The organism is Streptomyces sp. NPDC029139 (genome assembly GCF_055564335.1).
Map to the genome: position 1 here is coordinate 1 of NZ_JBVHWN010000007.1, position 55145 is coordinate 55145.

At 71.1% G+C, this 55145-nt stretch carries 57 protein-coding genes, 2 rRNA genes and 1 pseudogene (1 of these 60 running past the window's edge); 37 read left to right on the plus strand and 23 right to left on the minus strand.

Features of this window, described 5'->3' with window-relative positions; all coding sequences use genetic code 11:
• The 10 genes and pseudogenes from ACZ4VW_RS17545 to ACZ4VW_RS17590 all read left to right on the plus strand — a co-directional run.
• Positions 1-94, plus strand: a 23S ribosomal RNA gene (locus ACZ4VW_RS17545); the annotation flags it as partial.
• 73 nt (positions 95-167) lie between these two features.
• Positions 168-284, plus strand: a 5S ribosomal RNA gene (rrf, locus tag ACZ4VW_RS17550).
• 63 nt (positions 285-347) lie between these two features.
• Positions 348-992, plus strand: a complete 645-nt coding sequence (locus tag ACZ4VW_RS17555; protein ID WP_467963210.1) for an HAD family hydrolase — start codon at positions 348-350, stop codon at positions 990-992.
• Between the two features lie 57 nt (positions 993-1049).
• Positions 1050-2270: an MFS transporter gene (locus ACZ4VW_RS17560; protein WP_467963212.1), complete on the plus strand. Its 1221-nt coding sequence runs from the start codon at positions 1050-1052 to the stop codon at positions 2268-2270.
• Positions 2239-3418, plus strand: a pseudogene (locus ACZ4VW_RS17565) (acetoin utilization protein AcuC). The gene ACZ4VW_RS17560 and the pseudogene ACZ4VW_RS17565 overlap by 32 nt, the downstream one beginning before the upstream one ends.
• A 135-nt stretch (positions 3419-3553) precedes the next feature.
• Positions 3554-4369 (plus strand): phosphatase, encoded by an 816-nt coding sequence (locus ACZ4VW_RS17570; protein ID WP_467963787.1) that lies wholly within the window; start codon positions 3554-3556, stop codon positions 4367-4369.
• 128 nt (positions 4370-4497) lie between these two features.
• Complete coding sequence (locus tag ACZ4VW_RS17575) at positions 4498-4707, plus strand: helix-turn-helix domain-containing protein (protein WP_158988220.1); 210 nt, start codon at positions 4498-4500, stop codon at positions 4705-4707.
• A 132-nt stretch (positions 4708-4839) separates the two neighbouring features.
• Entirely contained in the window at positions 4840-4938 is a 99-nt protein-coding gene (locus tag ACZ4VW_RS17580) for a 30S ribosomal protein bS22 (protein WP_003948845.1), read from the plus strand.
• A 207-nt stretch (positions 4939-5145) separates the two neighbouring features.
• A complete protein-coding gene (locus tag ACZ4VW_RS17585) occupies positions 5146-6186 on the plus strand; it encodes an NAD-dependent epimerase/dehydratase family protein (protein ID WP_467963215.1) in 1041 nt (346 codons plus the stop codon).
• A gap of 2 nt (positions 6187-6188) precedes the next feature.
• The gene (locus tag ACZ4VW_RS17590) at positions 6189-7268 is read left to right on the plus strand and encodes a lysophospholipid acyltransferase family protein (RefSeq protein WP_467963217.1); all 1080 of its coding nucleotides are present in this window, start codon (positions 6189-6191) and stop codon (positions 7266-7268) included.
• Positions 7269-7352: 84 nt separating this feature from the next.
• Here the strand turns inward: ACZ4VW_RS17590 and ACZ4VW_RS17595 are convergent, their stop codons facing one another.
• From ACZ4VW_RS17595 to ACZ4VW_RS17605, 3 genes are all read right to left on the minus strand, one after another.
• The gene (locus tag ACZ4VW_RS17595) at positions 7353-8552 is read right to left on the minus strand and encodes a DUF5667 domain-containing protein (protein ID WP_467963219.1); all 1200 of its coding nucleotides are present in this window, start codon (positions 8550-8552) and stop codon (positions 7353-7355) included.
• Positions 8553-8849: 297 nt separating this feature from the next.
• The gene (locus ACZ4VW_RS17600) at positions 8850-9641 is read right to left on the minus strand and encodes an ECF subfamily RNA polymerase sigma factor, BldN family (RefSeq protein WP_137988687.1); all 792 of its coding nucleotides are present in this window, start codon (positions 9639-9641) and stop codon (positions 8850-8852) included.
• A gap of 448 nt (positions 9642-10089) precedes the next feature.
• Positions 10090-11031: an HAD family hydrolase gene (locus ACZ4VW_RS17605; RefSeq protein WP_467963221.1), complete on the minus strand. Its 942-nt coding sequence runs from the start codon at positions 11029-11031 to the stop codon at positions 10090-10092.
• Positions 11032-11168: 137 nt separating this feature from the next.
• Here ACZ4VW_RS17605 and ACZ4VW_RS17610 point away from each other — a divergent pair, with 137 nt between their 5' ends.
• The 6 genes from ACZ4VW_RS17610 (at position 11169) to hemB (ending at position 17793) form a co-directional block, all read left to right on the plus strand.
• The gene (locus ACZ4VW_RS17610) at positions 11169-11465 is read left to right on the plus strand and encodes a glutaredoxin family protein (protein WP_467963223.1); all 297 of its coding nucleotides are present in this window, start codon (positions 11169-11171) and stop codon (positions 11463-11465) included.
• Positions 11466-11737: 272 nt separating this feature from the next.
• Positions 11738-12547: a redox-sensing transcriptional repressor Rex gene (locus ACZ4VW_RS17615; protein ID WP_467963225.1), complete on the plus strand. Its 810-nt coding sequence runs from the start codon at positions 11738-11740 to the stop codon at positions 12545-12547.
• The gene (locus ACZ4VW_RS17620) at positions 12544-13908 is read left to right on the plus strand and encodes a glutamyl-tRNA reductase (protein ID WP_467963227.1); all 1365 of its coding nucleotides are present in this window, start codon (positions 12544-12546) and stop codon (positions 13906-13908) included. The genes ACZ4VW_RS17615 and ACZ4VW_RS17620 overlap by 4 nt, the downstream gene beginning before the upstream one ends.
• Complete coding sequence (gene hemC / locus ACZ4VW_RS17625) at positions 13905-14891, plus strand: hydroxymethylbilane synthase (RefSeq protein ID WP_467963229.1); 987 nt, start codon at positions 13905-13907, stop codon at positions 14889-14891. Before ACZ4VW_RS17620 ends, hemC begins: the two co-directional genes overlap by 4 nt.
• A complete protein-coding gene (locus tag ACZ4VW_RS17630; RefSeq protein ID WP_467963231.1) occupies positions 14888-16558 on the plus strand; it encodes a bifunctional uroporphyrinogen-III C-methyltransferase/uroporphyrinogen-III synthase in 1671 nt (556 codons plus the stop codon). The genes hemC and ACZ4VW_RS17630 overlap by 4 nt, the downstream gene beginning before the upstream one ends.
• A 233-nt stretch (positions 16559-16791) precedes the next feature.
• Entirely contained in the window at positions 16792-17793 is a 1002-nt protein-coding gene (gene hemB / locus ACZ4VW_RS17635; protein ID WP_467963233.1) for a porphobilinogen synthase, read from the plus strand.
• Here the strand turns inward: hemB and ACZ4VW_RS17640 are convergent.
• On the minus strand, positions 17777-18334 hold the full coding sequence (locus ACZ4VW_RS17640; RefSeq protein WP_467963235.1) for a hypothetical protein: 558 nt from the start codon (positions 18332-18334) through the stop codon (positions 17777-17779). The genes hemB and ACZ4VW_RS17640 overlap by 17 nt on opposite strands.
• Positions 18335-18375: 41 nt before the next feature.
• Complete coding sequence (locus ACZ4VW_RS17645) at positions 18376-19308, minus strand: NAD(P)-dependent oxidoreductase (protein ID WP_467963237.1); 933 nt, start codon at positions 19306-19308, stop codon at positions 18376-18378.
• 170 nt (positions 19309-19478) lie between these two features.
• Here ACZ4VW_RS17645 and ACZ4VW_RS17650 point away from each other — a divergent pair, with 170 nt between their 5' ends.
• Together ACZ4VW_RS17650 and ACZ4VW_RS17655 are read left to right on the plus strand one after the other, a co-directional pair.
• Positions 19479-19751 carry a DUF1876 domain-containing protein gene (locus ACZ4VW_RS17650; RefSeq protein ID WP_467963239.1) on the plus strand — a complete coding sequence of 91 codons (273 nt, stop codon included), beginning with the start codon at positions 19479-19481 and terminating at the stop codon, positions 19749-19751.
• 99 nt (positions 19752-19850) lie between these two features.
• A complete protein-coding gene (locus tag ACZ4VW_RS17655; protein ID WP_467963241.1) occupies positions 19851-21251 on the plus strand; it encodes a helix-turn-helix domain-containing protein in 1401 nt (466 codons plus the stop codon).
• An 88-nt stretch (positions 21252-21339) separates the two neighbouring features.
• Here ACZ4VW_RS17655 and argS read toward each other — a convergent pair whose 3' ends face one another.
• Entirely contained in the window at positions 21340-23103 is a 1764-nt protein-coding gene (gene argS, locus ACZ4VW_RS17660) for an arginine--tRNA ligase (RefSeq protein WP_467963243.1), read from the minus strand.
• Between the two features lie 180 nt (positions 23104-23283).
• On the opposite strand from argS, the gene lysS reads away from it, so the two are divergent.
• Together lysS and ACZ4VW_RS17670 are read left to right on the plus strand one after the other, a co-directional pair.
• Complete coding sequence (lysS, locus tag ACZ4VW_RS17665; RefSeq protein ID WP_467963245.1) at positions 23284-25008, plus strand: lysine--tRNA ligase; 1725 nt, start codon at positions 23284-23286, stop codon at positions 25006-25008.
• Positions 25009-25153: 145 nt separating this feature from the next.
• On the plus strand, positions 25154-25360 hold the full coding sequence (locus tag ACZ4VW_RS17670; protein ID WP_467963247.1) for a hypothetical protein: 207 nt from the start codon (positions 25154-25156) through the stop codon (positions 25358-25360).
• Between the two features lie 18 nt (positions 25361-25378).
• Here the strand turns inward: ACZ4VW_RS17670 and ACZ4VW_RS17675 are convergent, their stop codons facing one another.
• From ACZ4VW_RS17675 to ACZ4VW_RS17685, 3 genes are all read right to left on the minus strand, one after another.
• On the minus strand, positions 25379-26692 hold the full coding sequence (locus ACZ4VW_RS17675; RefSeq protein ID WP_467963249.1) for a DUF2637 domain-containing protein: 1314 nt from the start codon (positions 26690-26692) through the stop codon (positions 25379-25381).
• A 140-nt stretch (positions 26693-26832) separates the two neighbouring features.
• Positions 26833-27558 carry a DUF3558 domain-containing protein gene (locus ACZ4VW_RS17680; RefSeq protein WP_467963251.1) on the minus strand — a complete coding sequence of 242 codons (726 nt, stop codon included), beginning with the start codon at positions 27556-27558 and terminating at the stop codon, positions 26833-26835.
• Between the two features lie 96 nt (positions 27559-27654).
• On the minus strand, positions 27655-28551 hold the full coding sequence (locus ACZ4VW_RS17685; protein WP_467963253.1) for a DUF3558 domain-containing protein: 897 nt from the start codon (positions 28549-28551) through the stop codon (positions 27655-27657).
• Positions 28552-28725: 174 nt separating this feature from the next.
• Here ACZ4VW_RS17685 and ACZ4VW_RS17690 point away from each other — a divergent pair, with 174 nt between their 5' ends.
• Positions 28726-29919 carry an RtcB family protein gene (locus ACZ4VW_RS17690; RefSeq protein WP_467963255.1) on the plus strand — a complete coding sequence of 398 codons (1194 nt, stop codon included), beginning with the start codon at positions 28726-28728 and terminating at the stop codon, positions 29917-29919.
• Positions 29920-29986: 67 nt separating this feature from the next.
• Here ACZ4VW_RS17690 and ACZ4VW_RS17695 read toward each other — a convergent pair whose 3' ends face one another.
• Both ACZ4VW_RS17695 and ACZ4VW_RS17700 read right to left on the minus strand, forming a co-directional pair.
• Positions 29987-30751 (minus strand): SDR family NAD(P)-dependent oxidoreductase, encoded by a 765-nt coding sequence (locus tag ACZ4VW_RS17695; protein ID WP_467963789.1) that lies wholly within the window; start codon positions 30749-30751, stop codon positions 29987-29989.
• Positions 30752-30801: 50 nt separating this feature from the next.
• Positions 30802-31137 (minus strand): YnfA family protein, encoded by a 336-nt coding sequence (locus ACZ4VW_RS17700; RefSeq protein ID WP_467963257.1) that lies wholly within the window; start codon positions 31135-31137, stop codon positions 30802-30804.
• A 75-nt stretch (positions 31138-31212) separates the two neighbouring features.
• On the opposite strand from ACZ4VW_RS17700, the gene ACZ4VW_RS17705 reads away from it, so the two are divergent.
• Entirely contained in the window at positions 31213-31683 is a 471-nt protein-coding gene (locus tag ACZ4VW_RS17705) for a hypothetical protein (protein WP_467963259.1), read from the plus strand.
• Between the two features lie 8 nt (positions 31684-31691).
• Here ACZ4VW_RS17705 and ACZ4VW_RS17710 read toward each other — a convergent pair whose 3' ends face one another.
• Positions 31692-33113, minus strand: coding sequence for an FAD-dependent monooxygenase (locus ACZ4VW_RS17710; RefSeq protein WP_467963261.1), 1422 nt, complete (start codon positions 33111-33113; stop codon positions 31692-31694).
• Between the two features lie 80 nt (positions 33114-33193).
• On the opposite strand from ACZ4VW_RS17710, the gene ACZ4VW_RS17715 reads away from it, so the two are divergent.
• Positions 33194-33754: a TetR/AcrR family transcriptional regulator gene (locus ACZ4VW_RS17715; protein WP_467963263.1), complete on the plus strand. Its 561-nt coding sequence runs from the start codon at positions 33194-33196 to the stop codon at positions 33752-33754.
• Positions 33755-33980: 226 nt separating this feature from the next.
• On the opposite strand, the gene ACZ4VW_RS17720 is transcribed toward ACZ4VW_RS17715, so the two are convergent.
• Positions 33981-34718 (minus strand): Mut7-C RNAse domain-containing protein, encoded by a 738-nt coding sequence (locus tag ACZ4VW_RS17720; RefSeq protein ID WP_467963265.1) that lies wholly within the window; start codon positions 34716-34718, stop codon positions 33981-33983.
• A 171-nt stretch (positions 34719-34889) separates the two neighbouring features.
• Between ACZ4VW_RS17720 and ACZ4VW_RS17725 the strand changes: the two genes are divergently transcribed.
• Entirely contained in the window at positions 34890-35402 is a 513-nt protein-coding gene (locus tag ACZ4VW_RS17725) for a GNAT family N-acetyltransferase (RefSeq protein WP_467963267.1), read from the plus strand.
• Here the strand turns inward: ACZ4VW_RS17725 and ACZ4VW_RS17730 are convergent.
• Genes ACZ4VW_RS17730 through ACZ4VW_RS17740 form a run of 3 tightly spaced genes read right to left on the minus strand, consistent with a single transcriptional unit; the run spans position 35399 to position 37146 of the window.
• Positions 35399-35923, minus strand: a complete 525-nt coding sequence (locus tag ACZ4VW_RS17730) for a GNAT family N-acetyltransferase (protein WP_467963269.1) — start codon at positions 35921-35923, stop codon at positions 35399-35401. The two genes, ACZ4VW_RS17725 and ACZ4VW_RS17730, sit on opposite strands and share 4 nt — an antisense overlap.
• Before the next feature lie 14 nt (positions 35924-35937).
• Positions 35938-36873, minus strand: a complete 936-nt coding sequence (locus tag ACZ4VW_RS17735) for a DUF6597 domain-containing transcriptional factor (RefSeq protein ID WP_467963271.1) — start codon at positions 36871-36873, stop codon at positions 35938-35940.
• Between the two features lie 27 nt (positions 36874-36900).
• On the minus strand, positions 36901-37146 hold the full coding sequence (locus ACZ4VW_RS17740; protein ID WP_467963273.1) for a hypothetical protein: 246 nt from the start codon (positions 37144-37146) through the stop codon (positions 36901-36903).
• Positions 37147-37393: 247 nt separating this feature from the next.
• On the opposite strand from ACZ4VW_RS17740, the gene ACZ4VW_RS17745 reads away from it, so the two are divergent.
• The gene (locus ACZ4VW_RS17745; protein ID WP_467963275.1) at positions 37394-38248 is read left to right on the plus strand and encodes a substrate-binding domain-containing protein; all 855 of its coding nucleotides are present in this window, start codon (positions 37394-37396) and stop codon (positions 38246-38248) included.
• 74 nt (positions 38249-38322) lie between these two features.
• On the opposite strand, the gene ACZ4VW_RS17750 is transcribed toward ACZ4VW_RS17745, so the two are convergent.
• Both ACZ4VW_RS17750 and ACZ4VW_RS17755 read right to left on the minus strand, forming a co-directional pair.
• Positions 38323-38754 carry a MerR family transcriptional regulator gene (locus ACZ4VW_RS17750; protein WP_467963791.1) on the minus strand — a complete coding sequence of 144 codons (432 nt, stop codon included), beginning with the start codon at positions 38752-38754 and terminating at the stop codon, positions 38323-38325.
• 275 nt (positions 38755-39029) lie between these two features.
• Complete coding sequence (locus ACZ4VW_RS17755; protein ID WP_467963277.1) at positions 39030-39659, minus strand: hypothetical protein; 630 nt, start codon at positions 39657-39659, stop codon at positions 39030-39032.
• 257 nt (positions 39660-39916) lie between these two features.
• On the opposite strand from ACZ4VW_RS17755, the gene hemL reads away from it, so the two are divergent.
• The 8 genes from hemL (at position 39917) to ACZ4VW_RS17795 (ending at position 48261) form a co-directional block, all read left to right on the plus strand.
• Positions 39917-41224, plus strand: a complete 1308-nt coding sequence (hemL, locus tag ACZ4VW_RS17760) for a glutamate-1-semialdehyde 2,1-aminomutase (RefSeq protein ID WP_467963279.1) — start codon at positions 39917-39919, stop codon at positions 41222-41224.
• Positions 41221-41934, plus strand: a complete 714-nt coding sequence (locus ACZ4VW_RS17765) for a histidine phosphatase family protein (RefSeq protein WP_467963281.1) — start codon at positions 41221-41223, stop codon at positions 41932-41934. Before hemL ends, ACZ4VW_RS17765 begins: the two co-directional genes overlap by 4 nt.
• Before the next feature lie 227 nt (positions 41935-42161).
• The gene (locus ACZ4VW_RS17770; RefSeq protein ID WP_467963283.1) at positions 42162-43412 is read left to right on the plus strand and encodes a polysaccharide deacetylase family protein; all 1251 of its coding nucleotides are present in this window, start codon (positions 42162-42164) and stop codon (positions 43410-43412) included.
• A 148-nt stretch (positions 43413-43560) separates the two neighbouring features.
• On the plus strand, positions 43561-44166 hold the full coding sequence (locus tag ACZ4VW_RS17775; protein WP_467963285.1) for a TlpA family protein disulfide reductase: 606 nt from the start codon (positions 43561-43563) through the stop codon (positions 44164-44166).
• 1 nt (position 44167) lies between these two features.
• Positions 44168-44905: a cytochrome c biogenesis CcdA family protein gene (locus tag ACZ4VW_RS17780; RefSeq protein WP_467963287.1), complete on the plus strand. Its 738-nt coding sequence runs from the start codon at positions 44168-44170 to the stop codon at positions 44903-44905.
• Positions 44906-44913: 8 nt separating this feature from the next.
• Positions 44914-46596 carry a cytochrome c biogenesis protein ResB gene (resB, locus tag ACZ4VW_RS17785; RefSeq protein WP_467963289.1) on the plus strand — a complete coding sequence of 561 codons (1683 nt, stop codon included), beginning with the start codon at positions 44914-44916 and terminating at the stop codon, positions 46594-46596.
• 11 nt (positions 46597-46607) lie between these two features.
• Entirely contained in the window at positions 46608-47684 is a 1077-nt protein-coding gene (ccsB, locus tag ACZ4VW_RS17790; RefSeq protein WP_467963793.1) for a c-type cytochrome biogenesis protein CcsB, read from the plus strand.
• A 49-nt stretch (positions 47685-47733) separates the two neighbouring features.
• Positions 47734-48261, plus strand: coding sequence for an SRPBCC domain-containing protein (locus ACZ4VW_RS17795; RefSeq protein ID WP_467963291.1), 528 nt, complete (start codon positions 47734-47736; stop codon positions 48259-48261).
• Between the two features lie 177 nt (positions 48262-48438).
• Here the strand turns inward: ACZ4VW_RS17795 and ACZ4VW_RS17800 are convergent, their stop codons facing one another.
• Both ACZ4VW_RS17800 and ACZ4VW_RS17805 read right to left on the minus strand, forming a co-directional pair.
• Entirely contained in the window at positions 48439-49977 is a 1539-nt protein-coding gene (locus tag ACZ4VW_RS17800) for a type 1 periplasmic-binding domain-containing protein (RefSeq protein ID WP_467963293.1), read from the minus strand.
• A gap of 5 nt (positions 49978-49982) precedes the next feature.
• Positions 49983-52052, minus strand: coding sequence for a hypothetical protein (locus ACZ4VW_RS17805; protein WP_467963295.1), 2070 nt, complete (start codon positions 52050-52052; stop codon positions 49983-49985).
• Positions 52053-52266: 214 nt separating this feature from the next.
• Between ACZ4VW_RS17805 and ACZ4VW_RS17810 the strand changes: the two genes are divergently transcribed.
• Positions 52267-52674: a hypothetical protein gene (locus tag ACZ4VW_RS17810; RefSeq protein ID WP_467963297.1), complete on the plus strand. Its 408-nt coding sequence runs from the start codon at positions 52267-52269 to the stop codon at positions 52672-52674.
• A gap of 58 nt (positions 52675-52732) precedes the next feature.
• Here ACZ4VW_RS17810 and ACZ4VW_RS17815 read toward each other — a convergent pair whose 3' ends face one another.
• Together ACZ4VW_RS17815 and ACZ4VW_RS17820 are read right to left on the minus strand one after the other, a co-directional pair.
• Positions 52733-53185 carry a nucleoside deaminase gene (locus tag ACZ4VW_RS17815; protein ID WP_467963299.1) on the minus strand — a complete coding sequence of 151 codons (453 nt, stop codon included), beginning with the start codon at positions 53183-53185 and terminating at the stop codon, positions 52733-52735.
• Positions 53186-53215: 30 nt separating this feature from the next.
• On the minus strand, positions 53216-53494 hold the full coding sequence (locus tag ACZ4VW_RS17820; RefSeq protein ID WP_467963301.1) for a GntR family transcriptional regulator: 279 nt from the start codon (positions 53492-53494) through the stop codon (positions 53216-53218).
• Positions 53495-53643: 149 nt separating this feature from the next.
• Between ACZ4VW_RS17820 and ACZ4VW_RS17825 the strand changes: the two genes are divergently transcribed.
• On the plus strand, positions 53644-53985 hold the full coding sequence (locus ACZ4VW_RS17825; protein ID WP_467963303.1) for a hypothetical protein: 342 nt from the start codon (positions 53644-53646) through the stop codon (positions 53983-53985).
• Complete coding sequence (locus tag ACZ4VW_RS17830) at positions 53982-54335, plus strand: hypothetical protein (RefSeq protein ID WP_467963305.1); 354 nt, start codon at positions 53982-53984, stop codon at positions 54333-54335. The genes ACZ4VW_RS17825 and ACZ4VW_RS17830 overlap by 4 nt, the downstream gene beginning before the upstream one ends.
• Positions 54336-54358: 23 nt before the next feature.
• On the opposite strand, the gene ACZ4VW_RS17835 is transcribed toward ACZ4VW_RS17830, so the two are convergent.
• On the minus strand, positions 54359-54988 hold the full coding sequence (locus tag ACZ4VW_RS17835) for a flavodoxin family protein (protein WP_467963307.1): 630 nt from the start codon (positions 54986-54988) through the stop codon (positions 54359-54361).
• A gap of 148 nt (positions 54989-55136) precedes the next feature.
• Between ACZ4VW_RS17835 and ACZ4VW_RS17840 the strand changes: the two genes are divergently transcribed.
• Positions 55137-55145, plus strand: the start of a protein-coding gene (locus ACZ4VW_RS17840; RefSeq protein WP_467963309.1) for a DMT family transporter. 939 nt of this gene lie beyond the right edge of the window; the window shows 9 of its 948 coding nt (coding positions 1-9); its start codon is at positions 55137-55139; the stop codon falls past the right edge of the window.

Genomic DNA, 55145 nt, shown 5'->3' on the forward strand with positions numbered 1-55145 from the left:
AGGCTCCCAGTAGACGACTGGGTTGATAGGCCGGATGTGGAAGCCCAGTAATGGGTGGAGCTGACCGGTACTAATAGGCCGAGGGCTTGTCCTCAGTTGCTCGCGTCCACTGTGTTAGTTCTGAAGTAACGAACTGTGCCAATACCGGTTCGATATCTTCATAGTGTTTCGGTGGTCATAGCGTTAGGGAAACGCCCGGTTACATTCCGAACCCGGAAGCTAAGCCTTTCAGCGCCGATGGTACTGCAGGGGGGACCCTGTGGGAGAGTAGGACGCCGCCGAACAATCATTGTGGGAAAGCCCCGCACCTTATGGTGCGGGGCTTTTCTGCGTTTAGGGTGAGGTTCATGCGCTATGAACTGGTCGTCTTCGACAACGACGGGGTGCTCGTCGACAGTGAGCCTCTCTCCAACACCATCCTGGCCGGCTATCTGACCGAGCTCGGGCACCCCACCTCGTACGAGGACTCCCTGCGGGACTACATGGGCGCCGCCGTCCACCGCGTGCACGATCTGATCCAGGAGCGGACCGGACAGCGGCTGCCGGAGGACTTCGACGAGATACTCCACGCGCGCGTGTTCGCCGCTTTCGAGCGGGAGTTGGAGGCCGTCGCCGGCGCGCGGGACGTGCTCAAGCAGCTCGTCGAGGACGGGGTTCCGTACTGTGTGGCCTCCTCCGGGTCCCACGAGCGGATTCGCGTCGGGCATCGGAAGACCGGCCTCGACGAGTGGTTCCGGGACGAGAACATCTTCAGCGCCGAGGACGTCGGGCGAGGAAAGCCGGCCCCGGACCTGTTCCTCCATGCCGCCGATCGCATGGGGGTCGCGCCCGAGCGGTGCGTGGTCGTCGAGGACAGCCGGCTCGGCGTCGAGGCCGCCCTCGCCGCGGGGATGGACGTGTACGGCTTCACGGCCATGACGCCCCGAGAGCGGCTTGTGGGCGCCCAGGGCCACTTCGAGGACATGGGCGAGCTGCTTCGGCTGCTGCGCTGAGATTGGGCGTGTGATCCACCTACCCATGGGTAGGGCCGGGACCTACGCTGTGCCGCCATGACGGATGCGCGGTTGCGGCGTGGGCGGGGCTCCCTGGCGATCAGTTTCTTCGTACAGGGGGTGACGTTCGCGCTCCTTGTGACCCGAATACCGGCGATCCAGGACCGGTACGGAATCTCGGACGGGCTCCTGCCCCTCTTCCTGGCCGCCGTCCCCATCCTGGCCGGCGTCGGCAGCGTGGGCACCGAGAAGCTCGTGGCCCGGGTCGGGCCGGGGGTGGTGCTGCGGTGGTCGCAGCCGCTCGTTCTCCTGGCGCTGCTCGCGGTCGGGGCGGGGAGCCGGCTGTGGCAGGTCGCCGTCGCCCTCGGGGTCTTCGGGCTCGCGGTCGGCGCGCTGGACGCCTCCATGAACATGCTCGGGGTCAGGCTGCAGCGCGCGTACGGGCGGAGCATCATGCTCGGCTTCCACGCCGCGTACAGCCTGGGCGGGATCGCGGGTGCGTCGCTCGCGTGGGTGGGTGCGCACTGGCATCTGCCGTTGTTCGTCTCGTACCTGCCGGTGGTGGCCGTGCTGCTGCCGATCGCGTTCGTCTGCGGCCGGTGGTACACGTCCGGGGAGGAGCTGCCGGCCCTCGACGGGGCGAAGGAGACGCGGGGGAGCGCGGGGGTTTCCCTCCGGCTGCTGCTGCCGCTGTGTCTCGTGATGACGTTCGCGTACATCGGTGACTCGACCGTCTCCAACTGGAGCGCCAAGTACCTCCAGGACGTGCTGGGCAGCTCGGAGGAGCTGGCGACCGTGCCGTACAACGCGTACATGGTGACGACGCTCCTGGGCCGGGCCGTGGGTGACTTCGGGGTGAGGCGGCTCGGGGCCGCCATGGTCGTGCGGTGTGGGGCGGTGCTCGGTGCGGGCGGGTTCGCGATCGTCGCGGTGGCGCCGGGTCCCTGGGTGGGGATGGCGGGGTTCACCGTCCTCGGGCTCGGGTTGAGTGTGATCGTGCCGCAGACCTTCGCCGCGGCGGGGCGGCAGGCCTTCGACCGGCACGGCCCCGGGGCGAGCGACGCGGCCGTCGCGCGGCTCAACGTCTTCAACTACGTCGGGTTCCTGATCGGGTCCCCGTTGGTGGGAGCGCTGGGCGACGCCTGGAGCTATCGGGGGGCCATGCTCGTACCCATGGTGCTGGTTCTGGTGACGGTGGCGTACGCCACGTCGTTCGGTTCTCAACGAGCCCGATACGGTGGCGGGCATGAGCGGCCGCGCACTGTTGATGTGGGATGAAGCTGTCACGGGGTACGACTTCGGGCCCGAACATCCGATGGACCCGGTGCGTCTCGCGCTGACCATGGGGTTGGTACGGGCGTACGGGCTCGACCGGGCCGTGGACGTGGTGGCGGCGAAGCCGGCCGGGGACTCGACGCTCCGGCTGGTGCACCGTGAGGACTACGTGGCGGCGGTACGGGCCGCCTCGGCGAATCCGAGGGCCGCGGATCAGTCGTACGGGCTCGGGACGGTCGACGATCCTGCCTTCGCCGGGATGCACGAGGCGTCCGCGCTGATCGTCGGCCAGTCGGTGGGCGCGGCGGAGGCGGTGTGGCGCGGGGAGGCCGCGCACGCGGTGAACTTCGCGGGCGGGCTGCATCACGCGATGCCCGGGAGCGCGTCCGGGTTCTGTATCTACAACGACGCGTCGCTGGCCATCGCCCGCCTGCTCGAGCTGGGGGCGGAGCGGGTCGCGTACGTGGATGTGGACGTGCATCACGGGGACGGGGTGCAGGCGGCGTTCTGGGACGACCCGCGGGTCCTCACCGTCTCGCTGCACGAGCATCCCCGGACCCTGTTCCCACAGACGGGCTGGCCGGAGGAGACCGGTGCGACGGGGGCGGGCGAGGGGTCCGCGGTGAACGTGGCGCTTCCGGCGGGGACCGGGGACGCGGGGTGGCTGCGGGCCTTCCACGCCGTCGTGCCGGAGCTGCTCGCGGAGTTCCGGCCGCAGGTGCTGGTGACGCAGCACGGCGCGGACACGCACTTCGAGGACCCGCTGGCGCATCTGGCGGTGTCGCTGGACGCGCAGCGGGCCGTGCAGGTGGCTTGTCACGAGCTGGCGCACGCGCACGTGGACGGCGGGAAGTGGGTCGCGCTGGGCGGCGGCGGGTACGCGGTGGTGGATGTCGTGCCGCGGTCGTGGACGCATCTGGTAGGGATCGCCGCGCACGCGGAGATCGCCCCCGAGTCGGTGATCCCGTCGTCCTGGCGGGACCTGGTGTACGCGCGGACGCGGCAGCCGGGGCCCGTACGGATGACGGACGGGCGGTCTGCCCGTGGGCTGGCGTGACTGGGAGGAGGGCTACGACCCGGCGGACCGGCTGGACCAGGCGGTGCTGGCCACCCGGCGGGCGGCCTTTCCGCTCAGGGGTCTGCTCGCGTAGGGAGCCGGCCGGGCCGGGCGGCCTGGCTCGGCCCAACCCGGTCGGACCCGTGTCCCGGCCACCTTGTTACGCCAACTGTGGGGTCCCGCAGGTGTTTTGACCCGGCGTCCGGTCGACTGGGGCAGCATCGATCGGGTGCTGAGTACCGGGGCGTTGCGGGCGCATTTGTTGGCGGCGGGGTTGGCGGGGACGGTGGCGACCTCGCGGGAGCAGAGTCTGCGGAGTTACCGGCTCTTCGCCGCGCGGGATCCGCGGGTGATGCTGGGGCTCGACCCCGACTGGGGGTGGGGCGAGGGCGAGTTGTTGCGGCTGATGGCCGACAAGTGCGGGGTGTCCGGGGATCCGACGCACCGTTCGGGGCCCGATGTCATCGACCCGGAGCGGACGTTGGGCGGGCTCGACGCGTTCGCCGCGCGGCTGGGGGAAGCGGCGGGCCGACGGGCTCCGGTGCTGTTCGGGACCGGTCATCCGCATCGTCTGCTCGGGTTCTACGCAGCGCTCGCAGACGCTTTGTCGGCGGCGGGATGTCTTGTTCTCACACCCGCGCAGGGGCGATGTGTCGACATAACGACCCGGTTCGGTCTACGCACGTACAACCTCGACTACGTACGGGGTGTCGCGCTGGTGCGAGAACCCGGTCTGCCGGGAACGGGGCGTGAGACGGGGGCGCACACCCACTCGCCGCTGCCGGTTAGGGCCGCTCTCGAAGGGGCCGTGGAGGGCGGCTGGCCGCTCCCCGAGCTCGTCGTCGGGGACCACGGCTGGGTCTGCGGCGCAGGTCAGCTGGGTTTCGAGGCCATCGGGCTGGCGGACACCGACGATCCCGCGCTGTTCGTGGGGGAGGCGGAGGGGCAGGTCTCCGTGGCCGTTCCGCTTGATGACGCCGTACGGTCCGATTACTACCGTCCGCTCACTCGCTATGTACTCAATCGAGCGAGTCTGTCACGGTAAACGGCCGATGGCTGCTCCTCTTCCCCACTCGTACCACACGCCCCTAGTCTGGAGCGTGAGCGCACAGCGACGCAGGGTCACCGGAGGGGAAGCCGGTGGGCGTCGTGTGCGGAAGGTACAGGTGGGTCATGGCTGCTGGCGATCGACCTCTCAACGAGGTCAAGTTTCTGACCGTGGCGGAAGTCGCCTCGGTGATGCGAGTGTCGAAGATGACCGTGTACCGCTTGGTGCACAGCGGTCATCTGCCGGCGATCCGGGTGGGCAGGTCCTTCCGGGTTCCGGAACAGGCGGTTCACGAGTACCTCAGGGAGTCCTTCGTGGGGGTGGAGACCGCGTAGGGGACGCGCGGCCGGGAGCCCGACCGCCCCTCGGATTACAAGGTCCGTGCTCTGGGCGGTAGGCTAAGCCCTCGTAGGTCGTGTGGGCCCAGACGCCCCGCACCGAGTGAAGAGAAGTGAGCGAGGGTAGTCGTGGGCTCTGTTATCAAGAAGCGGCGCAAGCGGATGGCCAAGAAGAAGCACCGCAAGCTGCTCAAGCGCACCCGCGTTCAGCGTCGCAACAAGAAGTAAGCGACGGCTGGAACGACGGCTGTTTGTGCGTCGAGCGTGGCCCCCCACCGGTTCCGGATGGGGGGCCACGCTTTTTTCGGCCTCGTTCCCTCTGGTTGCCCACGGCGGTCGTCGCGGCGCGACAGTGAGGCGCTACGGTGGCGCACAGGCCCCTGGGGAGAATCGCGGGGCCCGAACCCGACGGAGAACCGACGGAAGGCGCTGATCTTGGGCAAGGTCGTGCTCGTCACCGGTGCGGCGCGGCATCTCGGCGGCCGTTTCGTACGGCGGGTCCAGCGGGATCCCGAGGTGGACCGGGTGATCGCCGTGGACGCGGTCGCCCCGGCGCACGATCTCGGCGGGGCCGATTTCGTCCGGGCGGACATCCGCCAGCCGGCCATCGCCAAGGTGCTCGCGGAGCACGACGTGGACACGGTCGTCCATATGGACGTCACCGGTACGGCGCTGGGCGCCGGCGGCCGGACGTCCATCAAGGAGACCAACGTCATCGGCACCATGCAGTTGCTGGGTGCCTGCCAGAAGTCGCCGCGGATCAAGCGGCTCGTGATCAAGTCCAGTACGAGCGTCTACGGCTCGGCCCCCCGCGACCCGGCCGTCTTCATGGAGACGACACCGCCCAAGTCGCTGCCGAGCGGTGGGTTCGCCAAGGACGCCGTCGAGGTCGAGGGGTACGTGCGGGGCTTCGCGCGGCGCCGCCCGGACGTGGCCGTGTGCGTGCTGCGGTTCGCGAACATCCTGGGGCCGCGGGTGGACTCGCCGCTCGCCGAGTATCTGGCGCTGCCCGTGATGCCGACCGTCTTCGGCTACGACCCGAGGCTGCAGTTCGTGCACGAGGACGATGTGATCGACGTCCTCGACCTGGCCTCGCGCGAGCCGCGCCGGGCGACGCTGAACAGCGGCACCTTCAATGTGGCCGGCGACGGTGTGCTGCTGCTGTCGCAGTGCGCGCGGCGGCTCGGGCGGCCGACGGTGCCGGTGCTGCTGCCCGCGGTCACCTGGGTCGGTTCCGCGCTGCGGACGGTCGGCGTCACGGACTTCTCGCCGGAGCAGATCCGGCTGCTCACCCACGGCCGGGTGGTCTCCACGGTCCAGATGCGCGAGACGCTGGGGTTCGAGCCGCGGTTCACGACGGCCGAGACGTTCGCGGACTTCGCCCGCAGCCGGGGCCCGGGGCTGCTTCCGCCGGAGACGCTCGCGGGGGCCGTGGACCGGGTCGCGGCCCGGCTGGATCAGAAGGAGCCCAGGTAACGATGGCGGACGCCAAGGTCATTCCGTTCGACGACGACCGTTCACGGGCACGTCGGCGCCCGCCCGGGCGGGCGGGACACGATGCCGCCGTACGCGCCCTGCCGGGCCAGCAGGGGCCGGAGGGGCCCGCGTTCGCCTCGCAGGCCGCGGAGTCGGCTCCGGAGCCGCAGGACGCCCCGGCGGAGACCGCCGAGGGGCCTGGGGCGAGCACGGGGGCGCCTGGGGCGGCGGGGGAGCGTGGGCGTGGCTGGGAGCGGCGGCTCGCGGGCGGGCTGGCCTTCCTGCGGCGGCGCGTGACGGGCGAGTACGAGGTCGACGAGTTCGGTTACGACAAGGAGCTCACCGACCAGGTCCTCATGTCGCTGGTGCGGCCGCTCGCGGAGAAGTACTTCCGCGTGGAGGTGAAGGGGGTCGAGAACATCCCTTCCGACGGGGGCGCCCTGATCGTCGCGAACCACTCCGGGACGCTGCCGCTGGACGGCCTGATGATGCAGGTCGCCGTGCACGACCACCATCCGGCCGGGCGGCATCTGCGGCTGCTCGCCGCCGATCTGGTGTTCATGCTGCCGGTCGTCAACGAGCTGGCCCGTAAGGCCGGGCACACGCTGGCGTGCGCGGAGGACGCGGAGCGGCTGCTGAAGGCCGGCGAGATCGTGGGTGTGATGCCGGAGGGGTTCAAGGGGATCGGGAAGCCGTTCAGCGAGCGCTACAAGCTGCAGCGCTTCGGCCGGGGCGGCTTCGTCTCGACGGCGCTGCAGGCGGGGGTGCCGATCGTGCCGTGTTCGATCGTGGGCGCGGAGGAGATCTACCCGATGCTCGGCAACGCGAAGACGCTGGCGCGGGTGCTGGGCATCCCGTACTTCCCGATCACGCCGACGTTCCCGTGGCTGGGGCCGCTGGGCGCGGTGCCGCTGCCGACGAAGTGGACGATCCAGTTCGGTGAGCCGATCCCGACGGACGGCTATCCGCCGGAGGCGGCGGAGGACCCGATGCTGATGTTCAACCTGACGGACCAGGTGCGGGAGCAGATCCAGCACACGCTGTACAAGCTGCTGGTGCAGCGGCGCTCCGTCTTTTTCTGACGAGGGGCCCGGACCGGTGCCGCTGGGTTCGCGCGGTGGTACGACGATGGGGTGCCCCTCCGGGAGAGGCACCCCATCGCCGTCTCAGCGAGCGTCCTCGCTGTCGATGCCCAGGCCGGGTAGCAGGTCCGGCAGCAGGGGCGGGATCGTGACGTCCGGCGTCGGGGGCGTCGACTGGCCGCCCGTCGGGGCCGACGGCATGCCCGGCGGCGGGGTGTCCAGCAGGCCGCCCGTGTTGCCGCCCAGCAGCCCGTCGCTCTCCGGGGAGCCCGAGCCGGAGCCCGAGGGCTGGGGCCGGGTGGAGCCTTCGCCACCCGCGGAGGGTGCGGCGGGGGAGGACGGCGGCCGCTGGGTCTGTGTACGCGGGGAGTCCTGCGGCGAGCCGGGGGTGCTGGTGCCGACGGCGCCCTTCTCCGGGGTGCGCGGCAGCATCCCCTGGAGCGGCTCGACCTCTTCGTCTATGGCGACGAAGACGTCGTTCACCTCATTGCCGACGTCCGTGAGCTGGACGGGCAGCCGGTCGCGCAGGCCGATCCACGTGGTGCGGTGGGACTGGGCGAACGCGTTGAGCCGTGCCATGGGGCCGATCTCGCCGTCCCGTTCGTACGCCTGGCGCAGCAGTCGGTGGCCCTCGGAGGCGTCGTGCTTCATCCCGCCGAGGACCCGGCGGATCTCGCCGAGCGACTCGTGGTCGAGGTCGCCGGCGCGGCCCCGCTCCATGAGTCTGCGGGCCTCGCTGAGCCGGGTCGACGCCTGGTCCAGGAAGATCCCGCCCCGTTCGGCGTCGTCGTCGGCCATGCCGCGCTTGATGTCTTCCATGCCGCGCTTCAGCCCGTAGAGCGAGTCACCGGGGAGGGCGTCGGAGCTGGCAGCGGCGACACCGCTGAAAGCGCCCGCGGCCACACCGACCGTGAGGCCGCCCGCCGCGATGCCCTTGGACCAGCGGGAGCGGGGACGCAATTTCCGGAGCGGGGAGGCCCGGTGGGTCCCCCGTCCGCTCGATGTCCGCTGCTCGGGCACCGTAGGGCCCGCGGCCGCGCTCCCCTCCGCGAGCATCGCTTCCATGGCGGCGACGAGCTGGGCTCGTTGCACCACCTTGACCTCAGGGTCCAGCTTCGGCTTCGGCAGCTCGCCGAGGCCGTTCGCCAGGGCCAACAGCCGCCCTTGTTCGGCCGGTTCGGCCGACGCCACGGGCTGTTCGGCCGTCGCGTCCTCGGGCGTCCGATCGTCCAGGGCCTGGGCGAAGGCGTTCGCCCGCCGGTGCGCCGATACGTTCGCGATCACTGGCGGCACCTCCTCTCGTCATGACGGTCGACTCCCCGGGTTGTCCGGGAGGTTGCACGCCTTGAACACATCCACACGAACGAGTGAGTGGCTGCGGGCATGGCGTGACCACAGGGAGCCTGCATTCCGCACAACGAGCGGCGCGGCACTTGGGTTACGCGCGAAAGATGATCGGACCAGTGCGTCATCGGGGCGTCACCGACTGTGAGTTGGACGGGGGTCGGGGGACGTGGGGGGTTGTGGGGTGAATGGGGCGCGTCGCGGTGGGTGGGGGCGCGTGTGGGGGGCGCGGAGCGGTCAGCGGGCGTCGTCCGGGAGCAGGCGCGCCAGGGTACGCACGGCCCGGTACTGGAGGGTCTTGATCGCGCCCTCGTTCTTGCCCATGACCCGGGCCGTCTCGGCGACCGAGAGGCCCTGCAGGAAGCGCAGGGTCACGCACTCCTGCTGCTGGGGGTTGAGCCGGCGGACGGCGTCGAGGAGGGCCGCGTTGGAGAGGGACTCCAGGACGGAGTCCTCGGGGCTGCGCTCGACCTCGTTGGCGTCGAGCATCTCGCCCGTGGTCACCTCCAGCCGGAACCTGCTCGACTTGAAGTGGTCGGCGACCAGGTTGCGGGCGATGGTGACCAGCCAGGCGCCGAAGTCGCGGCCCTGCCAGGTGAAGGTGGAGATCCGGCGCAGGGCGCGCAGGAACGTCTCGCTTGTGAGGTCTTCCGCCGTCGCCTTCCCGCCGACGCGGTAGTAGATGTAGCGGTAGACCGTGTCGCTGTACTGGTCGTACAGGCGGCCGAAGGCCTCGGCCTCACCGGCCTGGGCGCGCTCGACGAGGTCCATCATGCGGGCGCTGTCGCTGTCGGCGGTGGGGCGGCGGGCGGCGGTCGAGGTTCCGGTGCCGCCGCGGCTGCCCCGTCTGCCGACAGCGGCTCCGCTCTCGGCGAGGGCATAGCAAGGACCGGCGGGTGCCGGTGCGGCGAAGGCAAAGGCGGGGACAGGGCCGGCGTACGCGGTGGGGACGAAGCCGCGCAAGTGGTCGAGGACCGTTGCGCGCAGCGTAGCCAGGCCCGAGGCGTCAACCCCGACGTGTGGGTACACGGGACTCCCAGAGGCAGAGCTTCCATCACGTGCAGTGCGGGACCGTTCACTCGTCGTGGCGACGTGTGGGTCCGTTATGCGTCTGAGGAGAATAACGCTTCGTACAGGCAGCGCTACACCCAGTTGCGTAAATCACCGATTCCGTCGTACCTGTTACCGCTTGTGGGCGGGATCACTCACAGTTTGTGAACGGTTGTTGATCGGATTGCTTCCGAGTGTGACTACGTGCACGCTCTGTTGTGCTCGAACGCAGAGCTGGGGAGTTATCCGGCCCGCTGCTGGGTAGGGGGCCGCGAATGCCCGCGGGTCGACCTGTACGGACGTGTTCGACCACGTACGGGTGAGGGCGGTTGGTCCCTGGTTGTCGCAGATGATCGCGGCCGAAACGTATCGGCAGAGCGCGACGCGGGCCGGCGGAGGAAAGGGTCTTGGTCGAGGCGTCGAGGCTTCAGCGGCGGCGGCGGTGCAGGGCGACCGCGGCGGCCGTGCCGCCGGCCAGTGCGCCGACGCCCGCGGCGGCGGGGATGCCGACCTTGGCCGCCTTGCGGCCCGTGCGGTAGTCGCGCAGCCGCCATTCCCGTGCCTTGGCGTACTTCCGCAGCTTGGTGTCCGGGTTGATGGCGTACGGGTGGCCGACCAGCGAGAGCATCGGGATGTCGTTGTGCGAGTCGCTGTAGGCGGCGCAGCGGTTCAGGTCCAGGCCCTCGGCGGCGGCCAGGGCGCGTACGGCCTCCGCCTTGGCGGGGCCGTGCAGCGGCTCGCCGACCAGCTTGCCGGTGTAGACGCCGTCGACGGACTCGGCGACCGTGCCGAGGGCGCCGGTCAGACCGAGGCGCCGGGCGATGATCGTGGCCGTCTCGACCGGGGCGGCCGTGACGAGCCAGACCTTCTGGCCGGCGTCGAGGTGGGCCTGGGCGAGGGCGCGGGTGCCCGGCCAGATCCGGTCGGCCATGTATTCGTCGTAGATCTCCTCGCCGATCGACATCAGCTCGGAGACGCGGTGGCCCTTGACGATGGACAGGGCGCTGTCGCGGGCGTCCTGCATGTGCTCGGGGTCCTCGACACCGGCCAGCCGGAACCACGCCTGCTGCCAGGCGAACCGGGCCAGTTCGCGCCGCTGGAAGAACTTCCGCTTGTACAGGCCCCGGCCGAAGTGGAAGATCGCGGCGCCCTGCATGACGGTGTTGTCGAGGTCGAAGAAGGCGGCGGCCTCGGAGTCGCCCACGACCGGGAACTCGGGCTCGGACGGCTTGGTCCGCGCCGCGGCCTCGCGTTCCAGTTCGAGCTGCTGCGAGGTCTTGCGCGCCGCCTCGGCGGCGGCCTCGCCTGCCAGAACGCTGCGCGCGGTGGCGGAGCGCCTACGGGGGGTGAGCCATCCCAGTGCGGCCATGCCGTGAGCATAGCCAGTCTGTTCGGTACTTCCCGACCTCCCGGGGTGCCGCGGCGTGAACACTCCGGGACCCTCCTGTTAAACGGACAAGGGGGGAGCAAGCTGGAGAGAGGGGGCACGGCTCCCGGCAGCGCAGAATGGACGGCATGTTTGGACGGACGAAGAAGAAGGACGCTTCCGCCGCTCCGGTCGCCGCCTCGCGGACCGTGACGCTGATCGGGAAGCCCGGCTGTCACCTCTGCGACGACGCGCGGGCCGTGATCGAGGCGGTCTGCGCGGAGACGGGGGCGCGCTGGGAGGAGAAGGACATCACCCAGGACGAGGAGCTTCACCAGGCGTACTGGGAGCAGATCCCGGTCGTCCTGGTCGACGGCGAGCAGCACACCTTCTGGCGTGTGGACGCCGGGCGGCTACGGCGGGAACTGGGTGCCTGACCGGAAGACGGTTACCATCATGGACGTTTTGTTGACGTTCGGGGGCGCGATCGTGAGGAGAGTGTGCGGTTTTGCCCCCTTCGGGTTCTCAACGGACTGACGCGCCCCACGGTTCCGTCCTGGCGCGAACCGGACGCGTGACCCCGGTCACTTTGGCCGGACAAAACGGACACCATCTTTGTGCACGCGTTCACAAAGACATAGCCTGCATTCGACGGGGCGGTCACGGGACATATGGCCGCCTGCAGCCCCGCTCATCCCGCAGGAGCACCGTGGCAACTGGCCGAACTCACCGACCGGCGACCCGCAGCCGAGGCATCCCCGAGGCCACCGTCGCCCGGCTTCCGCTGTATCTGCGTGCGCTCACCGCACTGTCGGAGCGCTCCGTACCCACGGTCTCCTCCGAGGAGCTCGCAGCCGCGGCGGGGGTCAACTCCGCGAAGCTGCGCAAGGACTTCAGCTACCTCGGCTCGTACGGCACGAGGGGCGTCGGCTACGACGTCGAGTACCTCGTCTACCAGATCTCCCGCGAGCTCGGCCTGACCCAGGACTGGCCGGTCGTCATCGTCGGTATCGGTAACCTCGGCGCCGCGCTCGCCGGTTACGGCGGGTTCGCCTCCCGTGGCTTCCGTGTCGCCGCGCTGATCGACGCCGACCCCGCGATGACCGGCAAGCCGGTCGCCGGGATCCCCGTCCAGCACAGCGACGACCTCGAGAAGATCATCGAGGAGGACGGCGTCTCCATCGGGGTCATCGCGACCCCGGCCGGCGTGGCCCAGCAGGTCTGCGACCGGCTCGTGGCCGCCGGAGTCACCTCCATCCTGAACTTCGCCCCGACCGTGCTCTCCGTGCCCGACGGCGTGGACGTGCGCAAGGTGGACCTCTCCATCGAGCTGCAGATCCTCGCCTTCCACGAGCAGCGCAAGGCCGGTGAGGAGGCGGAGGCCGAGACCGCGGCCGCGGCGGCGGCCGCCGCCGTTCCCGCGCCGCCCACGGCCCTCGGCACGACGGGCGAGCCTCAGCGCAAGGGCACTGGCCGCAAGGGACCCGACGGGGACGTCCCCGCCGTGATGCCGGCATGAGTCTCCTCGTCGTCGGCCTCAGCCACCGCAGCGCTCCGGTCAGCATCCTCGAGCGGGCCTCCCTGGCCGCGGACACTCAGGTCAAGCTGCTCCAGGACACCCTCGCCGCCGAACCGGCCGCCGAGGCCGCGGTCCTGGCCACCTGCAACCGCATCGAGCTCTACGCCGACGTGGACAAGTTCCACGCCGGTGTCGCCGAGCTGTCCACACTGCTCGCGCAGCACAGCGGCGTCGGCCTCGACGAGCTGACCCCTTATCTGTACGTGCACTACGAGGACCGGGCGGTCCACCACCTCTTCTCGGTGGCGTGCGGGCTCGACTCCATGGTCGTCGGCGAGGGCCAGATCCTCGGCCAGATCAAGGACGCCCTCGCCCTCGGCCAGGAGCTGCACACCGCGGGCCGCCTCCTCAACGACCTGTTCCAGCAGGCGCTGCGGGTCGGCAAGCGCGCCCACAGCGAGACCGGGATCGACCGGGCCGGGCAGTCGCTCGTCACCTTCGGCCTCGAGCAGCTCGCCGGCAGCACGGACGGCGCCGACGTCGACGCCTGGGCCGCCGGCAAGCGCGCCCTGGTCATCGGCGCCGGTTCGATGTCCTCGCTGGCCGCGGCCACACTCGCGCGCGTCGGCGTCTCGGAGATCGTGATCGCCAACCGTACGAGCGCCCGTGCCGAACGCCTCGTGCAGATCCTGACCGAGCCCGGTGGCACGGGGGTGGCCGCGCGCGCGGTCGAGATGGTTGCCGTCGGCGACGAACTGACACGTGCCGACGTGGTCGTCTCCTGCACCGGAGCCACCGGACTCGTCCTGACCGGCGAGGCCGTCGAGGACGCGATGAAGGGCCGCACGGCCCCGCTCGCCCTGCTCGACCTGGCCATGCCCCGCGACATCGACGCCGCCGCCCACCGCATGGCGGGCGTCCGGCTCGTCGACATCGAGTCGCTGGCGGACGCCTCCGCCGACGCCCCGATGGCCGCCGACGTCGACCAGGTGCGCGCGATCGTCTCCGACGAGGTGGCCGCCTTCGGCGCCGCCCAGCGGGCCGCGCACATCACCCCGACCGTGGTCGCCCTGCGCACCATGGCCGCCGATGTCGTCGCGGGCGAGGTGGCCCGGCTCGAGGGCCGGCTGCCCGACCTCGACGACAAACAGCGCGCCGAGATCACCCAGACCGTGCGCCGGGTGGTCGACAAGCTCCTGCACGCGCCGACCGTGCGGGTCAAGCAGCTGGCCAGCGAGCCCGGCGGTGCCGGGTACGCCGACGCGCTGCGGACACTCTTCGACCTCGACCCGGAGACGGTCGCCTCCGTCTCCCGGGCCGACCTGAATGACGCCGACGTCAAGAACCGAGGGCGAGTATGACCGAGAGGGCACTGAGGCTCGGGACCAGGCGCAGCAAACTCGCCATGGCCCAGTCCGGGCATGTGGCCGACGCCGTCCGGCGGCTGACCGGCCGGCCCGTCGAGCTCGTGGAGATCACGACGTACGGGGACGTCTCGCGCGAGCACCTCGCGCAGATCGGCGGTACGGGGGTGTTCGTCGCCGCACTGCGCGACGCGCTCCTGGCCGGCGAGGTGGACTTCGCGGTCCATTCCCTGAAGGACCTGCCGACCACGCAGCATCCGGACCTGGCGCTGGCCGCCGTCCCGGAGCGCGAGGACCCGCGCGACGTGCTGGTCGCCCGCCAGGGGCTGAGCCTCGACCGGCTGCCGCAGGGCGCCCGGATCGGCACCGGTTCGCCGCGCCGGATGGCCCAGCTCAACGCGTACGCGCGCAGCCACGGGCTGACCATCGAGACCGTGCCGATCCGCGGGAACATCGACACCCGCGTCGGATACGTACGTGGTGGGGAACTGGACGCGGTGGTTCTCGCCGCGGCCGGTCTCAACCGCATCGGCGGGACGGAGGAGCTCACCGGCTCCCTGTCGCTCGACCACCTGTCGGTCGACACCGTCCTGCCCGCCCCCGGCCAGGGGGCACTGGCGATCGAGTGCGTGGCGTCCGACGCCGCCCTCGTCGCCGCGCTCGCCGAGCTCGACGACCCGCACACCCGGGCCGCCGTGACCGCCGAGCGATCCCTGCTCGCCGCTCTGGAGGCCGGCTGCTCCGCACCCGTGGGTGCGCTGGCCGACCTGCTGGCCGAGGATTCCGGCCGCGGGCAGATTGTCACCGAAATGCGCCTGCGCGGCGTCGTCGGCACCACCGACGGCTCGACGCTGGTGCAGCTGTCCACCACCGGTCCCGTACCCGCGTCGCACGACGAGGCGATGGCGCTCGGACGCGAACTCGCGGACGAGATGCTCGCCAAGGGTGCGGCCGGTCTTATGGGGGAGCGAGCACTTTGAGCCCCACCAGCCCGACCACCAGCCCCGCGTACCCGGCCTTCCACGGTCACGGGAGCGTCACCTTCCTCGGCGCCGGACCAGGCGATCCAGGACTGCTGACCCTCCGGGCCGTCGAAGCCCTTGCCGGCGCGGACGTCCTGATCGCCGAGCCGGAGGTGCTCGAAGTCGTCCGGTGCCATGCGCGCGCGGGCGTGAGCACGCCTGAGCTGACGATTGTTGACGAGGCGTCAACAACCGCCGGTGTCCCCGTGTTGAGGGATGCGACCAATCTTGTCATGGAGGCCGCACGGGGCGGCAAGCGGGTCGTCCGTGCGGTGACCGGCGACCCCGGCCTCGACGGAAACGCAGGTCAGGAGATGCTGGCCTGCGCCGCCGAGGGCATTCCCTTCGAGGTCGTGCCCGGTGTCGCCACGGCCGTCGGCGTACCCGCGTACGCCGGTGTCCCGCTGCGGGACGCGCAGGGCACCGATGTGCGCTTCGTGGACGCCCGTACCGCCGACGACCGCTGCTGGACCGAGGTCGGCGCCTCGGACGGCACCGTGGTCGTGTCCACCACGCTGGACTCGGTGGCGGCGGCGGCCGGAGAGCTGGTGGCGGCAGGCCGTAAGCCGGACACCCCGCTCACCGTGACCATCGGCGGCACGACGACCCGGCAGCGGACCTGGACCGCGACGCTGGGCACGATCGCTCAGGTCTTCAAGCAGGGGAAGGTGCTCCCCTCGCCCGAGGGCCACCGCCCGGTCATAGCCGTGGTCGGCGAGCGCAGCGCCCCGGCGCAGCGGGACCAGCTGGCGTGGTTCGAGTCGAAGCCCCTGTTCGGCTGGCGGGTGCTCGTGCCGCGCACGAAGGAGCAGGCCGCGTCGCTCTCCGACCAGCTGCGTTCGTACGGCGCCGTGCCGCACGAGGTGCCGACGATCGCCGTCGAGCCGCCGCGGACGCCGCAGCAGATGGAGCGTGCGGTCAAGGGTCTGGTGACCGGCCGCTATGAGTGGATCGCCTTCACGTCGGTCAACGCGGTGAAGGCGGTGCGGGAGAAGTTCGAGGAGTACGGGCTCGATGCCCGGGCGTTCGCCGGGATCAAGGTCGCGGCGGTCGGCGAGCAGACGGCCGCGGCGCTGGTCGACTTCGGTGTGAAGCCGGACCTGGTGCCCAGCGGTGAGCAGTCGGCCGCGGGGCTCCTGGAGGACTGGCCGCCGTACGACCCGGTCTTCGACCCGATCGACCGGGTGTTCCTGCCGCGGGCGGACATCGCGACGGAGACGCTCGTCGCCGGGCTGATCGAGCTCGGCTGGGAGGTCGACGACGTCACCGCCTACCGGACGGTGCGGGCGTCGCCGCCGCCGGCGGACACGCGTGAGGCGATCAAGGGCGGCGGCTTCGACGCCGTGCTCTTCACCTCGTCCTCGACGGTGCGGAACCTGGTGGGGATCGCCGGGAAGCCGCACAACGTGACGGTCATCGCCTGCATCGGCCCGGCCACCGCGAAGACGGCGGAGGAGCACGGGCTGCGGGTGGACGTGCTCTCGCCGGAGCCGTCGGTGCACAAGCTCGCGGAGGCGCTGGCGGACTTCGGTCTGCGGCGGCGGGCGGCGGCGCTGGAGGCGGGCGATCCGGTGACGCGGCCGAGCGAGCGGCGGCCGGGGGCGCGGAGGCGTCGGACGACGTAGTCGCGCGTGGCGCACGGAAGGGGGCGGGGCCTTGTGAAGGGTCCCGCCCCCGCTGTGTGCGGAGGGGCGCTGGGGCGCCGTCCGTCGTGACCACCCGCTCCTCCTCCTGGGGCTTCGCCCTGGGGACCCCCAGGGCGGAACGGTTCCCGCAACTCAGCGGGGCATGGATGGCCATGACGGGGGCAACACGGTGTCGGTAAGAGCACCGGCACCGCGGGCGTAGCCTCGGGCGTATGAACTCGTACGGAACCTTTCCCGGGGCGCGGCCGCGGCGGCTGCGGACGACTCCCGCCATGCGGCGGATGGTGGCCGAGACGCGGCTGAGCCCGGCCGATCTGATCCTTCCCGCGTTCGTGCGGGAGGGGATCGCCGAGCCCCGGCCGATCGCCGCGATGCCCGGCGTGGTGCAGCACTCGCGGGACACCCTGCGCAAGGCCGCCGTGGAGGCCCTGGAGGCCGGCGTCTCCGGGATCATGCTGTTCGGCGTCCCCGAGGACGAGAAGAAGGACGCGGCCGGTACGGCGGGCACGGACCCGGACGGGATCCTTCAGGTCGCGATCAGGGACGTGAAGGCCGAGGTCGGGGACGATCTGGTGATCATGTCCGATCTCTGCCTCGACGAGTACACCGACCACGGGCACTGCGGCGTCCTGGACGCGGACGGGCGCGTCGACAACGACGCCACGCTGGAACGTTACGCCGAGATGGCGCAGGTCCAGGCGGACGCCGGCGTCCACGTCGTCGGGCCCTCCGGGATGATGGACGGCCAGGTCGGGGTGGTCCGGGACGCGCTGGACACCATCGGCAAGGAGGACGTGTCGATCCTGGCGTACACGGCGAAGTACTCCTCCGCCTTCTACGGCCCGTTCCGCGAGGCCGTCGCCTCGTCGCTCCAGGGCGACCGCAAGACGTACCAGCAGGACCCGGCCAATGTGCGGGAGTCGCTGCGGGAGTTGGCGCTGGACCTGGAGGAGGGCGCCGACATGGTGATGGTGAAGCCGGCGGGGCCCTACCTGGACGTGCTGGCGAAGGTCGCGGAGGCCGTGGACGTGCCGGTGGCCGCGTACCAGATCAGCGGTGAGTACGCGATGGTCGAGGCGGCGGCCGAGAAGGGCTGGATCGACCGCGACAAGGCGATCATGGAGACCCTGACGGGCATCCGGCGCGCGGGCGCGCAGATGATCCTGACGTACTGGGCGACCGAGGTCGCCCAGAAGCTCAGCCGCCGAATCTGACGGCTTCTCGTACGACTCCTCGATAGGGACGGAACCGCAGGCCGGTTCCGTCCCCTTCGTCGTCGTGGGCGGTGAGGACGTGGACGCGCCTGCCGTCCTCGCCGCGGTGGACGTACCGGGCGACGCCGTCGTCGAAGGAGCCGACGCTGAGGCTGCGGACCGGGGCGACCCGGAGCCGCACCACGCGGGGGCCGGTGTAGCGGCCGGGCGGGCCCTCCGTGACCAGGGCATGGAGCGACTCGGCTATGGCCCGCTGGTTGGCGGGGTCGGCGGCGAACTCGAGGTGGGCCGCCGGGTCCGTCCACTGGGCGTAGTTGAGGATCGTGCGGCCGTCGGAGCCCGCCAGGCAGTGGCGGGAGAGGAACGCCTCGGGCAGCCGGGCCCGCGCCCAGGTGTCCACGACGGCATCCATCACGACGCGTCGGCGCTCGGCGCTCTCCGTGTACCACTCGGAGATCAGCACGAGGCCGGCGTCCGGGCGGCCCAGGTCCGGAAGGGCGCCGGACTCCACGAGCTTCGTCCCCACTAATCCGTTAGTCATGACTAACAGTTTCGGACGGGCTCCCCGCTCGCGCAAGCGAATTAGCGCGACAGCATCTCCGCCAGCCGGGACAGACCGTCCGCCGCGTGTCCTTCGGCGATCGAGCGGTCCAGCAGAGCCTGGAACGGCTCGAACAGCTCCGGGCTGACACCCTGTGCCGCGTACGTGGCCAGGAAGTTGGGAAACGCCGACTGGTTCACCGCCAGGCTGGAGACATCGGTCAGATGCTGTCCCGAGTCGACGGCGCGGGCGATCTCCGGGACGATTCCGAGCATCGCCGTGATCCAGGGGATCAGCAGCTCGCTGTACTCCTCGGCGTTCACCTTCTCCGTACGGGCCAGGGCGAGGGCCTGGATCACGCCGATGAGCATCCCGTACATGCCGGTCAGCAGGCCGAGGTCGTACAGGGCCGCCAGGCCCGGGTCGGTGCCGGTCCAGCGGGTGCCGCCGAGGGCCGCGAGGGTCGGGCGATGGGTCTCGAACGCCTCCTCGTCGCCGCTGTAGAACACGTACGCGCCCGGACCCGCGATCATCTGAGGGACGGCCATGATGCCGCCGTCGAGATACCGGGCACCGCGCTTCTCCGCCCGCGCGGAGAGCGTCCGCGCCTGCTCCGGTGTGCCGTTCGTGAGGTTGACGAGCGTCCTGCCCGTGAGGTCCTCGGGGAGCGTGGCCAGCAGCTCGTCGACGTTGTCGTTGGTCAGCAGGCACAGGACGATCAGCGGGCTCGCCGCCACCGCGTCCGCGGGATCGGCAGCGGGGAGGGCGCCCTGCGCGACCAGCGGGCCCGTCCTGGCCGGGGACCGGTTCCACACGGTGACGGGGTGACCGGCGTTCAGGAAGGCCGTGGCGAGGGCGGTGCCCATCATGCCCAGGCCGAGGACGGACACCGGGGCCGAGGCGGCCGCGGACGTGGTCGTGGAAGTGGTCGCCGAGGGGGTCGCGGAGACGGTGGCGGAGGGGCTTTCGGGCATGGCTGTGCTCCAGGTCCTGGAATCGGGGGTTCGAGCCGCTGTCCGGCTCGCTCTCGATCCTTCTCCGGGGCGGTTCGTCCCACAAGTACCGACTAAATGGTCAGCTACGCACCGGTTGGTAAGCATGGGCCGCGCGGCGCACCCTGGAAGTACCTCAGGAGGTGGTCCTCATGTCGCACACCCTCGTCGGATGGCACATCGAGATGGAGTTCCAGGAGGACGGTGACCGGACGCGGGCGGCGGCCATGGTGCGGCTCGGCGACGGCACCGAGTTCCGTGCCAAGGGCAACGCCCACAGACACCCGTCCGACCCCGAGCAGCTGAAGGTCGGCGAGGAGATCGCGGGCGCACGCGCGCTGATGGACCTCGCCTCCCAGATGCTCCAGAAGGCACACACGGAGATCGACCAGGCCTCGGGCAGGACGTCCCACCCGCTGCGCTGACCCCCTCGGCGCCGCCCCGTCCAGGGGCGGGCTGATCACCCCGCCCCCGCCGGGAGACAATGGGGCCCGGCGAGGGCGAGGCAAGGGGGCGCGGGGCGCGTGGCGACAGGTGCGGAGGGATTCGCGGAGCAGGTCCGCGGACTGAAGGAGCGATCCGGGCTCAGTTACGGAGCGCTGGCGAAGAAGCTCCACGTCAGCACGTCGACGCTGCACCGGTACTGCAACGGCGACGCCGTTCCCACGGAGTTCGCACCCGTGGAGCGGCTGGGGCGGCTGTGCGGAGCCTCCCGCGAGGAGATGATCCGGCTCCACCGCGGCTGGATCCTGGCGGACGAGGCCCGCGCGAAGGGAAAGGCCGCGGCGGCGACCCGGACCCCCGACGAGCCGGAGCGCGCCCCACAGGGCGGGCCCGAGGCCGACGGCACCGAGGGCGGGCAGGAGACGCCCGAGGCCGGCGCGGCGCCCGCCACCGGCGCTACGTCTCCCCAGGAGCCCGCTGCCGGGCCGGAGTCCGCACCCCAGGCGCCGCGCGCCGACGACGAGGACGCCGTCGTCACCGTTCGGCCGCTCGACCGACCGCCGGCCACCACGCCTTCCCGCTCACGCAAGCGCCTCGCCATGGGGCTCGCCGCCGCCGCCGTCGTCGCGCTCGCCGTGCCCGTCGCCTACGCCGTCCGCGACGCGGCGGACGACACGGACGGCCACGACGGCGCGACGGTCGCCGGCCCCAGCACCGGGACGGACGCCTCCCGCACCCTCGCCCCCTCGGCATCCGGCTCCCGGACCCCCTCCCCCTCCCTCCCCGCCTCCGCCTCCACGACACCGGGCGCGCCGCCGTCCTCCGCCGGCAAGGCGCCCTCCGCCGAGGCGCCGCGCGAGGAGACCGGAACCCCGGTGAGCGTGGGCATCAGTTCGTACGCGTGGGAAGGGCCCTGCGGTCAGTACGTCGCGCTCGACCAGGAGCCCGGCGAGGTGCCGCCCCCGCCCGCCCCGCAGGACACCCGCGGCTGGGCCCGCGCCCTCGGCGGGGTCGACGGCGGACACATGAAGATCGAACTGACCGCGACCGGCAGGACCGACGAGTCGGTGGTCCTCAACGCCCTCCACGTCCGCGTGGTGGAGCGTGGCGCGCCCCTGAACCGGGCGGCGTACTTCATGGGCGACGGCTGTGGCGGCGGCATCACCCCGCAGACCTTCGACATCGACCTCGACGCCGCCCGCCCGCTCGTGAAGCCGGTCGCCGGCCGCGACGGCGACGGGGTCGTGCCCGCCAAGGACTTCCCGTACAAGGTCTCCACCACCGACCCCCAGGTCCTCAACCTCGACGTGCACACCGAGGCGTACGTCGCCGCCTGGTACCTGGAGCTCGACTGGAGCAGCGGCGAACGGCGCGGGACGGTGCGCGTGGACGACGGCGGCAAGCCGTTCCGTACGAGCGCGATCGAGGGGAAGAAGCAGTACGCCTACCTGCCCGCCCAGGGCCAGTGGGTGCCCCAGTAGCACGACGACGACGCCAGGGGTACGGCGAGGGCCCCGGCACCGTACGGAAACGGTGCCGGGGCCCTCGTACGCCCTGTGCGGGCCGTGGTCAGAGACGCTCGGGGGTCCGGATGCCCAGCAGGGCCATGCCCTGGTGGAGCGTGCGGGCCGTGAGGTCGCAGATGAAGAGGCGGTTCTCCGCGACCTCCTGCGGCGGCTCCGGCTTGATGACCGGGCACTGGTCGTAGAACGTCGTGTACAGCGAGGCCAGCTGGTACAGATACGCGGCCAGCTTGTGCGGGGCGTACTCGGCGGCGGCCTCGGCCACCGTCTCGCCGAACTGGTCCAGGTGGAGGCCGAGTGCGCGCTCCGCCGGGGCCAGCTCCAGCTCGGGGTGGGCGACGGGCGTGCGGTCGCCCGCCTTGCCGAAGATCGACTTGATACGCGCGTACGCGTACTGGAGGTACACCGAGGTGTCGCCGTTCAGCGACACCATCTGGTCCAGGTCGAACTTGTAGTCCCGAGCGGCCGAGGTCGACAGGTCGGCGTACTTCACCGCGCCGATGCCCACCTGGGCGCCCCGCTCGGCGATCTCCTCCTCGGTCAGGTCGCGCGCCTTCTCACGGACCACGGACGCGGCCCGGTCGATCGCCTCGTCCAGCAGGTCCACCAGCCGGACCGTCTCGCCCTCACGGGTCTTGAACGGCTTGCCGTCCTTGCCGAGCACCGTGCCGAAGGCCAGCTGGACGGCCTTCACCTCGTCGTTCAGCCAGCCCGCCCGGCGAGCGGTCTCGAAGACCATCTTGAAGTGCAGGGACTGCCGGGCGTCCACCACGTACAGCAGGGACGTCGCCTTCAGGTTCTGCACGCGGTCACGGATCGCCGACAGGTCGGTGGCCGCGTACCCGAAGCCACCGTCGGACTTCTGGACGATCAGCGGCGTCGGGTTGCCGTCCGGGCCCTTGATGTCGTCGAAGAACACGCACAGCGCGCCGTTGGAGCGGACCGCGACACCCGAGTCCTCCAGGATGCGGCAGGTCTCCACCAGCATGTCGTTGTACCCGGACTCACCGACCACGTCCGGGTCGTCGATGTCCATGTCGAGCTTGTCGAAGACGGAGTAGAAGTAGATCTTCGACTCGTCGACGAACCGCTGCCACAGGGCGCGCGTCCGCTCGTCACCGGCCTGGAGGTCCACGACCCGGGCACGGGCACGAATCTTGAACTCCTCGTCCGAGTCGAACAGCGCGCGCGATGCCTTGTAGAGCCGGTTGAGGTTCGACATGGCCTCCTCGCCGGAGACCTCCTCGTCCGACTTGTGGTCCAGCTCGTGCGGGTGCTCCATCAGGTACTGGATGAGCATGCCGAACTGGGTGCCCCAGTCGCCGATGTGGTGGCGGCGGATCACCTTCTCGCCGGTGAACTCCAGGATCTCGACCATCGCGGCGCCGATCACGGCGGAGCGGAGGTGGCCGACGTGCATCTCCTTGGCCACGTTCGGCTGCGCGTAGTCGATCACGGTCGTGCCGGCGCTCGGCGCGTACGGCACGCCGAGGCGGTCGTCGGCGGCGCGCGCGGCGAGGGTCCTGACGATCGCTTCGTCGGTGACCGTGATGTTCAGGAAGCCGGGGCCCGAGACCTCGATCTCCTTCAGCACGTCGTTCGCCGGGATGCCGTCGACGACCTTCGTCGCCAGCTCGCGCGGGTTGCCCTTGAGCTGCTTGGCGAGCGCCAGGATGCCGTTGGCCTGGAAGTCGGCCCGGTCGCTTCGTCGCAGCAGCGGGTCGGCGGAACCGGCCTCCGGCAGGGCTGCCGAGAGACCTTCCGCGAGGTGCTGCTGCACGGTCGAAGCGAGGGAAGGGACCGAGGCCATGAGCTTCTGTTCCTGTCGTCGTGATCGGGGTGTCTATATCGCTTGTCAAGTGTCCCATGGGTGGGCAACGTGTTTTCTCCACCTGTGGACAACCTCGGAGTCCGTCGTTCCGTCTGGGAGAATGGCTGACGTAAGGCTGCAAGGCGTTCGAGGGAATCAAGGAAGAAGGACGTACCGACCGTGGCTCAGAGCAGCACCGAGACCGACTGGGTCTCCCGTTTCGCGGACGAGGTCATCGCCGAGTCGGAGCGACGTGCGCCTGGCAAACCGGTCGTCGTCGCCTCCGGACTCTCCCCCTCCGGCCCGATCCACCTGGGCAACCTGCGGGAGGTCATGACCCCCCACCTGGTCGCCGACGAGATCCGGCGGCGCGGGTACGAGGTCCGGCACCTCATCTCCTGGGACGACTACGACCGCTACCGCAAGGTGCCGAACGGCGTCGCGGGCATCGACGCGTCCTGGGCCGAGCACATCGGCAAGCCCCTGACGTCCGTCCCCGCCCCGGCCGGATCGCCGCACGCGAACTGGGCCGAGCACTTCAAGGCCGCCATGGTCGAGTCGCTGGCCGAACTGGGCGTCGAGTACGACCCGATCAGCCAGACCGAGCAGTACACGGCCGGCACCTACCGCGAGCAGATCCTGCACGCGATGAAGCACCGTGGCGACATCGACGCGATCCTCGACCAGTACCGGACGAAGAAGGCGCCGAAGAAGCAGTCGCAGAAGCCCCTCGACGAGGCCGAGCTGGAGGCCGAGGAGGGCTCGGGCGCGGCGAGCGAGGACGACGGCTCGGGCGGCGCCGGGGGCTACTTCCCGTACAAGCCGTACTGCGGGCAGTGCGAGAAGGACCTGACGACCGTCACCTCGTACGACGACGAGACCACCGAGCTGGCGTACACCTGCACGGCCTGCGGCTTCGCCGAGACCGTCAAGCTGAGCGAGTTCAACCGCGGCAAGCTGGTCTGGAAGGTCGACTGGCCGATGCGCTGGGCGTACGAGGGCGTGATCTTCGAGCCTTCCGGCGTCGACCACTCGTCCCCCGGCTCCTCGTTCGTCGTCGGCGGCCAGATCGTGCGCGAGATCTTCGGCGGCGTCCAGCCGATCGGTCCCATGTACGCCTTCGTCGGCATCAGCGGCATGGCCAAGATGTCCTCCTCGAAGGGCGGCGTGCCCACCCCGGCGGACGCCCTGCAGATCATGGAGGCGCCGCTGCTGCGCTGGCTGTACGCCCGCCGCAGGCCGAACCAGTCCTTCAAGATCGCCTTCGACCAGGAGATCCAGCGTCTCTACGACGAGTGGGACAAGCTGGAGGCCAAGGTCGCCGACGGCTCCGTGCTCCCCGCCGACGCGGCGGCGTACGCCCGCGCCGCGCGCACGGCCGCCGGCGAGCTGCCGCGCACCCCGCGCCCGCTGCCGTACCGGACGCTGGCCTCGGTCATGGACATCACGGCCGGCCACGACGAGCAGACCCTGCGGATCCTGACCGAGCTGGACCCGGAGAACCCGGTCACCAGCCTCGACGAGGTCCGCCCGCGACTGGACCGCGCCGAGAACTGGATCACCACCCAGGTCCCCGCCGACCAGCGCACCATCGTCCGCGACGAGCCGGACGCCGAACTCCTCGGCTCCCTCGACGACCAGGGCCGTGAATCCCTGCGCCTCCTCCTGGAGGGCCTGGACACCCACTGGTCCCTGGACGGGCTGACGACGCTCGTCTACGGCGTCCCGAAGGTCATGGCCGGCCTCGACCCCGAAGCCAAGCCGACCCCGGAGCTGAAGGTCGCCCAGCGTGCCTTCTTCGCCCTGCTCTACAAGCTCCTCGTGAGCCGCGAGACCGGCCCGCGTCTGCCGACGCTGCTGCTGGCGGTCGGAGCCGACCGGGTGCGCAAGCTCCTCGGCGCCTAGCCGTCGCCGTCGGCCGCAGAGCCGTACGGATGGCCGGAAGCCCGCCGTCCCCCTACGGGGCGGCGGGCTTCTGCATCCTTCGGACGATACGGAACTCCGACGTGCGCACGAGGAAACAGCGGCCCGCGCGGGAGACCGTGGAGACATGAAGAACGAGGTCATCACAGTCATCGGATGGATCGCCCTCGTCCAGGGCGGACTCGGCGCAGGCGGCCGGACCTTCGGGGACAAGCCCTGGGGACTGCTTCAGAAATGGTGGGACGTCCCCACCGCCGGATACGTCGTCCTGACCGTCGCCGGAGTCCTGCTCGCCCTGTGGGGCGAGACCGCGAAGAAGCGGGCCCGGGCCTGAGCGACGCGACAGCGGCGGTCAGGCGATGTGGTTCTCCGCCAGCTCCCGCTCCATCCGCTGGCGCAGCGAGGGCATCCACTGACGGAGCAGCGAGGCGCTGCGCGGGTGCTGGACGCCGTACCGGTCGCTCAGCAGTATGTCGAGCTGCTCTACGCTCGGCGGGATCTGGTTCTCACCGGTGTACGTCAGCAGCGCCTTGTACGCCGACTCCAGGAAGTCCTCCACCGGCGGCTCCGGCTCCTCCACGTACTCCGGGTACTCCTCGAACCGCTCCGGACCCTGCTCCTGGCGCGGTCCGGGGATCGAAAGCTCCTCGGGGCCGTACGGCACCGCCACCGGAGTGGGCTCCAGACCCTCGACGATCTGCGGAGCGTACGCACCCTCGTACGCCTCCGGCGGCAGCACCTGGGCCTGGAACCACGGGCTGTCGTGATTCGGCTCCGGCTGCGGCCCGTACTCCGGGCCCTGCGCCTCACCGGGCTGCGGCACCTGCTGCTGGCCCGCCCCCTGCTGCGGGGCCTGCCTGCCCTGCTGCGCGAGAGGGCTCTGGGGAAGCTGCGGGGCGCCCTGCCCGGCCGTCACCGGCAGGCCCTGCTGAGCCGTCAGTTGCTGGGCCGCCACCGGCTGCGCCGGGATCAGCGCCGGCTCCACGCCCGCCGCGGCCAGTCCCGCCGCCGCCGTCTCCGCCAGCGGCACGCCGTACTTCGCCAGCCGCAGCGGCATCAGCGCCTCCACCGGCGCCTTCCGCCGCCACGCCCGCCCGAAGCGTGCCTGCAACCGCGCCTGATAGATCAACCGGTCCTGCTCCAGCTTGATGACCTGCTCGTACGAGCGCAGCTCCCACAGCTTCATCCGCCGCCACAACCGGAACGTCGGGATCGGCGACAGCAGCCAACGGGTCAGCCGCACACCCTCCATGTGCTTGTCGGCCGTGATGTCGGCGATCCGGCCCACCGCATGGCGCGCCGCCTCCACCGCGACCACGAACAGCACCGGGATCACGGCATGCATACCCACGCCCAGCGGATCCGGCCAGGCGGCCGCACCGTTGAACGCGATCGTCGCCGCGGTCAGCACCCACGCCGTCTGCCGAAGCAGCGGGAAGGGGATCCGTATCCAGGTGAGCAGCAGATCCAGTGCGAGCAGCACACAGATGCCGGCATCGATACCGATCGGGAAGAAATAGGAGAAGTCGCCGAAGCCCTTCTCGACGGCGAGCTCGCGCACAGCGGCGTACGAACCCGCGAAACCGATACCGGCGATGACCACCGCACCGGCGACCACCACACCGATCAGAATCTTGTGCGTGCGTGTCAGCTGCACCGCGGCCACCCGCGATCCCCTCCCGTCAGTCCACATCTCGCGGGCACAGCGTGGCACACGCGCGAGAAGCCCGGCCCCCGGGGGAGGGACGGACTCCTCGAAAACATGCGCAAATACGGGTGTTCGCGACCTGCGGTCACGTCCAGCCGCTACTTCGCCGTGGCCGCGACCGCCGCGACGGCCTCCTTGGCGGCCTTCACCGCGCCGTCCATGATCACCTTGTCGGCAGGGGCGGCCGCGCCCCAGTAACCGGCGCCGTTGTACGTCAGCAGCACCAGCACATTGCCGGTCCGCGCCACGACCGAGGCGTACTTGAAGTCCTCGCCCGTCTTCCTCAGCTCGTACGCCACGGCCTTCGACTGCTCGCCCACGCCCGGCGCGTCCGTCGTGCGCAGCTTCTTCGCGCCCTCCGTCGCCTGGAGCTTGGCCAGTTCCTTGTCGAAGTTCTGCGCCGCGCGCTCCTGACCGCTGCCGAGCGTGGCATCCGACTCGTAGCGGTAGAACGAGACGTCGAGCCAGCGGTACTGCGAGCCCTTCACGCCCTTGTCGTCGAGGCCGTTCCACGAGCAGCCGCCGCGGCTCGTCGTGTCGCTGGACGGGGCGGCCGTACCGTTCTTCGCCTTCGCCTTGGGCACCAGGCTCGCGGTCGTCTTCGCGGAGATCGACTTGCAGATGTCGGGCAGCTTCGCGTACTTCGCGGGCTCGACGGTCTTCGTCGACTGCTGGGCACTGGGCGTGGCGGACGCCGAACCCTGGCCCTTGGCCGGGGTGCCCGAACCGCCGTCGGAGTCCGACGAGCAGCCGGCGACGACGAGCATCACCGGGACGGCTGCGCAGGCGAGTATGCGGGTGAGTCGCGGGGCTGATCGGTGCATGGTTCCTTCAGTCGCTTGTCGTACGGTCCGGCCGGCGGCCACGGTACGCCGACACGTTACGTGCTGGCGGCGCGCTCACGGAGCGGCACCGAACGGCTACTCCTCCAGGCGCTCGGCGAGCTGCCGGGCCAGACTCCGGGCCTTTTCCTGCAGTTCCTGGCTGTCCGGCGGCTCCGCGGAACCACTGGTCTGCTCCACGTACTCGACCGTCACGATCACGTTGGATGTGCGGAACACCACGCTCACGGTGCGGTGCCGGCCGTCCGGACCGCCGGAACTGAGCACATCGTCCAGGAACGCGATCTGCCCCAGGCCGCCGAGGACGCGCGGTTCCAGACCGGTGGTGGCCGGGGCCGTGGGGGTCGGGGGTGTGGCGGCGGAGCCGGTGGGCGCGGCGGAGCCGGTGGGGCTGGAGGGTGCGGCCGGGCTCGCGGGGGGTGTGGTGCCGGTGGTCGTGGTGCCGCCCCTGGTGCCGGTGTTTCCGGTGTTTTCGGTGGGAGTCTGGGGCGTCTGTGTGGCGGGGGGCGACTGAGGAGTCTGCGGAGGCGCGGGGAGGTCCGCCGCGACCTGCTTGCCCGAGAACACCTCCTGCGCACGGTCGTCGTCGCTGACCGCGGGGTCGTACGACACCACCCGCTCGATGTCGAGGCGCAGCCGGTGCGAGGCGTCGGGGGTGTCGGCCTTCCAGGTGCAGCCGACCCGCCGGTCCGTGTCGTACGTGACGGCGGCGGTCCCGCGGTACGCCTGGTCGCGCTCCTCGTCGGGGAGCTGGGCGGCGCCGGGGAGCAGGTCCTTGAGCGTGGCCTGCGGGACGGAACCGCAGGGCTCGAAGAGGGTGCGGTAGCGGCCCGGAGGGGCCGGGTCGGAGGCGGGGCCGGCCTTGGAGTCGACGGCGTCCACCCCGGCTCCGGCACCCGAGGAGCATCCGGTGAGACCCAAGGCGAGCGCCGCCGCGAGCGCTGTCAGACCGGGTACGTACGCCTGTCGCTGCACGCTCCCAGGCTCCCTTCTCCCGAGGACTACCCCGAAAACTGTTTGCCGCCGGAGTCCGGTCGGTGGAAACAATGTGTATCGCACGCGCTGCCGTTGATGCCGGTCCGTCGTCACCTGTACGGGCCTTGGAACCGGTTTTTGCGTTATCGGGCTTTTTGGGGGAATCGAGGAAGTATGTCGTACGTAGAGGTACCGGGCGCGAAGGTGCCGATCCGGATGTGGGCCGATCCTTCCACGGTGGAGGGCGGCGCCATGCAGCAGCTCCAGAACGTGGCCACACTCCCGTGGATCAAGGGCCTGGCCGTGATGCCGGACGTGCACTACGGCAAGGGTGCGACGGTCGGCTCGGTGATCGCGATGCACGGGGCGGTCTGTCCGGCGGCGGTCGGCGTGGACATCGGCTGTGGGATGTCGGCGGTGAAGACCTCGCTGACGGCGAACGACCTGCCGGGGGATCTGTCGCGGCTGCGGTCGAAGATCGAGCAGGCGATTCCGGTGGGCCGCGGGATGCACCGGGACGAGGTGGACCCCTCTCGGCTCTTCCAGTTCCCGACGGCAGGGTGGGCCGACTTCTGGTCGCGCTTCGACGGGGTGGCCGATTCGGTCAAGTTCCGTCACGAGCGTGCCCATAAGCAGATGGGAACGCTCGGAAGCGGCAACCACTTCATCGAGTTCTGCCTCGACGAGGCAGGCGCGGTCTGGCTGATGCTGCACTCCGGGTCGCGGAACATCGGCAAGGAACTCGCCGAGTACCACATCGGCGAGGCGCAGAAGCTTCCGCACAACCAGGGGCTCGTCGACCGGGACCTGGCCGTGTTCGTCGCGGACACCCCGCAGATGGCGGCGTACCGCAACGATCTCTTCTGGGCGCAGGAGTACGCGAAGTACAACCGAGCGATCATGATGGCGCTCTTCCAGGAGGTCGTCCGGCGGGAGTTCCGCAAGGCGAAGGTGACCTTCGATCCGGTCATCTCCTGCCACCACAACTACGTGGCGGAGGAGCGGTACGAGGGGATGGACCTGCTCGTCACGCGGAAGGGCGCGATCCGGGCCGGCTCCGGGGAGTTCGGGATCATCCCGGGCTCGATGGGCACCGGTTCGTACATCGTGAAGGGGCTCGGCAACGAGGCGTCCTTCAACTCGGCCTCGCACGGCGCGGGCCGGAAGATGAGCCGGAGCGCGGCGAAGCGGCGCTTCTCGACCCGCGACCTGGAGGAGCAGACGCGGGGCGTGGAGTGCCGTAAGGACTCCGGTGTCGTGGACGAGATCCCGGGTGCCTACAAGCCGATCGAGAAGGTCATCGATCAGCAGCGGGACCTGGTGGAGGTCGTCGCGAAGCTGAAGCAGGTCATCTGCGTGAAGGGCTGACAGCCGAACGAGGAGAGGGGCCGACGCCATGGGCGTCGGCCCCTCTTCGTGCCACGGGGGCGGCCGGTCACAGCTCGCGGTGGACCTTGGTGTTGGAGGCCTGGGCGCGGGGGCGGACGACCAGGAGGTCGATGTTGACGTGCGAGGGGCGGGTGCAGGCCCAGGTGATGGTGTCGGCGACGTCGTCGGCGGTGAGGGGTTCGGCCACGCCCGCGTAGACCTTGGCGGCCTTCTCGGTGTCGCCGCGGAAGCGGGTGGTGGCGAACTCGTCCGTCTTCACCATGCCGGGGGCGATCTCGATCACGCGGACCGGAGTGCCGACGATCTCCAGGCGGAGCGTTTCGGCGAGGACGCGGGCGCCGTTCTTGGCGGCGACGTAACCGGCGCCGCCCTCGTAGGTGGAGTGGCCGGCGGTGGAGGAGAGGACGACGACCGTGCCGTCGCCACCGGCGATGAGGGCGGGGAGCAGGGCCTGGGTGACGTTGAGGGTGCCGATGACGTTGACCTCGTACATCTGGCGCCAGTCGTCGGGGTCGCCGGTGGCGACGGGGTCCGCGCCGAGGGCGCCGCCCGCGTTGTTGACGAGGACGGCGATCGCGCGGAAGGCGGTCGCGAAGGTGCGGACGGCCTCGCGGTCGGTGACGTCGAGGGCGTAGGCGGTGGCCTGGTGGCCGGCTTCGACGATCTCGGCGGCCAGTGCCTCGATGCGGTCCTTGCGGCGGGCGGTGAGGACCACGCGGTACCCGGCGGCGGCGAGCTGCCTGGCGGTGGCGGCACCGATACCGCTGCTCGCTCCGGTGACGACGGCGATGGGGGTACCGGCGGCGGTCATGACGTGCTCCTCGAGCGTGTGGTCGATGGTGCGGTCAGGATATGCGGCGGTCATCGGGCGCGTGGTGCGTACATGATCACGGCCATGCCGGCGAGGCAGATGAGAGCGCCGATGACGTCCCATCGGTCGGGGCGGTATCCGTCGGCGACCATGCCCCAGGCGAGGGAGCCGGCGACGAACACTCCGCCGTAGGCGGCGAGGATCCGGCCGAAGTCGGCGTCGGGCTGGAGGGTGGCGACGAAGCCGTAGACGCCGAGGGCGAGGACTCCGGCGCCGATCCAGATCCAGCCGCGGTGTTCGCGGACGCCCTGCCAGACGAGCCAGGCTCCGCCGATCTCGAAGAGGGCGGCGAGGGCGAAGAGGGCGGCGGAGCGGGCGATCAGCATGCGGTCAGGGTGCCATGGGACACGCGGGCTGACAGGTAGTCATAAAATAAGGCGATCTGTCGGTATCTTCTGTGCATGAGTGCGATGCGCAAGGCCCTGCTCGGGACGGCGTTGGCGGCCGCGGTGGTGCTCGGCGCCGGCGAGAGTGCCCGGGCCGCGGGGGTCGAGGCCGATCTGGCCCACCATGGTCATGTCTCCCTCTGGGACGGGCGGCTCGGTGTCTGGCTGGTGAGTGAGAACCATGGTCCGGCGGACGTGTCCCAGGTGAGCGTGCGGCTCGCCTTCTCCGAGCCGATGGCGGGTGGCCAGGAGTTGCCGCCGTCGTGTCTGTGGGGGAGCGACCGGGTGGTGGTCTGCCGGACGAGTGAGCTGCGGGCGGCGGGGGCGGTCGACGAGCTGGCTCTCGATCTGCGGACGGCGGGCTCTCCGGAGGAGATGACGGTCGACATCTCCACGGTGTGGACCGGCGGGACCACCGACGGGAATCCGAAGAACGACCGGCACCGTGTGCTGGTCCTGGCCACCGGTGATCCGTACGTCTTCTGAGCTCACGGTCAGGCGGTGTAGCCGTCGGGGCGGACGAGGAGCGTGGAGCGGCGGGTGGGGTCGGTCCAGGTGGCCCGTGTGACGCGGGCCGGTGTGGTGGGGGAGGCCGGCAGGTCCGGGGTCGTGCCCTCGGGGGCGATGAGGACGAACTCACCCGCGCACAGCAGCTCGTAGAGCCGGCCCTCGCGGAGCTTCAGGTCCGGGACGCGCCGGGTGCTCCGGCCGTAGTCGATGCCGATCCCGCTGATCATGCCCATTGCCTTGGCGGAGGCGGGGCGCACGGTGTTCAGGAAGCGTGAGGCGAGGGCGCGGACCGTGCGCAGGAGGGGGCCGTGGGCCATGGCGAGCCGGACGATGGTGCCGCTGCTGCGGAGTACGGCGGCGCCGACGGGGTGGCGCTCGGACTGGTAGCTGTCGAGGAGCGCTTCGGGATCGGGGGCTTCGCCGCGCAGGACGGCGGTGAGCTTCCAGGAGAGGTTGGCGGCGTCCTGCAGGCCGGTGTTCATGCCCTGGCCGCCGGCGGGGGAGTGGACATGGGCGGCGTCGCCGGCGAGGAAGACGCGGCCGACGCGGTAGGCCGGGGCCTGGCGTTCGTCGCTGTGGAAGCGGGAGATCCAGCGGGCGTCGTGCATGCCGTAGTCGGTGCCGAGGGCGCGGCGGGCGATCTCGCGGACCTCGTCGAGGTCGACGGGCTCGCTGTCGGGGACCTGGCGGGTGCGGTTCCAGCCCATGACGCGGTACCAGCCGTCTCCGAAGGGGGCGATGAAGGCGAACGCGCCCTCGGCGCCGTTGACCGTCAGGAGCCCTTCGGGCTTCTCGGCGAGGCGGACGTCGGCGAGGACGATGGAGCGGATCACGGAGGCGCCGGGGAAGGGCAGGCCGAGGGCGGTCCGGACGGCGCTGCGCACGCCGTCGGTGCCCACGAGGTAGCGGGCGCGAAGGGTGGTGGGGGTGCCGTCGGGGCCGGTGAGCTCGGCGGTGACCTGGTCGGCGTCCTGGCTCAGTCCGCGCAGTTCCGTCCCGTACCGGAAGTCCACTCCGGCGGACTGCGCGCGTCGCTCGAGGAGTCGCTCGACCTCGTACTGGGGAGTGATGAGGAGGTAGGCGAAGCGGGAGGGGAGCCGGGTCAGGTCGAGGCTGAGGTGGCGGAAGAGCCGCAGCTCGGTGATGGGGGTGCCGGTGGCGATCAGCTCGTCGGCGAGGCCGCGGGCGTCCAGCTGCTCCAGCGTGCGGGCGTGGACTCCGAAGGCCCGGGTCATGTTGCTGATGCCGTGCGGACGGCGCTCGACCACGGTGACGCGCAGGCCGGCGGCGGCGAGGTCGCCGGCGAGCAGCATTCCGGTGGGGCCGGAGCCGACGACGAGGACGTCGGAGTCGAGACGGTTCATGGCTGCCTCCTGAGGGGAGTGGTGCCCACGACCGTTGGCCAACGTCTGTTGGTCAACGCTTGTTGGCAAATGTAGAGCTGTCCGCGTTGGCGTGTCAACACCGTTGGCCTACAGTTGTTGGCATGCAGACCGCCCGCCGCTCCGACACCACCCGCGCCGCGATCCTCGACGCCGCCCGTGAACGCTTCGCCGCCGACGGCTACGAGCGGGCCACGATCCGGGCCATCGCCCGCGACGCCGGGATCGACCCGTCGATGGTGATGCGCTACTACGGCAGCAAGGAGAAGCTGTTCGCCGCGGCGTCCGACTTCGAGCTGGAGCTTCCCGACCTGGGCGGCCTGCCGTCCCGGCACATCGGAGCGGTCCTCGTCACGCACTTCCTCGACCGCTGGGAGCGCGACGACGTCCTGACCGGGCTGCTGCGGGTCGGCGTCACCAACGAAGCGGGTGCCGAGCGCATGCGGGAGGTCTTCGCGGAGCAGCTCGGCCCGATCACCCGCGGTGTCTGCCCCGACCCCGCCGAGGCGCCGCGCCGTGCGGCGCTCGCCGCCTCGCAGATCCTCGGCATGGCGCTCGCCCGCTACGTGCTGCGATTCGGACCGGCGGCCGAGATGTCCCGCGAGGAGGTCGTCGCCTGGCTGGGGCCGACGATCCAGCGGTATCTGACGGCGCCCGAGCCGTAGAGCGCCGGGACGGGCGGTGCGTCTCGGGGACGTGGTGCCGGAGCGGACGGCGGCACTCGGCGCGTTCCGGCGGGCCCGACCGGGCCATGGGGCACGACGGCCCGACGGGCCATGGGGTACGACGGCCGGCGTGACCAGCGGCGCCGAGGGCGCCCTGCTCACGGGCCGAGCGGCTCTGCGAGGGCAAACTCACCGGGGGCGTCGCGCCGCCCGCCCCGCCGCCGGATCAGCGCGCGGCCGCCCCGCCGAACTCGCGCAGCGCGTCGGTGACGATCGCCTCCAGGCGGGCGTGGTGAGCTCCCCGCCAGTACACCCGCTCGCACCGCGTGCACCGGGCGAAGACGTCGTACGTCTTCTCCGTGCCGTGCTCCAGCCGCTCGCGCACCGAGTCCTTGTCGGCGTCGGTGAGTCGCCCGTTGCAGGCGGTGCAGCGGGTCCAGGGCGCCAGGACCGGCGCGAACCGCTCGAGGACGTCACGGAGCTGGTCCTCGGGCCGGTCGCTGTACACATAGGCGCCGGCCCACAGCTCCCGGCGGCGCAGCAGGCCGCGGTCCCGGGAGAGCATCACGCGCCGCTCCTTCGCGGAGCGCGCGGCCAGCGCCGGATCGCCGATGTCCTCGCTCTCGTAGGCCGCGTCGACCCCCAGCAGCCGCAACCGGCGTGCCAGCGTGCCCAGATGCACGTCGAGCAGGAACCGGAGCGGGGCGCCGGGAACCGACTGGGGGCGCTCGACACCCTCGACCTCGATCGACTCTCCCGCCGCGGGGACGTGGGACACCTCCACCGGACGTCCGTCCACCAGCAGCCGCCCCACCTCCGTCAGCGGAACGCCCAGCGACTCCACGACATGGCCGAGCGAGGAGGCTCCGTCCGTCGCGACGGCGCTGCGCCCCGGGCGGCGCTCGGCCGGGACGAAGAGCCGCAGGCCGGGAGCGAAACTGATCTGGATCTCCGGTCCGTTCACGGGGACAGGATGTCACCGCCGCCCACCGCGCGGCCAGGGAATTCGTCCCCCCGGGACCTGAGGCGCGGGGGCTCAGGCGCTCAGGGGCCGGAAGCGTCCGCGTCGTCGACGGCCCACTCGGCGCAGACAGGCACCCGGCGGCTCGCCCCGGCCCTCCGATACGGTCCCGCCATGAAGATCATCGATCTCGAGCCCGGTGACCCGCGACTGGAAGCCGACCTGCTTCCCGTCCTGCGCGAGCTGCGTCCCCACCTCACGCCGGAGCTCTTCCACGACATCCACCGCAACGGCCGGCCGCAGGGCCTGCGCTTCAGCGCCGCCTACGCGGAGGACGGCAGCTGCGCGGGCGTGGCCGGCTGGCGGATCATCGACAACACCAGCGCCATCCGCAAGCTCTACGTCGACGACCTGGTCACCGCCGCCGGCGCCCGCTCCACCGGCGTCGGGCAGGCGCTCCTGGCCTACCTGGAGCGGCACGCGCGTGACACCGGCTGCCACGAGCTCAGCCTGGACTCCGGCACCCACCGCACCGGAGCCCACCGCTTCTATCTGCGCGAGCGCCTCGACATCGTGGCCTTCCACTTCGCCAAGCCGCTGCCCGCGGACGCGTCGGACGCATCGGACGCATCGGCCGCATCGGACAGATCGGTCGGTCAGGTCGGATCGGTCGGATCCGACGGCTAGGAAGTCTCCAGGTCCAGGCGCCAGTCGTTGCAGAGCAGCGGATGGCCCGGCGGGTACTCGAACGCGCGCTCACCGAGCAGGTCGAAGCCGGCCTTCCGGCACACCGCGTTCGACGCCCCGTTGTCCGTCGACGGGAAGGCGTGCAGGAAGCGGTACGTGCCCTCGGCCCGCGCCAGCTCCGCCACCGCGCGCGTGGCCGCGGTCGCGACACCCCGCCCTTGGAACCCCGGCAGCACCGTCCAGCCCGTCTCGTACACCGGCTCCCCGTCCCAGGTCTGCTTCCAGTAGCCGATGCTGCCGACCGCGACCTCCTCGGGGAGCAGCACGATCCGGAACATGAGCCCCGCGCTCGTACGGTCGGCGCTCAGCCCCACGTACCGCTGGTGGCGCTTGGCGAGCGCCTCCTCGGTCTCGGGGCCGCCGAGGTGCGCCATGAGCTCCGGCGCGTTCATGGCCCGCAGCAGACCGAAGTCCCCCTCGGACCAGGGCTCCAGGCGTATCGGTGAGGCATGGGTGTCCATCCGCGCACTGTAGGTCAGGGGGCCGACAGGCGGCGGGCGTACGCGGTCGGCGGCACCCCGACCGTCGCCGTGAAGTCCCGTACGAGATGGGCCTGATCGCTGTAGCCGAGTTCCGCCGCGAGCCCGGCCCAGTCCCAGGCGCCTCCGGCGACGGTGGCCTCGGCCGGCCCGGTGGTCCGGGCCGATCCGGTGGCCTGGACGGATCCGGTGCTCCCGGTGGCCGTGGTGGTCCCGGTGGCCTCGGCGCGTTCCAGGGCCTCGTGGATGCGGTGGCGCAGGATGACCCACTTCGGGCCGACTCCGACGCAGTGCGAGAAGAGCCGCTGCAGCGACCGGCTCGAGAGCCCCCGCGCGCGGGCCAGTTCCGACACGCGGCGGATCGTTCGGTCCGTACGGACGAGGTCCACCAGTGCCATGGCCTGGTCGGCCTGCGGGTCGGGTTCGGGTCCGTGAGCCAGGAGGAAGGTGTCGAGGGCCGCCACGCGCGCGTGGTCGGTCTCCGGGGTCAGTACGGCGGCCACGGAGGCGTTCCCCGCGCCCGCGAAGACCTCGTCGAGCGGCACGCGCCGGCCCGTCCACGCCGACACCGGCCGTCCGGGGGCGAAGGGCCGGAAGCCGCCCGGCCGGAACTTCACCCCGCAGACCCGGCCGACTCCCGTGAGCTTCTTCGTGAACAGGTCCGGTGCGATCCCGGCGACCTCCCCGCAGGCCGTCCCCGAGGAACCCTCCCCCTGACGTTCGAAGACGACGTTCACGGACGGATGCGGCACGACGTGGGAGGCGTACGGCTCGGACAGCTCCCAGTCGATGAACCAGTAGTTGTCCACGTAGGGACGCAGCTGCCGGGCCGGCTCGTGGCGGCGGAACCGGACACGGGTGAAGAGCTCGGCGGCGTCGACGATGCCGCGGGTGTCACGGCGCGGACCGGAGCGCGGACCTGAAGCAGTCATGCCGCGCACCCTAGGGGGCGGCTCCGCTCACCGCAGGCGGCCCGCGGAACCCACGGAGAGGTGCGAGACGACCTGGTCGAAGGCGTGCTCCTCGGCCGGGGTGAGCTGCACGGTCTCCTGGGGATGCCAGACGCGGTCGAGCGGCACGGCCGCCCGTGCGCGGCGGGCCCGGGCGCGCAGGCCCAGCGCCACACAGGCCGCGGCGGAGGCGGCGGCCAGGCCGACGAGGGTGATCACACGGGGGTCCTGGAACGGACCGGGCAACGACGACATGGCTGACTCCAGGGCGAGAGGGCCGGCACGGGGGCGCGCCCTGGGAGACGGCGCGGGCGTACGGCGCTGACGGTTCCTACTGCTACCTCCCGACATGTTCAGTTAACACGATAAGAGCAACTTTTCGGCAGGGGGTCGGGGCGAAGTCCGGTCCGCGAGGGCGGGGCGGCAGGCCCTCTTGTGCGGGCCGGTGAACCGCTTCAAGGTGGCGGGGGAGGCGGATTCCGGCCGGGGAGGGAGCAGCCGCATGACGGACGCAGGGGCCACAGGCGCGTGGGGGTTCACGGACGACAGGGGCGCGGCGCTGGCCGCCGTACGGGCGCCGGGGCGAGTGGTGGCCTACATACGGGCCGGGGCGGGGCTGCTGGATCTCGGGGTGGCGCCGATCGCGGTGTACGGCTCCGCACACGACGGCGCGGCTCTCGACCCGGTCAAGGCGGGGCGGCTGGAGGCGGCGGGAGTCCCGTACCTGGGGTCGGGTCGCGGCCTGGACGAGGCGGCGCTGCGGAGCCTGCGCCCCGACCTGATCGTGGACGTCACGTACGACGGGAAGAGCCCCTACGCGCTGGACGAGGCGGTCGCCGAGCGGCTGGGGGTGCCCCTGGCCGCGCTGTCGGTCGGCAGCGAGCTCAGTCTGTCGGCGATCATCACGCGCTTCGGTGAACTGGGTGTCGCGCTCGGCGCTCCCGCGTCCTCCCATGCTGCCGGTGACGGGCCGGTCGCCTCCGCCGAGGCCGTCCTGAGGGCCACCGCCGCGCGGAGCGACCACACCGTTCTGGCCCTCTCCGGCGCCGGCCCCGACCAGGTCCACCTGGCCCGGCCGCACGCCTGGCCCGAACTGGCCCGGCTCCAGGAGCTCGGTGTCCGCCTGCTCGATCCCGGTCCCGGTGCCGGCTCCAGCTGGCTCACGGCCGACTGGGAGCACGCCGCCGCGCTCGCCCCGGACCTGGTGCTCCACGACAGCCGCGCCAACGCCGTCGGTCCCGACGCGTTCCCGCCGCTGGGCCACGCGCGCGTGGCGCCCTGGAACCCGGAGACGCCGCCGAGCCCGGCCGCGTACGCCCGCTTCTACGAGGAGGTCGCCGCGGCGCTCGCGCCGTAGACGGGGACTGCGCCCGCGGCCCGCGGCCCGCTGCCGGGCACGGGGCCCGAGGCCGAGGGCGGGGCGGGGGCGCTTCAGGCGTAGGCCGGGACCTCGGCGTTCTCGCCCAGGCGCGCCCGCAGGGAGCCCGCGAACTCCTCCGCGCGCGCCAGCTGGGCGCGCAGCTCGGCGACGCGCTCGGACGCGGCCAGCTCGTAGCGGCGCACCCGCGCGACCAGGGCGGACCGCTCCTCGGGCGTGAGCTCCGTGTCCGTGTCCGGGCGGTCCGCCGCGAGGCGGTCCACCGCAGCCAGGAGGTCGCGGGTCTCGTCGATCGTGAAGCCGAGCGGCTTCATCCGGCGGATCACCATCAGGCGGTCCACATCGGCGTCGGTGTAGAGCGGGAATCCGCCCTCCGAGGAGGCCGAGGGGACGACCAGGCCGCTGTCCTCGTACTGGCGGATGGTCCGCAGGGACAGGTCCGTCCGTGCGGCGACCTCGCCGATCTGCATGGGTTCGCCGGCCAGGCGCAGTCTGCTCACGATGTCCGTCCTTCCTCGGGGCGGGCACCAACGGGCACGGCTCCCGCCCGGTTCTTTCTGTTTGTCCTAACTTCAGCACTTATGAGAGCGGGAAGGGCGGCGAAACGCCTACGGACCGGCCGGCCATTGCACCGAGGGGTCCGGCGAGAGCGAGACCTACCACCGGACCTGCGACCGGACCCGCGACCGGCGACCGGACTGACAGTCGGACCTGCGACCGGACCCGCGACTGGACCGACAGTCGGACCTTCGGCCGGGACCTACGGCCAGACCAGGCAGTACGGCTGGTGCCCCGCCTCGTGCAGGCGGACGGAGAAGTCCTGCCACTCGTGGAGCAGCTGGTAGACGTTGAAGGCGTCGCGCGGGCCGCCACGGTCCGGGACCGTGGACCAGATGAAGGCCGCCGCGCCGACCGATTCCTCGCCGATGCCGCGCAGCGGGTCGACCACGGTCATGGGCAGCTTCACCACGGCGTAGTCGGGATGGAGGACCACCAGTTCCAGCGGGGGCACCTTGTGCAGGGGCATGCCCTGGATGCCCGTGAGGACCATCGCGGCTATGGTCTCGGGCTTGATCTTCGTGAACATGCCGCCCATGCCGAGCTCGTCGCCGCCCAGCTCCTCAGGGCGCATCGAGATCGGGACGCGGGCCGCCGTGGCGCCGTCGGGTGCGCCGAAGTACTTGTACGTCACCCCCAACCGGCCACTCCCGCTCCCCGTCGTGGGTCCCATGGATTCCCTGGATTCAGTGGATTCCCGGGAGGCCCTGGATTCCCTGGCTTCCGAGGATTGCGCGGGATCTTCCCCGCGCCGTCGCCGGTGCCGCCCCCGACGGGCGGGCTCCGGACCCAGATCGTCCGTCCCCTCGCCCAGTCCGCCACCGCGATGCATATCTCCACCCGACTGCTTTTTAGGCAACACGACCCCCGCCGCGCAACCCGATCATCGTGACAGTGACCTCCCCCACGCTCTCGCGGTGAAACACCTGTCCGCAAGAACGTCCGGCCCTCTGACACCATGGATTCCGTGAGCCATCCCTATGACGCCCCAGTTTCGCAGACGCGGAGGACCGACGCCCCGGCGTAATTCACAAGGGTGCCCACGCCGTCTCTCCGTACTCGCCGACTTACTCGCAGGTCAGGACCACAGTGCCGTATTCATACGAAGCCCCAGTCTCACAGACGCTTTTCGACCGCGCGTCCCTCGTGACGCCCGGCGGCGTGAACTCACCGGTGCGCGCCTTCCGAGCCGTGGGCGGAACGCCCCGGTTCATGGTGTCCGGTACCGGCCCGTACCTCACCGACGCGGACGGTCGTGAGTACGTCGACCTCGTCTGCTCGTGGGGGCCGATGATTCTCGGCCACGCGCACCCCGAGGTGATCGCCGCCGTGCAGGCCGCCGTCGCGCGCGGCACCTCGTTCGGCACGCCCGGTGAGGGAGAGGTGGCGCTCGCCGAGGAGATCGTCGCCCGGATCGAGCCCGTCGAGCAGGTTCGGCTGGTTTCCTCCGGTACGGAAGCCACGATGTCGGCGATCCGGCTCGCCCGCGGTTTCACCGGCCGCGCCAAGGTCGTGAAGTTCGCCGGGTGCTACCACGGACACGTGGACGCGCTACTGGCCGCGGCCGGCTCCGGTGTGGCCACCTTCGGACTGCCCGACACGCCCGGCGTGACCGGCGCGCAGGCCGGCGACACGATCGTCCTTCCGTACAACGACCTGGAGGCGGTCCAGGAGGCCTTCCACCGGTTCCCGGGCGAGATCGCCTGTGTGATCACCGAGGCGTCGCCGGGCAACATGGGCGTGGTCCCGCCGCGCCCGGGATTCAACCAGGGCCTGAAGGACGCGTGTGCGAAGAACGGCGCGCTGTTCATCTCCGACGAGGTCATGACCGGCTTCCGGACCTCCCGCGCCGGCTGGTACGGCGTCGACGGCGTGAAGCCCGACCTGATGACCTTCGGCAAGGTCATGGGCGGCGGCTTCCCGGCCGCGGCCTTCGGCGGCCGCGCCGACGTCATGGGCCACCTCGCCCCGGCGGGCCCGGTCTACCAGGCCGGCACCCTGTCCGGGAACCCGGTCGCCACCGCCGCCGGCCTCGCCCAGCTGCGCCTGCTGGACCAGGCCGCGTACGACACGGTCGACGCGGTGTCGAAGGAGATCCAGGGGCTGGTCACCGGCGCGCTCTCCAAGGAAGGCGTCGCGCACCGGCTGCAGACCGCCTCCAACATGTTCTCCGTGTTCTTCACGCCGACCGAGGTCCGCGACTACGACGACGCGAAGAAGCAGGAGGCCTTCCGCTTCAACGCCTTCTTCCACTCGATGCTGGCCGACGGGGTCTACCTGCCGCCGTCCGCCTACGAGTCCTGGTTCGTGTCCACGGCCCACGACGAGCGCGCGATCGAGCGGATCGCCGCCGCCCTGCCGGCCGCCGCCCGCGCCGCCGCGGAGGCGACCGCATGACCGGAACGACCAGCTCGACCGGCTCGAAGGGGTCCGGGAGCGAGATCACCGTCGTCCACCTCGTGCGGCACGGCGAGGTGGAGAACCCCGACGGCATCCTCTACGGCCGCCGCAGCGGCTACCACCTCTCCGAGCTCGGCCGGCAGATGGCCGACCGGGTCGCCGAGCACCTCGCCGGCCGGGACATCACGTACGTCGTGGCGTCCCCGCTGGAGCGCGCCCAGGAGACGGCCCAACCGGTCGCCAAGAGCCACGGCCTGGACCTGGCCACGGACGGGCGGCTCATCGAGGCCGGGAACGTCTTCGAGGGCAAGACCTTCGGCGTCGGCGACGGCGCCCTGCGCAAGCCGGGCAACTGGCGGCACCTCACCAACCCCTTCAAGCCGTCCTGGGGCGAGCCGTACATCGAGCAGGTCGTACGGATGATGGGCGCCCTCGACGCGGCGAAGGACGCGGCCCGTGGTCACGAGGCGGTCTGCGTCAGCCACCAGCTGCCGATCTGGATCGTGCGCAGCTTCGTCGAGAAGCGGAAGCTGTGGCACGACCCGCGGCGCCGGCAGTGCACGCTGGCCTCGCTGACCTCGTTCACGTACCAGGGCGACAAGATCGTCTCGGTCGGGTACAGCGAGCCGGCTCGTGATCTCGTCCCCGCGCATCTGCTCGCGGGCGCGAAGCCGGTCAAGGGGAAGTCGAAGGCGTTCGGCGCCTGAGCACTCCGGGGCGTGCGCGGGCCGAGGAAGCGCCGGCGCCGCCCCGGGGCTGTACATCGACCGCGCCTGGGTAGACCCTCAGGGCGATCGGATGACGTGAAGTCATCTGGTCGCCCTGAATTTTTTGTGCTCATAACCGGAACCTCCGTGTTACTCCCGGCATCTCACTCATTGTCGGATTGGATGACCTTTCCGGTCATACGCGAGCGAGCGTGAATGGGGACGTCATGCGCGGGATCAGTCGAAGGAGTCTGCTGGGGGCGAGCGTTGGGGCCGCCGCGGCGATCGGAATCGCCGGGTGTAGCGGCAACAACCCGGACAAGTCGGGCAATTCAGGTCCCGGTAAGGGGGGTGGCGCCTCGGGATCCCCGACCGCGCCCGCACCCACCGAGAAAGAGGCCCGGCTCATCGGCGACGGTTCCACCGCCGACACCGGGAAGCAGCCGAACCAGCCGGACGCCCCCGTGCCGCTCGAACCCGGCCAGACTCCGCCGCAGTTCGTGATCTTCTCCTGGGACGGTGCCGGAGAGGTCGGCAACGGCCTCTTCCCCCGCTTCCTGGAGCTCGCCAGGAACCACGACGCCGCCATGACCTTCTTCCTCTCCGGGATCTATCTCCTCCCCGAGTCGAAGAAGAACCTCTACCGCCCGCCGAACAACCGCGTCGGAGCCTCCGACATCGGCTACCTCACCGACGACCACATCAAGGACACCCTCAAGAACGTCCGCCAGGCGTGGCTCGACGGACACGAGATCGGCACCCACTTCAACGGCCACTTCTGCGGCGGCTCGGGCTCCGTCGGCAACTGGACGCCCGCCCAGTGGCAGAGCGAGATCGACCAGGCGATGAAGTTCGTCACCGAGTGGAAGACCAACAGCGGCTGGACCGATCTCGACCCGCTGCCCTTCGACTACGGCAAGGAGCTCGTCGGCGGCCGTACCCCCTGCCTCCTCGGCCAGGACAACCTGCTGCCCACGGCGAAGCGCCTCGGCTGGCGTTACGACGCCAGTTCCCCCGGCGGCCGGCAGATGTGGCCGGTCAAGCGCCAGGGGCTCTGGGACCTCCCGCTCCAGGCGGTGCCCTTCCCGGGGCACTCGTTCGAGGTCCTCTCCATGGACTACAACATGCTCGCCAACCAGTCGAAGAACACCACCAAGGGGATGCCCTCGCGCTACACGGGCTGGCGCAAGCAGGCCACCGAGGCGTACCTCGCCGGGTTCAGCCGCGCCTACGAGTCCAACCGCGCGCCCTTCTACATCGGCAACCACTTCGAGCAGTGGAACGGCGGCATCTACATGGACGCCGTCGAGGAGGCCCTCAAGGGCATGGCCGGAAAGAAGGACGTCAGGCTGGTCTCCTTCCGGCAGTTCGTGGACTGGCTGGACGTGCAGGACCCCAAGATCCTCGCCAAGCTCCGTACCCTCGACGTCGGACAGTCCCCGGCGGGCGGCTGGAACGCCTTCCTCCGGCCCGCATGACCGACCGATCGACCGGCCATCCCCTTGAGGGCCTGACCCACGGGCCCGCTTGACCCCGACATGCCCTTTAAGCCCCCTTGACAAGGGGCTTTACGGGCACCCAGGGGGGTGCCCAAGATCCCCCAAACGCCCATGCGAAACTTTTCACATGAGCTTTAGCCGTGCCTCTCGACGCACCCTGCTCGCCGTCGGAACGCTGTCGGCCGCCCTCGCGCTGTCGGCTTGCACCTCGGACAACAACGGCAAGTCCGGTGGCGGCGGTGGAACCAACTTCGTGACCGACACGGGAGGCGTCTCCACCGTCGCCAAGGGCGAGCGCAGGGCGACCAACGCGATCGCGGGCGACACCCTGGAGGGCGAGAAGCTCGACATCGCCGACCTCAGGGGCAAGGTCGTCGTGATGAACGTCTGGGGCTCCTGGTGTCCGCCCTGCCGCGCCGAGGCCCCGCACTTCACCAAGGTCGCCAACGACCTCAAGGCCAAGGGCGTCGAATTCGTCGGGATCAACACCCGCGACTTCAACAAGCAGCCCGCGCTCGCCTTCGAAGAGGACTACAAGGTCCCGTACCCGAGCCTCTACGACCCGGCCGGAAAGCTGATCGTCAACGGCTTCCCCAAGGGCACGCTCAACCCGCAGGCCATTCCCTCCACCGTCGTCCTCGACAAGGACGGGAAGATCGCCGCCCGCTCCCTCATGGCCCTCGACGAGAAGAAGCTCCGGTCGATGATCGAGCCGCTGCTCGCGGAGAAGTGACGTGAACGAGACGGTCTTCAGCGGGGCCCTGCTCCTCGCCCTGCCCATCGCCGTCCTCGGCGGTCTGGTCTCCTTCTTCTCCCCCTGCGTCCTGCCGCTCGTCCCCGGCTACCTGAGTTACGTGACCGGCGTCACCGGCACCGACCTGGCCGAGGCCAAGCGCGGCCGGATGGCCCTCGGCGCCAGCCTCTTCGTCCTCGGCTTCTCCGCCGTCTTCGTCTCCGGCGGCGCCCTCTTCGGCTACTTCGGCTCGACGCTCCAGGAGTACCGCGACACGCTCACCACCGTCCTCGGTGTGCTGATGATCGCCCTCGGCGTCTTCTTCCTCGGCCTCATGCCCTGGTTCACCCAGCGCGAGTTCCGCTTCCACCGGAAGCCCGTCACCGGACTCGTCGGGGCGCCGCTGCTCGGCGCGCTCTTCGGCATCGGCTGGACGCCGTGCATCGGCCCGACCCTCGCGTCCGTCAACGCGCTCGCCGCGCAGGAGGCCAGCGCCGGCCGCGGCGCGCTGCTGACCGTCGCGTACTGCGTCGGTCTCGGCGCCCCCTTCATCCTCGCCGCGGTCGCCTTCCGCAAGGCCCTCGGTACCTTCGGGTGGGTCAAGAAGCACTATGTGTGGGTGATGAGAATCGGTGGCGGCATGATGATCGTGACCGGCCTGCTGTTGCTCACAGGAGCGTGGGACAGCATGGTCTCCACGATGCAGGGCTGGTCCAGCGGCTTCACGGTGGGGATCTGAGAGTTCCGATGAGCAAGACCGAAACCGAAACACACGAACTCGGCGAAGCCGGGGCCCAGCTCTCCACCGCACCCAAGGAGGAGACCGCCGTCGGCGGACCCACCCTCGGGATCATCGGCTGGATCCGCTGGTTCTGGCGGCAGCTGACGTCGATGCGGGTCGCGCTGATCCTGCTCTTCCTGCTGTCCCTCGGCGCGATCCCGGGCTCCCTCATCCCGCAGACCAGCGCGGACGAGGTGAAGGTGCGGACCTTCAAGGAAGCCCACGAGACCCTCACCCCGCTCTACGAGAAGCTCCAGCTCTTCGACGTCTACAGCTCGGTGTGGTTCTCCGCGATCTACATCCTGCTGTTCGTCTCCCTCATCGGCTGCATCGTGCCGCGCAGCTGGCAGTTCGTCGGCCAGCTCCGCGGCCTGCCGCCCGGCGCGCCCGGCCGCCTCACCCGGCTGCCCGCGTACACGACCTGGCGCACCGAGGCCGAGCCCGAGCAGGTCCGCGAGGCCGCGCTCGCCCTGCTCAAGGGCCGCCGCTTCCGGGCGCACACCGTCAAGGACGCCGTCGCCGCCGAGAAGGGCTATCTGCGCGAGGCCGGGAACCTGCTCTTCCACCTCGCGCTGATCGTGATGCTGACCGCCTTCGCGTGGGGGCAGCTCTTCAAGTCCGAGGGCGGCAAGCTGATCATCGAGGGCGACGGCTTCTCCAACACCCTCACCCAGTACGACGACTTCAAGTCCGGCTCCCTCTACAGCACGGACGACCTCGCGCCGTTCGGCTTCCAGCTGGACAGCTTCACCGGTACGTACGAGAAGAGCGGCCCGCAGCGCGGCACCCCGCGTACCTTCGAGGCCGCCGTCACCTACTCCGAGGCCGGCGGCCCGGGCAAGAAGGCGGTCATCCGCGTCAACGAGCCGCTGAAGGTCGGCGGCTCGAAGGTGTACCTGATCGCCCACGGGTACGCGCCCGTGGTCACCGTCAAGGACGGCCGGGGCAAGGTCGTCTTCCACGGCGCCGTCCCGCTGCTGCCGTTCGACAACAACATCACCTCCACCGGCGCGATCAAGGTGATGGACGGCTACCGCGACAAGAACGGCAAGAAGGAGCAGCTGGGCTTCCAGGCCTTCTTCGTGCCGACGTTCGCGGGCGCCGGCAAGGGCGACATGTTCTCGCAGTTCCCGGCGCTCGACTTCCCCGTCATGGCGCTCACCGGCTTCCACGGCGATCTGCGCGTGGACTCCGGACTGCCGCAGAACGTGTACCAGCTGGACAAGTCCAAGATGACCCAGTTCGAGGTGGAGGGCGGCACCGGCAAGGCCAACCGGCTGCTGCCCGGCGAGACCATGACGCTGCCCGACGGTGCCGGCTCGATCACGTTCGAGAAGGACATCAAGGAGTGGGCGAGCTTCCAGATCTCCCAGCAGCCCGGCAACGGCCTGGCTCTCGCGGGCGCGATCTCCGCGATCGCCGGCCTGACGGGCTCCCTGTTCATCCAGCGGCGCCGGGTCTGGGTCCGCGCCGTCCGGGGCGAGGACGGCGTCACCGTCGTCGAGATGGCGGGTCTTGGCCGGAGCGAGTCCGCCAAGCTCCCGGAGGAGCTGGCCGACCTCGCGGTCACGCTCCACGCACAGGCGCCGACCGCGCCAGAACCCGCAGCAGAACCTGCCACCGCAGAAGCCGAAGGGGCTGAGAAGTGAATCTCGCCGCCGTGAGTCTCGCCGCCGAGACCAACGAGAGCCTGGCGCGGATGAGCGACCTGCTCATCTACTCCTCGATGGCCGTCTACACCCTGGCCTTCTTTGCGCATATCGCCGAGTGGGTGCTCGGCAGCCGCAGCAAGGTCGGCCGGACGGCCGCCGCGCTGACCGTCGACACCCCCGCTCCGGCGGTGTCCGTGCAGGTCAAGAAGGCGGGCGGTACCACCGTCCTCGACAAGCCCAAGGTCGTCACCCGGTCTGGTGCCGGCATCCGTGACGTGCCCGACGGCCCCGGCGCGGCGGGCGGCACGGTGAAGGGCGATCTGTACGGCCGTATCGCCGTCTCGCTCACCGTGCTCGCGTTCCTGATCGAGGCGGCCGGCGTGATCGCCCGCGCGTTCTCGGTGCAGCGCGCCCCCTGGGGCAACATGTACGAGTTCTCCACCACCTTCTCCACCGTGGCGGTCGGCGCGTACCTCGGCTTCCTCGTCGCGAAGAAGAACGTCCGCTGGCTCGGGCTGCCGCTGGTGACGACCGTCCTGCTGGACCTGGGCGTCGCCACCACCTGGCTGAAGACGCCCAGCGACCAGCTGGTTCCGGCGCTCGACTCGTACTGGCTGTGGATCCACGTCTCCACCGCGATCTTCTGCGGCGCCGTCTTCTACCTGGGCGCGGTCGCCACCCTGCTCTACCTCTTCCGCGACTCCTACGAGAACAAGCTCGCGACCGGCGGCAACCCCGGCTCCTTCGCGCGCTCCGTCCTCGAGCGGCTGCCGTCGGCGGCCTCCCTGGACAAGTTCTCCTACCGGGTCAACGCGGCGATCTTCCCGCTGTGGACGTTCACGATCATCGCGGGCGCGATCTGGGCCGGCGACGCCTGGGGCCGCTACTGGGGCTGGGACGCCAAGGAGGTCTGGTCCTTCATCACCTGGGTCGGTTACGCCGCGTATCTGCACGCGCGCGCGACGGCCGGCTGGAAGGGCCGCAAGGCCGCGTACGTGGCGCTCATCGCCTTCGGCTGCTTCCTCTTCAACTACTACGGCGTCAACATCTTCGTGACCAGCAAGCACTCGTACGCGGGCGTCTGACGCGGGCTGTGAGCTGGCAGCGCCCGGGCCCCGGCGCGACGCTGGAGGTATGAGCGAGATACCCCGGGGCAGGTGCGAGACACACGACGGCACCCTGCACCACCTGCGGTACGTGATCGACCTGCCCCACCCGATGATCCGGGTGTGGGCGGCCGTCGCGACACAGGAAGGTCTGCCGCGGTGGCTCTGCGAGGCGGATCCGCTGGAGCCGAGGCTCGGCGGAGCGGTGACGCTGCGCCGGCTGAACGGAGACACGGTGGTCTCGGGGCGGGTGACGGCCTGGGACCCGGAGTACGTGGCCGAGTACACGGTCGGCCCGTCGCACGGCCGGATCCGGTTCCACCTGGAACCGGCCGGGGGCGGCGGGTCGACCGTGCTGCGTTTCACGAACGAGTTCCGTGGGACGCCGGACGAGAAGCTGGACATGCTGGCGGGGTGGCACGACCACTTCGAGCGCTTGGCCCAGGCGCTGGACGGCCACCCCACGGACTGGCGGGACTGGACCGCCGAGCGCCGGCGGTACCTGCGAGACCTGTACGCACGGGACGAGGCGCGCTGGCCCACGTGGGAGCCGTGACCTAGGCCGGGTCCGGAAAGTAGCGCCGTCTGCCCGCAGGGCAGGGCCCGCGGCGTCTGGTGCGTGCGATCGCAAGGCGGAGGGTCGTCCTCGTACTGGGTGTACTTGGGCGATCCGACAACGCAGCGAGGGTACGTGCCAGGCGTCGTGGGCCAGGCGGGACTTTCCGGACACGGCCTAGCTCTTCTTCGGCGGCAGGCAGTCCTTCGACGGGGGCCTGTTCTCCGGCCAGGCGATCTGGACGAACCTCTGGGAACCGTCCTGGGCCAGTTCCACGATCGGGACCGCCTTGTCGAACGGGTTGCCGTAGTTGTCCAGGCAGATCCAGCCGCTCGCCCCGTCGACCCGCAGCGAGCCCTTCACCTGGGGCCACTGCCTCCCCACGTCCGCCAGTTCCGGGTACTGCGCGCCCTGCCCGGTCGCCTGGCGGATCGCGTGGACCGCCGTCGCCATGGCGTCGTACGCCACGATGGCCTGACCGTCCGCCAGTGCCACCGGCTTCTTCGAGGCCCGGGCGATGTCCGTCAGGAACGTGTCGTACGCGGCCGTCGAACCGCCCGTCGTCGGCACCGGCCGGCCCGGCGCCGGCCTCCAGGCGTCCGGGTGGGCGAGCGCGGCGTAGCGGACGGTCAGCTTCGCCTTCAGTGCGGCCCGGTTGAGCTTGGGGTCCGCCCCCAGGTACGAGCCCTCGTCGCCGGTCAGGATGGTGAACGCTCGCTCGGCGCAACCGCGCGCGCCGAGCGCGTTGATGAACTGCCGCAGCTGGGTGTGGCGGCCGGCGAAGAACACCGTCTCCGCCCTCGTGTCGCAGATCAGATGCGTGATCTGGCGGAAGGTGTTCGCCGTCGTGCCCTCTTCCGTCGGATCGGCGGGCGAGGTGAACAGCTGCGGCTCGTAGGGCGCGCCCTTCAGGGAGCCCGCGAATGCGGCCTTCAGCGTGTCCGTGTAGTGATCGCCGGTCCGGGTGTCCTGCACCAGCAGCGCCTTCGCCGCCTCGACCTTGCCGAAGTGGGCCAGGGCCTTCGCCTCGTCGCCGTTGGTGGGGGAGACGCGGGCGAGACCGGGGTAGCGGTGGTTGCCCGCGCCGGGGCCGTTGGCGATGTCGTCGGCGGTGATGGTGGTGCCGACGACGGCGATACCGGCACCGGTCAGGGCCGCCACCGCCTGCCGTATCTCGGTGGAGGAGGTGGCGACCCCCGAGACCGCCCGCAGCCGGTCGTCCCCGCCGGTCATGGTCTTCAGCCGGTCCACCGTCGTGCGCCAGTGGGCGTTGCCCTTGCCGGTGTTGGCGAGGACGAGGCGGATCTTCGGCGTCTCGCTGTTGGACTCGTGGTTGGCCCGGTACTGCCGGGCGAAGGCGCCCTGCACCTCGTGCAGGACCTTCGTCCGCATCCCGCTGTCCGGCGAGGTCAGCGGCAGCAGCAGGGCGACCGTGGCGTACTCGCCGGCCTTCAGCGTGCGGTTCTCCTCGCGGATCAGCCCGGCCACCTCGGTGAGGGACGCCACGCCGAAGTCGTGTCCGTCGCCGTTGACGCCGATGCATTCCGTGCTGCCCGGCGGCCGCTCCACGCCGGTGGCGCAGGAACGGTCCTCCGGAGTGGTGACGCGGTTCACCGCGTAACCCGTCAGACCACCCAGGAGGGCCAGCGTCACCACTCCGGTGAGGATCCTCTGACGGGGGGTGTGCCACAGGCGGAAGCGCAGCCAGTCGAGCATCGTCCTCAGACTCCGTCCTCGCGCGCCGGCGGCAGCGAGAGCTCCCGCCAGGCGCGGATGTCCGTCGGCCAGTGGGTGGCCGCGTCCCACAGCGGCCGGTTGCCCGTCAGATGGCGGCCGGACAGCTGGCGCAGCTCGAACGCCAGCTTCTCAGTCACCTCGCCGTCGGGCAGGGCGAGCGGGTCGGTCAGCAGCCAGACCGCGTGCAGCAGCCGTCGCAGCCGCAGGTGGAGTTCGGTGGTGTCGGTGTCGAGACCGGCCGGCATCCGGTCGGGCGGCCGCTGCCCGAGCGCGACGGCCCGGCGCGGATCGGGCCCCGACCGGCCGCGGACGCGCGGGTAGGGCGCGGAGGCGATGAACCGCAGCCGCCCGAGCCAGTCCTCGACGTCCGGCCGGGGGAACGTGACCCGCAGATGGGTCACGGCCTGCTGGGTCCGGCCGAGGGCCAGCTCGTGGTGCAGCCGGTAGGGGAGCCCGCTCTCCTGGTCGTAGTGCCGGTGCAGGGTCTCGTGGACGGCCCGCCAGGTCGCGTACCCGGACGGTCCCTCGCCGTCCTCGAAGCGCAGCCAGTGCAGCAGGAGGGCGCGCAGCAGCGGGTCCGCGACGAAGTGCTCCGGGCTCTCGGGCCAGCCCTCGGCGCGCAGCCGGTCGCGGACCTCCAGCGCCATGTCCCCGTCCGGGGACTCCCCGGGCAGCCGGGTGTGGGCGAGGAGCCGGGCGGAGGTCTCGTCGTGGGCCGCGGCGAGGACCGCTAGCCGGCCGTGGTGCTCCCCGGGCAGCAGCTCCCCGAGCAGCGTCGGCGCGACCGGCACCGGCGGGGTGTCCTCGCGCAGCTCCACCGTCAGGTCGAGCAGCGCGCCCGGCGTGAGGGAAGGGCGCAGCTCCGCCGGGGCCTCACCGGCGGTCCGGCCGAGCAGGGTCACGCCCAGGGGGCGCCCGCCGGTGAGCCGGTGCACGCCGCGGGCCAGGTCGGCCGGGGTCCGGGCGGCCGGGTCGTGGCGGTCGAAGGCCGCCTGGGTGTGCGCGGGGGAGAGCGGGGTGAGCTCGACCGCGAGGATGCCGGAGGTGACGTCCGTACCGCGCGGGCAGGGGGCCACGCGTGCGGTCTCGGGCAGCCGCAGCCGGGTGGCGCGGCGCATGCCCTCGTGGTCGGCCACGCGGGAGGAGGCGAAGACCACGATGCGGTCACGGCGGCCGGCGGCGCGGTCCCGCAGGATCGGTTCGAGCAGGCGGCGGCCGAGCGGCTCGTGGGCGTTGTCGAGGAGGAGTACGGGGCGTCCGCTGCGGGCGCCGGCCCGCAGGAGGCCGGTGAAGGCGCGGTACAGGTCCTCGACGAGCGCGCCGACGAGGAAGCTCTCGGCCTCCTGGCGGCGCCGGCCGCCCTGCTCGAAGTCGTTGGCGAGGTACTGGAGGCCGACCTTGCCCCGGCCGCCGGCGTTGCGGTAGTTCCCGTACCAGGTCTCCGACCTGCGCTGTGCGCGGCCGAAGACCTCCTCCAGGACGGTCTCGACGGTCGCCTCGGCGAGGAGGCCGGCCATCGGCGCGGTGGCCTCGGCGAATTTGGCGGCCAGCTTGCTCAGGACCTTGGTCACCCAGGTGGCACCGGCCCCCTTCGCCGCGTCGACGGTCGCGAGGACCGGCCCGAGCCGCTGCAGATCGCGCCGCGCCTGCTCCTCGTCCTCCCGCGACCAGCTGGTCGAGGCGACGGCCACCAGACCGAGCGAGAGCCGAGGGAACTCCACCGGCGCGCTGGCGAACCCGCGCGGCGCGAGCTGCCCGGCGAGCTCGGCGAGCGCGCCGGTGAGCGGGTTCCATCCGGGGCCGTGGTCGGCGGGCGGCTCGATGTGCGCGCAGTCGAGCAGGGCGAGCGGAGTGGCCCCCTTGTAGGCGTTGCGCACCTGCTTGAGCAGGGCCGTCTTCCCCATCCCCCGGCCGCCGGTGAAGACGGTGACCGGGGGATCGTCGCCGTGCTCGTACGGGGTGCGGGTGAAGCGGTACGGGGTCAGCCCGATGAGCCGGGCGGCGAGTCCGGAATCCTGGAAGACCGCCTCGCGGCCGTACAGCTCTCTGTCCACGCTCTGCCACCCCCGTCACAGACAACTACAGCTTATCGACAGAGAGTTGGGAAAGCGGCAGCCTTTTCGACTCCGTTGCGGAGCTGTTGTCACCCTGTGGCGTGGGGGCTCCATGAGGGGGCGCGGCGTACAACCATCCGCCCGGATGTCGTGTCGAAGTGGCGAACCAGCCCCGCGGGGCTGCCAGGACCTACACAGATGTTCGGAGTGCGCAATGAACAAGCTCGGTAAGGTCGCCGCGGTCGCCGTGTCCGCGACGGCTCTCGTCGCCGTCGCCGGATCGCCCGCGAGTGCGGCGAGCACGGCCCAGAACTCGCGGACCGTCTACCTGACGGACCATCCGACGGACGACATGGCCGATGCCTGCGTGACCAGGACCATCGCCCTGCAGTCGGGCCGCTACACGTGGCGTCAGTTCAGCGGGGTGACCATGTACCGCGACATCACCCTCGCCGCGGGCACGTACACATGGACGGACTGCGTCAAGCCCGGTGCGGGTAAGTACGACCATGTGTCCACTCTCGACAAGGCGGGTACGTCACCCGCCCAGATGAGTTACGGCTTCACCATCGCGGATCCCGGCTGGGTCACCTTCGGCTCGCAGCTCGACCCCCACTTCTGATTCCGTCCGGTTGCCCCGTCGGCTCCCGTCGGCGGGGCATCCGGACGGAAGGCGCGCTTCACCCGTCGCCGATGTCCTCGTTCCACAGGGCCGGGCGTGTCTCGATGAACTCCCGCATCAGCGCGGCGCATTCGGGGTCGTCGAGCACCAGGACCTGCACCCCGTGCTCCGCCAGCCAGTCGTGGCCGCCGTGGAAGGTCTCCGCCTCGCCGACGACGACCCGCGAGATCCCGAACTGCCGGACCAGGCCCGAGCAGTACCAGCAGGGGGAGAGGGTCGTCACCATCGTCGTCCCCCGGTACGAGCGCTGCCGCCCGGCCGCCCGGAAGGCGGCGGTCTCGGCGTGCGCCGAGGGGTCGCCGTCCTGTACGCGCCGGTTGTGCCCGCGCCCGAGCAGCGTCCCGTCGGCGCCGTAGAGCGCGGCGCCGATCGGGATCCCGCCCTCGTCGAGCCCGGCACGGGCCTCGGCGAGGGCGGTGGAGAGCCAGCGCCGGGCGTGTTCCTGGTCCATGCGAGAGCCTTTCCCGCCGGAGCGGGGCCGTCACACCTGCTGTTCGTCCGTCGGCAGCGGGTCGACGACGAAGGTGCCCTTGCCGTGAACGGTCAGGATGAGGCCCCGCTCGCGCAGGACCCGTGCCGCGCGGCGCACCGTCAGATAGGCGACGCCGTACTCCTCGGCAAGGTCCCGCTCGGCGGGCAGCCGCGCGCCCGGGGCAAGCTCTCCGGCCGCGATACGGGCGGCGATGTGGTCGGCCACCGCGACGTACACCAGCTGGGGGCCCTGCGGGTCGAACTCGGGGATCTGGCTGCGGTCGGTCACACGACCAACGTAAGCATCGAAGACCTGTGCGAACCATCATTGAGCTATGCAGAGCTATACATGCCTTATAGGCTCGTGTGACACGAAGACCCCGGCGAGGTGGCTAGACCTCCCGGGGCACGGCCACCAACTTCAAGGGAGTTGATGACGTGCGGAACCCTATCGCGCGCGTACTCGGCAGGGCGCTCATCCCCGTTCTCCTCGGGCTGCTGATGCTCACCCTGCCGCCCACCGGCAGGCACCGCCCCCGCCCGACCCCGACCCCGCCGGTCCAGGCCGCGCAGCCGCGTCACCGCGCGCCCACCCGGCGGTCTCCGTACGCCCGGGAACAGACGGCTCTCCTCGACGGCTCCCGGTCACCTCTGGAGCGCCCCTACCTCACCGCCACCTCGGCGCGAGCAGCGCAGCGCAGGCGCCGGCGGGCGTTGTGGCTGGCGACGGTCGGGGTGGATGTCGATCAGCGGAACATCCACGCCGGGGCCGCCCGATGAGCCGCTGTGGGGCGCGGAGGCCCGTCATCGCCGTCGTGGAGGTGATGCGGCCGGTGTGCGCGGGCTCGGTCTGCGTACTCGTCCTGGGTCATGACGGCCCGCATCGCGACCGCGCCGGGGACGCCTGGTGGGTGACGCCCGAGATCGCCGACGCGGTGAGCGTCTCCCTGCTGGTACGAGCCCTCACGCCGGAACCGGAGTTCCGGTCACCGCGCTGCATCGTCGGCCGCCATGACCGCTGCCGGGACCATGTGGTCCGGGACAGCGGTGTGGACGGCGTCCGCCATCTCGTCTGCGGGTGCCTGTGCCATCCGGTGTCCCTCGCGGGTCCGCCCGACGACCGCCCCTGAGGCGTCGGGGCGGCCGTGGGGCCTCACGCGACGGCGCCGGCCTTCGCCTCGTAGGGGAACAGGGCGAGCGGGGTCTCGCCCTGGAAGAAGGTCTTGGCGCGGATCATCGCCTGTTCGTCGGCGCGTACCCGGCCGGGGCGGGAGCCCGTTCCGGTCAGGACGCCGCCGAACCGCATCCGCAGGTAGGCGGCCGAATGACTCAGGCTGGTGACCAGGCCGTCCGCGACGACGTGGTCGTCGTCCGCCATGGCCGTCACTCCCCACAGCGTGCCGCCCGCCATGCGCTCCTTGAAGTCGGAACCGGGCACGTTCAGCCAGCCCGACCAGTAGTCGAGGTAGCGCTTGGTCTGCGCGGAGAAGCTGTACCAGTAGAGGGGCGAGACGATGACGACGTCCGTGGCCTCCACCGTGGCCAGTCGCAGCAGCTCCTCGTTCTCCTCGGCCTGCCGCTCGGCGCTCTCGTGCCGTCCGTCCTGGAAGTCGGGCAGGGGCAGCCGGTTCAGGTCGATCCAGTGCTGCGGGATGTCGGTGGGCAGGTGCGCGGCGGCCGCGCGGGCCAGCGTCTCGGAGTTGCCGTCGGCGCGGGAACTGCCGAGGACGAAGAGGAACGAGCGGTCCGGGCGGTCCGGGCCGGGTGCGGCGTCGAGGGTCATGTCTCCTCCGGTGTCAGGGGTGCCCCGGTGCCAACTCCGCCTTCCCCGGCGGTATTCCGGACGCCATCGGCTCCGCCGATGGGCCCATCGGCAGGACGCCCCACTGGCTCGTGGACCGGCTCCGGGCCCCCTCCGTAGCGTCGCAGTCATGAGAAAC

Bases quoted from the DNA above. Each gene is read 5' to 3' on its own strand.
- ACZ4VW_RS17555 (WP_467963210.1), top strand. From the start codon at position 348: ATGCGCTATGAACTGGTCGTCTTCGACAACGACGGGGTGCTCGTCGAC.
- ACZ4VW_RS17560 (WP_467963212.1), top strand. From the start codon at position 1,050: ATGACGGATGCGCGGTTGCGGCGTGGGCGGGGCTCCCTGGCGATCAGT.
- ACZ4VW_RS17575 (WP_158988220.1), top strand. From the start codon at position 4,498: ATGGCTGCTGGCGATCGACCTCTCAACGAGGTCAAGTTTCTGACCGTG.
- ACZ4VW_RS17590 (WP_467963217.1), top strand. From the start codon at position 6,189: ATGGCGGACGCCAAGGTCATTCCGTTCGACGACGACCGTTCACGGGCA.
- ACZ4VW_RS17605 (WP_467963221.1), bottom strand. From the start codon at position 11,031: ATGGCCGCACTGGGATGGCTCACCCCCCGTAGGCGCTCCGCCACCGCG.
- ACZ4VW_RS17610 (WP_467963223.1), top strand. From the start codon at position 11,169: ATGGACGGCATGTTTGGACGGACGAAGAAGAAGGACGCTTCCGCCGCT.
- ACZ4VW_RS17620 (WP_467963227.1), top strand. From the start codon at position 12,544: ATGAGTCTCCTCGTCGTCGGCCTCAGCCACCGCAGCGCTCCGGTCAGC.
- hemC (WP_467963229.1), top strand. From the start codon at position 13,905: ATGACCGAGAGGGCACTGAGGCTCGGGACCAGGCGCAGCAAACTCGCC.
- hemB (WP_467963233.1), top strand. From the start codon at position 16,792: ATGAACTCGTACGGAACCTTTCCCGGGGCGCGGCCGCGGCGGCTGCGG.
- ACZ4VW_RS17640 (WP_467963235.1), bottom strand. From the start codon at position 18,334: ATGACTAACGGATTAGTGGGGACGAAGCTCGTGGAGTCCGGCGCCCTT.
- ACZ4VW_RS17645 (WP_467963237.1), bottom strand. From the start codon at position 19,308: ATGCCCGAAAGCCCCTCCGCCACCGTCTCCGCGACCCCCTCGGCGACC.
- ACZ4VW_RS17650 (WP_467963239.1), top strand. From the start codon at position 19,479: ATGTCGCACACCCTCGTCGGATGGCACATCGAGATGGAGTTCCAGGAG.
- argS (WP_467963243.1), bottom strand. From the start codon at position 23,103: ATGGCCTCGGTCCCTTCCCTCGCTTCGACCGTGCAGCAGCACCTCGCG.
- ACZ4VW_RS17670 (WP_467963247.1), top strand. From the start codon at position 25,154: ATGAAGAACGAGGTCATCACAGTCATCGGATGGATCGCCCTCGTCCAG.
- ACZ4VW_RS17680 (WP_467963251.1), bottom strand. From the start codon at position 27,558: ATGCACCGATCAGCCCCGCGACTCACCCGCATACTCGCCTGCGCAGCC.
- ACZ4VW_RS17690 (WP_467963255.1), top strand. From the start codon at position 28,726: ATGTCGTACGTAGAGGTACCGGGCGCGAAGGTGCCGATCCGGATGTGG.
- ACZ4VW_RS17695 (WP_467963789.1), bottom strand. From the start codon at position 30,751: ATGACCGCCGCCGGTACCCCCATCGCCGTCGTCACCGGAGCGAGCAGC.
- ACZ4VW_RS17700 (WP_467963257.1), bottom strand. From the start codon at position 31,137: ATGCTGATCGCCCGCTCCGCCGCCCTCTTCGCCCTCGCCGCCCTCTTC.
- ACZ4VW_RS17705 (WP_467963259.1), top strand. From the start codon at position 31,213: ATGAGTGCGATGCGCAAGGCCCTGCTCGGGACGGCGTTGGCGGCCGCG.
- ACZ4VW_RS17715 (WP_467963263.1), top strand. From the start codon at position 33,194: ATGCAGACCGCCCGCCGCTCCGACACCACCCGCGCCGCGATCCTCGAC.
- ACZ4VW_RS17725 (WP_467963267.1), top strand. From the start codon at position 34,890: ATGAAGATCATCGATCTCGAGCCCGGTGACCCGCGACTGGAAGCCGAC.
- ACZ4VW_RS17730 (WP_467963269.1), bottom strand. From the start codon at position 35,923: ATGGACACCCATGCCTCACCGATACGCCTGGAGCCCTGGTCCGAGGGG.
- ACZ4VW_RS17735 (WP_467963271.1), bottom strand. From the start codon at position 36,873: ATGACTGCTTCAGGTCCGCGCTCCGGTCCGCGCCGTGACACCCGCGGC.
- ACZ4VW_RS17740 (WP_467963273.1), bottom strand. From the start codon at position 37,146: ATGTCGTCGTTGCCCGGTCCGTTCCAGGACCCCCGTGTGATCACCCTC.
- ACZ4VW_RS17745 (WP_467963275.1), top strand. From the start codon at position 37,394: ATGACGGACGCAGGGGCCACAGGCGCGTGGGGGTTCACGGACGACAGG.
- ACZ4VW_RS17755 (WP_467963277.1), bottom strand. From the start codon at position 39,659: ATGCATCGCGGTGGCGGACTGGGCGAGGGGACGGACGATCTGGGTCCG.
- ACZ4VW_RS17765 (WP_467963281.1), top strand. From the start codon at position 41,221: ATGACCGGAACGACCAGCTCGACCGGCTCGAAGGGGTCCGGGAGCGAG.
- ACZ4VW_RS17770 (WP_467963283.1), top strand. From the start codon at position 42,162: ATGCGCGGGATCAGTCGAAGGAGTCTGCTGGGGGCGAGCGTTGGGGCC.
- ACZ4VW_RS17775 (WP_467963285.1), top strand. From the start codon at position 43,561: ATGAGCTTTAGCCGTGCCTCTCGACGCACCCTGCTCGCCGTCGGAACG.
- resB (WP_467963289.1), top strand. From the start codon at position 44,914: ATGAGCAAGACCGAAACCGAAACACACGAACTCGGCGAAGCCGGGGCC.
- ACZ4VW_RS17795 (WP_467963291.1), top strand. From the start codon at position 47,734: ATGAGCGAGATACCCCGGGGCAGGTGCGAGACACACGACGGCACCCTG.
- ACZ4VW_RS17800 (WP_467963293.1), bottom strand. From the start codon at position 49,977: ATGCTCGACTGGCTGCGCTTCCGCCTGTGGCACACCCCCCGTCAGAGG.
- ACZ4VW_RS17810 (WP_467963297.1), top strand. From the start codon at position 52,267: ATGAACAAGCTCGGTAAGGTCGCCGCGGTCGCCGTGTCCGCGACGGCT.
- ACZ4VW_RS17815 (WP_467963299.1), bottom strand. From the start codon at position 53,185: ATGGACCAGGAACACGCCCGGCGCTGGCTCTCCACCGCCCTCGCCGAG.
- ACZ4VW_RS17830 (WP_467963305.1), top strand. From the start codon at position 53,982: ATGAGCCGCTGTGGGGCGCGGAGGCCCGTCATCGCCGTCGTGGAGGTG.
- ACZ4VW_RS17835 (WP_467963307.1), bottom strand. From the start codon at position 54,988: ATGACCCTCGACGCCGCACCCGGCCCGGACCGCCCGGACCGCTCGTTC.